This window comes from Streptomyces sp. NPDC002536 (assembly GCF_053594995.1).
Genome location: NZ_JBSFWU010000066.1, coordinates 1 through 42,581, shown reverse-complemented (window position 1 = coordinate 42,581; position 42,581 = coordinate 1). Strand labels below are relative to the sequence as shown.

Annotated in this window: 36 protein-coding genes and 1 pseudogene; 23 read left to right on the top strand and 14 right to left on the bottom strand. The window is 71.5% G+C overall.

Annotated elements, in window-relative coordinates:
• The 5 genes from ACWD4B_RS23190 to ACWD4B_RS23170 form a co-directional block, all read left to right on the top strand.
• Window positions 1–267: HoxN/HupN/NixA family nickel/cobalt transporter (locus tag ACWD4B_RS23190; RefSeq protein WP_451422524.1), on the top strand; the 267-nt coding region annotated here is incomplete at its 5' end.
• A gap of 115 nt (window positions 268–382) precedes the next feature.
• Window positions 383–1,159: a cation diffusion facilitator family transporter gene (locus ACWD4B_RS23185; protein WP_451422523.1), complete on the top strand. Its 777-nt coding sequence runs from the start codon at window positions 383–385 to the stop codon at window positions 1,157–1,159.
• A gap of 364 nt (window positions 1,160–1,523) precedes the next feature.
• Window positions 1,524–1,694 (top strand): 50S ribosomal protein L32, encoded by a 171-nt coding sequence (gene rpmF / locus ACWD4B_RS23180; RefSeq protein WP_451422522.1) that lies wholly within the window; start codon window positions 1,524–1,526, stop codon window positions 1,692–1,694.
• 6 nt (window positions 1,695–1,700) lie between these two features.
• Entirely contained in the window at window positions 1,701–2,876 is a 1,176-nt protein-coding gene (locus tag ACWD4B_RS23175) for a GTP-binding protein (RefSeq protein WP_451422521.1), read from the top strand.
• A gap of 516 nt (window positions 2,877–3,392) precedes the next feature.
• Window positions 3,393–3,692, top strand: coding sequence for a hypothetical protein (locus ACWD4B_RS23170; RefSeq protein WP_451422520.1), 300 nt, complete (start codon window positions 3,393–3,395; stop codon window positions 3,690–3,692).
• Here the strand turns inward: ACWD4B_RS23170 and ACWD4B_RS23165 are convergent.
• Complete coding sequence (locus ACWD4B_RS23165) at window positions 3,635–4,186, bottom strand: Fur family transcriptional regulator (protein ID WP_451422529.1); 552 nt, start codon at window positions 4,184–4,186, stop codon at window positions 3,635–3,637. The genes ACWD4B_RS23170 and ACWD4B_RS23165 overlap by 58 nt on opposite strands.
• Window positions 4,187–4,548: 362 nt before the next feature.
• On the opposite strand from ACWD4B_RS23165, the gene ACWD4B_RS23160 reads away from it, so the two are divergent.
• The 7 genes from ACWD4B_RS23160 to ACWD4B_RS23130 are packed head-to-tail and all read left to right on the top strand — an operon-like array spanning window position 4,549 to window position 13,178.
• Window positions 4,549–6,366: an amino acid adenylation domain-containing protein gene (locus ACWD4B_RS23160; RefSeq protein WP_451422519.1), complete on the top strand. Its 1,818-nt coding sequence runs from the start codon at window positions 4,549–4,551 to the stop codon at window positions 6,364–6,366.
• 46 nt (window positions 6,367–6,412) lie between these two features.
• A complete protein-coding gene (locus tag ACWD4B_RS23155) occupies window positions 6,413–7,366 on the top strand; it encodes a chlorinating enzyme (protein WP_451422518.1) in 954 nt (317 codons plus the stop codon).
• Window positions 7,366–8,556, top strand: coding sequence for an alpha/beta fold hydrolase (locus ACWD4B_RS23150; RefSeq protein ID WP_451422517.1), 1,191 nt, complete (start codon window positions 7,366–7,368; stop codon window positions 8,554–8,556). Before ACWD4B_RS23155 ends, ACWD4B_RS23150 begins: the two co-directional genes overlap by 1 nt.
• Window positions 8,553–9,971, top strand: coding sequence for an FkbM family methyltransferase (locus ACWD4B_RS23145; protein WP_451422516.1), 1,419 nt, complete (start codon window positions 8,553–8,555; stop codon window positions 9,969–9,971). Before ACWD4B_RS23150 ends, ACWD4B_RS23145 begins: the two co-directional genes overlap by 4 nt.
• Complete coding sequence (locus ACWD4B_RS23140; protein ID WP_451422515.1) at window positions 9,968–11,200, top strand: benzoate/H(+) symporter BenE family transporter; 1,233 nt, start codon at window positions 9,968–9,970, stop codon at window positions 11,198–11,200. The genes ACWD4B_RS23145 and ACWD4B_RS23140 overlap by 4 nt, the downstream gene beginning before the upstream one ends.
• Window positions 11,197–11,991, top strand: a complete 795-nt coding sequence (locus ACWD4B_RS23135) for a thioesterase II family protein (RefSeq protein WP_451422514.1) — start codon at window positions 11,197–11,199, stop codon at window positions 11,989–11,991. The genes ACWD4B_RS23140 and ACWD4B_RS23135 overlap by 4 nt, the downstream gene beginning before the upstream one ends.
• Entirely contained in the window at window positions 11,988–13,178 is a 1,191-nt protein-coding gene (locus tag ACWD4B_RS23130; RefSeq protein ID WP_451422513.1) for an acyl-CoA dehydrogenase family protein, read from the top strand. Before ACWD4B_RS23135 ends, ACWD4B_RS23130 begins: the two co-directional genes overlap by 4 nt.
• Window positions 13,179–13,704: 526 nt before the next feature.
• Here the strand turns inward: ACWD4B_RS23130 and ACWD4B_RS23125 are convergent.
• From ACWD4B_RS23125 to mobA, 3 genes are all read right to left on the bottom strand, one after another.
• Window positions 13,705–14,136 carry a hypothetical protein gene (locus tag ACWD4B_RS23125; RefSeq protein ID WP_451422512.1) on the bottom strand — a complete coding sequence of 144 codons (432 nt, stop codon included), beginning with the start codon at window positions 14,134–14,136 and terminating at the stop codon, window positions 13,705–13,707.
• 363 nt (window positions 14,137–14,499) lie between these two features.
• Complete coding sequence (locus ACWD4B_RS23120; RefSeq protein ID WP_451422528.1) at window positions 14,500–15,804, bottom strand: bifunctional folylpolyglutamate synthase/dihydrofolate synthase; 1,305 nt, start codon at window positions 15,802–15,804, stop codon at window positions 14,500–14,502.
• Between the two features lie 60 nt (window positions 15,805–15,864).
• The gene (gene mobA, locus ACWD4B_RS23115; protein WP_451422511.1) at window positions 15,865–16,545 is read right to left on the bottom strand and encodes a molybdenum cofactor guanylyltransferase; all 681 of its coding nucleotides are present in this window, start codon (window positions 16,543–16,545) and stop codon (window positions 15,865–15,867) included.
• Window positions 16,546–17,206: 661 nt separating this feature from the next.
• Between mobA and ACWD4B_RS23110 the strand changes: the two genes are divergently transcribed.
• The 3 genes from ACWD4B_RS23110 (at window position 17,207) to ACWD4B_RS23100 (ending at window position 19,603) form a co-directional block, all read left to right on the top strand.
• Entirely contained in the window at window positions 17,207–17,386 is a 180-nt protein-coding gene (locus tag ACWD4B_RS23110; protein WP_451422510.1) for a hypothetical protein, read from the top strand.
• A gap of 12 nt (window positions 17,387–17,398) precedes the next feature.
• Complete coding sequence (locus ACWD4B_RS23105) at window positions 17,399–18,577, top strand: glycosyltransferase (protein ID WP_451422509.1); 1,179 nt, start codon at window positions 17,399–17,401, stop codon at window positions 18,575–18,577.
• A gap of 84 nt (window positions 18,578–18,661) precedes the next feature.
• Complete coding sequence (locus tag ACWD4B_RS23100) at window positions 18,662–19,603, top strand: LysR family transcriptional regulator (RefSeq protein WP_451422508.1); 942 nt, start codon at window positions 18,662–18,664, stop codon at window positions 19,601–19,603.
• Between the two features lie 63 nt (window positions 19,604–19,666).
• Here ACWD4B_RS23100 and ACWD4B_RS23095 read toward each other — a convergent pair whose 3' ends face one another.
• Complete coding sequence (locus tag ACWD4B_RS23095; RefSeq protein WP_451422507.1) at window positions 19,667–19,942, bottom strand: hypothetical protein; 276 nt, start codon at window positions 19,940–19,942, stop codon at window positions 19,667–19,669.
• Window positions 19,943–20,284: 342 nt separating this feature from the next.
• Between ACWD4B_RS23095 and ACWD4B_RS23090 the strand changes: the two genes are divergently transcribed.
• The gene (locus ACWD4B_RS23090; RefSeq protein WP_451422527.1) at window positions 20,285–20,662 is read left to right on the top strand and encodes a nuclear transport factor 2 family protein; all 378 of its coding nucleotides are present in this window, start codon (window positions 20,285–20,287) and stop codon (window positions 20,660–20,662) included.
• Between the two features lie 47 nt (window positions 20,663–20,709).
• On the opposite strand, the pseudogene ACWD4B_RS23085 reads toward ACWD4B_RS23090, so the two are convergent.
• Together ACWD4B_RS23085 and ACWD4B_RS23080 are read right to left on the bottom strand one after the other, a co-directional pair.
• Window positions 20,710–21,494: pseudogene (locus ACWD4B_RS23085) on the bottom strand (helix-turn-helix domain-containing protein); the annotation flags it as partial.
• 159 nt (window positions 21,495–21,653) lie between these two features.
• Window positions 21,654–22,664 (bottom strand): peptidoglycan-binding protein, encoded by a 1,011-nt coding sequence (locus tag ACWD4B_RS23080; protein ID WP_451422506.1) that lies wholly within the window; start codon window positions 22,662–22,664, stop codon window positions 21,654–21,656.
• 372 nt (window positions 22,665–23,036) lie between these two features.
• On the opposite strand from ACWD4B_RS23080, the gene ACWD4B_RS23075 reads away from it, so the two are divergent.
• From ACWD4B_RS23075 to ACWD4B_RS23065, 3 genes are read left to right on the top strand one after another with little or no spacing between them, the layout of a single operon-like run.
• Window positions 23,037–23,918 (top strand): CAP domain-containing protein, encoded by an 882-nt coding sequence (locus tag ACWD4B_RS23075; protein ID WP_451422505.1) that lies wholly within the window; start codon window positions 23,037–23,039, stop codon window positions 23,916–23,918.
• A gap of 23 nt (window positions 23,919–23,941) precedes the next feature.
• Window positions 23,942–24,853 carry a peptidoglycan-binding domain-containing protein gene (locus ACWD4B_RS23070; RefSeq protein ID WP_451422504.1) on the top strand — a complete coding sequence of 304 codons (912 nt, stop codon included), beginning with the start codon at window positions 23,942–23,944 and terminating at the stop codon, window positions 24,851–24,853.
• A gap of 40 nt (window positions 24,854–24,893) precedes the next feature.
• Window positions 24,894–25,946 carry a basic secretory protein-like protein gene (locus ACWD4B_RS23065; RefSeq protein ID WP_451422503.1) on the top strand — a complete coding sequence of 351 codons (1,053 nt, stop codon included), beginning with the start codon at window positions 24,894–24,896 and terminating at the stop codon, window positions 25,944–25,946.
• Window positions 25,947–26,055: 109 nt separating this feature from the next.
• On the opposite strand, the gene ACWD4B_RS23060 is transcribed toward ACWD4B_RS23065, so the two are convergent.
• The 6 genes from ACWD4B_RS23060 to ACWD4B_RS23035 all read right to left on the bottom strand — a co-directional run bounded on the left by ACWD4B_RS23060 (window position 26,056) and on the right by ACWD4B_RS23035 (window position 37,007).
• On the bottom strand, window positions 26,056–29,016 hold the full coding sequence (locus ACWD4B_RS23060; RefSeq protein ID WP_451422502.1) for a BTAD domain-containing putative transcriptional regulator: 2,961 nt from the start codon (window positions 29,014–29,016) through the stop codon (window positions 26,056–26,058).
• 148 nt (window positions 29,017–29,164) lie between these two features.
• Window positions 29,165–32,113, bottom strand: coding sequence for an AfsR/SARP family transcriptional regulator (locus ACWD4B_RS23055; protein ID WP_451422501.1), 2,949 nt, complete (start codon window positions 32,111–32,113; stop codon window positions 29,165–29,167).
• Between the two features lie 479 nt (window positions 32,114–32,592).
• Window positions 32,593–34,050 (bottom strand): dihydrolipoyl dehydrogenase family protein, encoded by a 1,458-nt coding sequence (locus ACWD4B_RS23050; protein ID WP_451422500.1) that lies wholly within the window; start codon window positions 34,048–34,050, stop codon window positions 32,593–32,595.
• Between the two features lie 355 nt (window positions 34,051–34,405).
• Window positions 34,406–35,077, bottom strand: a complete 672-nt coding sequence (locus ACWD4B_RS23045; protein WP_451422499.1) for a TIGR04282 family arsenosugar biosynthesis glycosyltransferase — start codon at window positions 35,075–35,077, stop codon at window positions 34,406–34,408.
• Entirely contained in the window at window positions 35,074–35,781 is a 708-nt protein-coding gene (locus tag ACWD4B_RS23040; RefSeq protein WP_451422498.1) for a glycosyltransferase family 2 protein, read from the bottom strand. Before ACWD4B_RS23040 ends, ACWD4B_RS23045 begins: the two co-directional genes overlap by 4 nt.
• 131 nt (window positions 35,782–35,912) lie before the next feature.
• Window positions 35,913–37,007, bottom strand: a complete 1,095-nt coding sequence (locus ACWD4B_RS23035; RefSeq protein ID WP_451422526.1) for an NAD-dependent epimerase/dehydratase family protein — start codon at window positions 37,005–37,007, stop codon at window positions 35,913–35,915.
• 79 nt (window positions 37,008–37,086) lie between these two features.
• Between ACWD4B_RS23035 and ACWD4B_RS23030 the strand changes: the two genes are divergently transcribed.
• From ACWD4B_RS23030 to ACWD4B_RS23015, 4 genes are all read left to right on the top strand, one after another.
• Entirely contained in the window at window positions 37,087–38,454 is a 1,368-nt protein-coding gene (locus ACWD4B_RS23030) for a glycosyltransferase 87 family protein (protein WP_451422497.1), read from the top strand.
• 164 nt (window positions 38,455–38,618) lie between these two features.
• Complete coding sequence (locus ACWD4B_RS23025) at window positions 38,619–40,064, top strand: molybdopterin-dependent oxidoreductase (RefSeq protein ID WP_451422496.1); 1,446 nt, start codon at window positions 38,619–38,621, stop codon at window positions 40,062–40,064.
• 2 nt (window positions 40,065–40,066) lie between these two features.
• Window positions 40,067–40,579, top strand: a complete 513-nt coding sequence (locus tag ACWD4B_RS23020) for a hypothetical protein (RefSeq protein WP_451422525.1) — start codon at window positions 40,067–40,069, stop codon at window positions 40,577–40,579.
• Window positions 40,576–41,256, top strand: a complete 681-nt coding sequence (locus ACWD4B_RS23015; RefSeq protein WP_451422495.1) for a class I SAM-dependent methyltransferase — start codon at window positions 40,576–40,578, stop codon at window positions 41,254–41,256. Before ACWD4B_RS23020 ends, ACWD4B_RS23015 begins: the two co-directional genes overlap by 4 nt.
• Before the next feature lie 51 nt (window positions 41,257–41,307).
• Here the strand turns inward: ACWD4B_RS23015 and ACWD4B_RS23010 are convergent, their stop codons facing one another.
• Complete coding sequence (locus ACWD4B_RS23010; RefSeq protein WP_451422494.1) at window positions 41,308–42,099, bottom strand: alpha/beta fold hydrolase; 792 nt, start codon at window positions 42,097–42,099, stop codon at window positions 41,308–41,310.
• Window positions 42,100–42,581 lie beyond the last annotated feature (482 nt).

Genomic DNA, 42,581 nt, shown 5'->3' with positions numbered 1-42,581 from the left:
GTCCGCAAGGTCTACTACAACCTCACCATCACCGGACTGTCGATCGCCGTCGCCTTCCTCATCGGCACCATCGAACTCGTCGGCGTCCTGCACGACCAGCTCTCACTCAACGACCCGGTCACCGACTGGATCTCCGGCATCGACCTCAACAACGTCGGCTTCATCATCGTCGGGCTCTTCGTCGCCGTATGGGCCTGCGCCCTGGGCTACTGGCGCCTGGCCAAGGTCGAACACCGGTGGAGGCACCAGCCTCCGACATCAACATGATCCGAGGCACGCCGCCCGGCGGCACAGGGCCCCGACCGGATTCCGGTCGGAGCCCTCGTCGTGCAACGGCGCGGCGTTCGCAAGGCGAGCGGGCCGCTCCTGTATGACGGCTCGGGTGAAGTGGAACAGCGGGCACTGCGTTCCGGAAGCCGACCGGCCCGGTGACGACGGGCAGGGTGCAGGCAGTCACGGGCATGGGGTCTGTGCCACTGCCGACCGACGGTGGCTGACCGCCGCCCTCACCGTGATCGTCGGTTTCATGGCCGGCGAGGTCGTCGTCGGCAAGGCCGCGCATTCCCTGGCATTGCTGTCGGACGCCGCCCACATGCTGACCGACGCCGCAGCTCTGATCCTGGCTCTGGTGGCGATGCGGTGGTCCACGCATCGGGCCGGGAGCCGATACGCCCACGAGATCAAGCGGGCAGAGGCGCTTGCGGCACTGACCAACGGACTGACGCTCCTGCTGCTCGCCTTCTGGCTGACCGTCGAAGCCGTGGGCCATCTGGTGAACCCTCCGCGGGTCACCGGCGGGCTGGTGGTACTCACCGCACTCGTCGACATCCCGGTCGGCCTGACGGCCGCCTGGTGCTTGTCCAAGGCCAACCGGTCGAGTCTGAACGTCCAAGGGGCCTACCTGCACATCCTCAGCGATCTGGTCGGCGCCCTCGCGAACGCCATGGCCGGTGCCGTGGTACTGGCCACGGGCTTCCTCCGAGCCGACGCCCTGGCCTCCCTGATTGTCGTCGCGGTCATGCTGCGCTCCGGAACGGGCCTGGTCCGCGCCGCCGGGCGCCATCTGTCGGCAGGGCTCGCCGACACCCGTGCGGGCGCGTTCGGTACGGCTTTGCCCCGACGGCCCGGCGTCACAGAGGTTCACGACCCCCAGCACTGACACACGCCCGGTCCACGCCCGGCTCACCAAAGCGGGCAGGCGCCCGGTCTTCTCTCGTAGGGCGCACCCCACCTGGGGCTGGGACAGCCTATTCCCGTCGACCTTCCAGGCAACGGAAAACGTGGCAAGTTACCCCGCCGTACCGGTTTCTCGGCCGCCCGGTTGACCCGCCGGGCATGCCCCCAACTCCGCTCCGCCCTCGCCGCCTCCGCCCGCGTGCGAGCAAATGGACCATGTGCAGGCGGACGTCGAGTTGCTCGCGCGGCTCCACGGCCACCCAGAGGGCCTCTACCCTCCCCATTAGAAATGGTTTCCGTTTTCATGTAGCGTGGCGGCACGCACCGACGACGGAGGTCCCGTTCCCATGGCAGTGCCCAAGCGGAAGATGTCCCGCTCCAATACCCGCCACCGCCGCGCCCAGTGGAAGGCGAGCACGCCCCAGCTGGTGCCGGTCACCGTCGACGGCTCCGTGTACCGGGTGCCGCAGCGGCTGGTGAAGGCGTACGAACGCGGGCTGCTGCACCCGGAGGGCTGACGCGCCATGGCTGATCAACGACTGCCGGTGACGGTCCTCTCCGGCTTCCTCGGCGCGGGCAAGACAACCCTGCTCAATCACGTCCTCGCCAATCGCGACGGACTGCGCGTCGCCGTGATCGTCAACGACATGAGCGAGATCAACATCGACGCCGCGCTGGTGCGGGGCGGAGAGGGCGCGCTGTCGCGGACCGAGGAACGCCTGGTCGAGATGACCAACGGCTGCATCTGCTGCACCCTGCGGGACGATCTCCTCGAAGAAGTGGACCGGCTGGCCCGCGAAGGCCGCTTCGACTACCTCCTCATCGAGTCGAGCGGGATCTCCGAACCCATGCCCGTCGCCGCCACCTTCGCCTTCCCCCGGGACGACGGCGCCACCCTCGGCGACCTTGCCCGGCTCGACACCATGGTCACCGTCGTCGACGCCGCGAACTTCCTCCCCGAGCTCGCGGGCGGCGACGGGCTGGCGGAGCGCGGCCTCGACCAGTACGAGGACGACGAGCGGACGGTGAGCGATCTCCTCATGGACCAGGTCGAGTTCGCCGACGTCATCGTCCTCAACAAGCTCGACCTGGTGGACGCGGCCGACGCCGACCGCCTGCGGGCGGCCCTCGCCCGCCTCAATCCGGCCGCCCGCATCGTGGCTGCCGAGCATGGCCGGGTGGACCCGTCGGCGATCCTCGGCACCGGCCTCTTCGACCTGGAACGCGCCCAGCAGGCGCCCGGCTGGGTCAGGGAGCTCAACGGCGACCACACCCCCGAGACCGAGGAGTACGGCATCTCCTCGACGGTCTTCCGCGCAGACCGGGCCTTCCACCCCGAGCGGCTGTGGACGTTCATCACCGAGGAGCTCGACTCAGGGGCCTACGGCCACGTGCTGCGCTCCAAGGGGTTCTTCTGGCTGGCCGGGCGGGACCGGGTGACCGGGCTCTGGTCGCAGGCCGGTGCCGTGGCCCGGTTCGAACCCGCAGGCGTCCGCGAGCACGGTGGGCAAGGCCAGGAACTCGCCTTCATCGGCACTGCGTTGCGCCCGGCGGCACTGCATCAGGCCCTGTCCGCCTGCCTCGTCAGGGCCGGCGAGACGGGCGCGTCATGGGCCGACCCCTTCCCCGCCTGGGACGTCCACGGTCCGGACGGCGCCGCATGCGAGTACGACCATGGGCTGGAGGCAGCCCGGGCATGAGGCCCGGACGCCGGCCGTCCCGCCGGGGTTGGCCCGACGGGACGGCACTCGGCGAACGACGCCGGTATCTGTCGTGTTGTGGCCCCGCAGCACAGCGGGCGGTGCTCGTCAACCGCCGCACTGGCACGGGCCGCCGGACTGGCATCCGCAGTTGCATCCCGGACCGCAGGTGCAGCCGGTGCTGCACGTCGGAGACGGCGTATGAACGGTCATGGGCAGCTCTCCCTTCTCACTGGTGCGGCCTTCCAGTCGATCGAACACCCGTTCGGTTCATGGCCGCAAGAGGGCGGACCCGGGTGGTGACCGCGAGAATCGAGAAACTGCCTCTCCCGCCCTCTTCGCATCCGCGAGTACGAGGGGACGGTGGCTGCTTGATGCCTGAGTCGTCTTCTGCGCAATAGCGTGTTTCCAGCCGACCTCTGTCGACTTCCGTGAATCCCGAGCGCGGTTAACACTGGAAGGGCAAGCTCTCCCGTCGGAACAGTCCGATCATGCAGGGAGAAGGAAGGCTTTGCCATGCTGACCAGCACGCACGCCTCTCACACGAGCCACACCCACCAGCACGGCGCAGAGTGCGGACACGTCGCCGTACCGCACCGCGACCACGTCGACTATGTCCACGACGGGCATCTGCACCGGATACACGAGGACCACACCGACGAGTGTGAGCCCGCCGGCCACACCGTTCACCAGGACCATGCCCACCAGCACGGTGCGGGGTGTGGCCACGTCGCCGTGCCGCACGGCGACCACGTGGACTACATCCACGACGGGCACCGGCACGCCCACCACGACGGGCACTGGGACGACCACTGATCTTCAGGTTGTCTCTGCCTTTCCGTCTTCCGGCCACAGTCCGGACAAACGCCTGAAAGCTCGACGGCGTGCCGGACGTTGGCGAACGTCGAGGTCCAGGCGATCCGGTCCGCCCTTCTCTCCACAGGGCCGGATTCGACGGACAAGCTGAGCCCGCACTCTGTGCAGATCAGGTAGTGGCGATGGTCGGGGCCGGGACGGTGACGGAAGAGCCGCTCGCCGTCGGTATCGCGGACAATGTCCGCACGGCCGGCCCCGGCCAGCGCGGTAAGCGTGCGGTAGACGGTACAGAGAAAACGCTCGCCACGCTCGGCCCCCGGTGCACGCGCGAGCGGCTGTGCGGTGCCCGAGAAGTCGACAAACTCGCTGTACGCGAAGAAGCTCACGGCTGCGAAATCGGCGCGGCCCTGCTGACAGTGGTCACCGCCGCGACAGCCAGTGGCCGCTGCCGGCTGCTCGACTGCGCACGGGCAACAGGCGCCATCCGCTTCCATCGTCGCCTCGACCGGCACCAGGTCACCTGGCCTGCACCCGAAGGGAGGGGCGAGCACGAAGCGGCGCGGGCGACCTCAAGTCCGCTGCCATTACCGGAACTTGTACCGAAAGCACTGGACTCGCCGTGTGGGGAGGATTACCCCATCGCAGCTCTTGCGTGGGCGGTACCGACCCGATGAAGATGTCCGAATCGGGGGTCCGCGGTGCGCGCCCGGAACGTGAGCGGTAGACGAAGCCCGATTCACGGTGCGCCCGTCCGAAAACCATCGGCACTTTGGCGCGTATCCGCCCCCTGCAGGTCCACGGCGCCGTTTATCGCTCCGTCAAGCAGGATGGATTCAGAGTGGAGTCAGTGGAGTTAGTGGAGTCAGCAGATGCGGGGCAACACACGCTCATCGATCTGCTCGAAGCAGTCGTCGCCCGCTTCCCCGACCGGGTGGCGGTGACGGCCGACGACCGGGAACTCACCTACAAGGAGCTCGACTGCCAGGCCGCCGCGGTCGCCCGGCGCCTGCGGGACTCGGGAGCCGGAACCGGTTCCCTGGTCGGCCTGATGGCCCCGAGCACCAGCAGGCTCGTGGTCGGCCTGCTCGGCATCCTCAAGTCCGGTGCCGCCTACGTTCCCGTGGACCCCGGCTACCCCGAGGAGCGGATCGCCTGGACCTTCAAGGACAGCAACGTCACCCATCTCGTCACCACGCCCGAACTGGCCGAGCAATTGGGTGACATGGGCGTCGACGTCGTCGTACTCGACGACTCGTACGCCGAGCCGGAGCCGGCCGGGGCGGGTGCGGGAGATCTGGCCTACGTCATCTACACGTCCGGGTCCACCGGCCGGCCCAAGGGCGTCCAGGTGGAGCACCGCAACGTCGTGCGGCTCTTCGACGTCACACGGGACTGGTTCGGCTTCGACGAGAACGACGTCTGGACGCTGTTCCACTCCGTGGCCTTCGACTTCTCCGTCTGGGAGTTCTGGGGCGCGCTGCTGTTCGGCGGACGGCTCGTCGTCGTCCCGCAGGAGACCGCCCGTTCGCCGCGGGCCTTCCACGAACTGCTGCGCGATCAGAGGGTGACGGTCCTCAGTCAGACGCCGTCGGCGTTCGCCCGGCTGGCCGCAGCCGATGCGCAGGCCGAGCAGCCGCTGACCGGTCTGCGTGTCGTGGTGTTCGGCGGCGAGCGGCTCGAACCCGCCGGTCTGCGCGGCTGGTTCGCGCGTCACGGCGACGAACACCCGCGTCTGGTCAACATGTACGGTCTCACCGAGGCCACGGTGCACGCCTCGTACCGGCCGGTCACCGCCGCCGACATCGCCGTATCCGGCACCAGTCCGATCGGCGTACCGCTGCCGGACCTCGCCTTCCACGTGCTCGACGAGACCGGCCGGGCGGCCGCCGACGGCGCCCCGGGAGAGCTGTACCTGTCCGGAGCGGGGCTGGCCCGCGGGTATCTGGGCCGTCCCGAACTGGACAGAGAACGCTTCCTCGAACTGCCCGGCCCCGACGGCTCGGTACGGCGCTGCTACCGCACCGGGGACCGCGTGGTCGCGCTCCCCGACGGCGGCTACGGCTACCTCGGCCGCACCGACGACCAGATGAAGATCCGCGGCTACCGGGTCGAGCCCGGCGAGATCGAGGCCGTCCTTCTCGCGGAGGCCGAGGTCTCCGCCGCGGTGGCCACGGCCCGCGGCTACGGCGAGGGTGACGTCCGCGTCCTCGCGTACGTCGCCTCCGGCATCCCGGCGGACGTCCTCGCGCCCCGGCTCGGCGAGCGCGCCGCGGCCTCCCTGCCCCCGCACATGCGCCCCTCGGCCTACGTCGTGCTGCCCGAGCTGCCGCTGAACCGCAACGGCAAGGTCGACAAGAGCCGGCTGCCGGAGCCGACGGCCGAGGTGGCCTTCGCCCCGGTCGCCGTCGACACGGACGAGGCCGCCGGACTCACCGGCACAGAAGGGCGGATCGTGCAGATCTGGCAGTCCGTCCTGGATCTGCCGGAGGTCGGCCGGGACGCCGACTTCTTCGACCTCGGCGGCACCTCGCTCTCCCTGCTGCGCATGTTCGCCCGGACCAACGAGGAGTTCGGCACGGATCTCGACGTCACCGTGCTGATCGACGGCGCCACGGTGGCCACCCTGGCCCGTCACGTCGACTCCGCGCTGTCCGCCGCGGCGCCCCGCCCGTGACCCGGGCACGTCGGCCTGCCGCACCGAATCCATCCCGGAGGGACGTATGAGCGCACAACCCGACTTCTCCCTGAGCCCCGAGGACCTCGCCGCCTTCCACCGCAACGGCTACGCGGGCCCCTTCACGCTGTACGAACCGGACGAGATAAAGAAGGCCTGGGGACGCACCCGGCTGGAGCTCCTCGACCGCAGCGCGGCCGTCTACAGCGAGGACGCGGCCGTGTCCGGGGCGACGAACATCTCCAACTACGACCGCCACCTCGATCACCCGTTCCTTGCCGACCACATCACCCGACCGGAGATCGTGCACCGGGTCGCCTCCGTCCTCGGTCCCGATGTGCTGTGCTGGCGCACCGAGTTCTTCCCCAAGTACCCGGGCGACGAAGGCACCGACTGGCACCAGGCGGACACGTTCGCCAATGCCTCCGGCACGCCGCAGATCCAGTGGCCCGGCGGCTCGGACTTCGGCGGCACCATCACGGTGTGGTGCGCCTTCACCGAGGCGAGCATCGAGATGGGCTGTCTGCAGTTCATCCCCGGCACGCACCGCACCATGCACTACGACGAGACCAAGCGCATGCACTACGCGCCGGAGCGGAACACCAGCGTCGACAAGGACGGCATCCGGCGCGGCTTCTTCGGCTACGACTACCGGGAACTGCAGATCGACCCCGACTGGAAGCCCGACGAGTCCCGGGCCGTCTCCATGGAGTTGCGGGCGGGGCAGTTCATCATGTTCTGGTCCACTCTGATGCACGCTTCCCATCCGCACGAGGGCCGCACCCGGGACATGCGCATGGGTTTCGTCGGCCGTTACGTGCCCACCGCGGTGGAGGTCTATCCCGGCACCGCCGCGATCGACGAGTACGGCGGCCGGGTCAGCCTCGACCGGTACGGCGCGGTACTGGTGAGCGGCACGGACGGGTACGGCCACAACCGGCTGGCAGATCGCACCACCCGGGACCACCCCTTCGTCACCCGGCCGCCGGCGGGAGTGTGATGCGGACAGCATCCGAGTCGGTCACCGTGCGCGGCGGCGGTTCGTCGGCCGAGCTCGCCCGCGCCGTGCTGGACACGGCGTCGATCATCCGTGCCGTGCCGGAGCGGATGCGGGTGGCGCCCGTCGCGCCGCTCGGCGCAGGGCAGTTGCCGTGCGTGCAGGAGCTGCTCGACCGGGTCACCGTCGCCCTGGGCCTGCCCGGGGTGACGGTGGTGGGCGATCCGGACCTGCTGACCGCGGTGGAACTCGCGGTCAGCAGGCGGCTTGCGCTGGACGCACCCGGCGCGGTGGCCGACGGGGAGCTGAAACGGGCGGCGGAGTCGGCTCTCGCCGCCTTTCCGGGGCCGGCCGTGGTGGTGCCCGCCCGGGACGGCACGCCGCTCAGGTGCTGGGCGGCCGGCCCCGAGGGCGCGCCGGCCGTCGCCGTCGTCAGTGCCTGCGGCATGCCCGTCGGTCTCGCGGTGAAGTGGCTGGCCGCCCTGTCGTCGGAGTACCGCGTCGTGACCTGGGAGAGCCGCGGTCTGTTCGCGCCGGACGACGGGACCGGGCTCGGTGAGCCGGGCGGCCACACGCTCGGGGCCCAGAGCGAGGACGTGCTGGCCGTCCTCGACGGATTCGGCATCCCTCACGCCCACGCGCTCGGGCTCTGCGGAGGAGCGGTGATCGCTCTCGCGGCCGCCGCCAGGTCGGACCGGATCACCTCCCTGAGCCTGTGGCACGGCGACTTCGAACTCGGCGGCGAGGCCCCGAAGACGGCCCACCAGCGCGACGTCGAGTCGCTGCTGGCCATGGTCGCCCGAGGGCGCCCCCAGGCGGCCGCCATGCACCGGCTGCTGAGCCGGCCCGGCACCCTGGCAGGCCTGCGCCCGGACATCGCCCACTATCTCGTCCACCCCTACGCCACGCCGGAACTGCTGCACCGTTACGGCCTGTTGAACGGGGCCATCATGTCCGCCGACTGCCGTCGGCTGCTCGACGCCCCCCAGCCGGCCCTCGTCGTCACCAGTGACCGGGACACCACGGCCCACCCCGCCGGCTCGGCGTACGTCGCCCGGCACCTGCCCCGGGCCGACCTGCGCGTCCTGCCCGACGGCAACCATCTCACCGCCTTCGGCGCAGGTGCCGAACTGGTCTCGCTGGCAAGGAACTTCCTGCGCACCGCGACCGTCTCCCACGGGAAGGGCACATGAACGAGATCGCCGACAGCACCCGGCACGAGCAGCTGGCCGCGGTGCTCAGGGAACATCCCGCGGTGGCCGACGCGGTCGTCACCGACGGCCCCGACGGCCGGGGCGGGCACGCCCGGCTCCTGGCCGACCCCGTCGCCGCCCGGGTGCTGCACCGGTCCGCCGCCCTGGAGGCGGCGGGCCGGCTCGGCGGCCTCGGCTGGCACGAACCCGCGGGTGAGATACGGGTGGCCGGTCTCAACCGCAGCGAGACCGAATTCCTCCATCGCGAGATCTTCACCGGCAACGCCTACTTCCGGCACGGCATCACCCTGCCGGCCGGCGCCGTCGTGGTGGACGTCGGGGCGAACATCGGGATGTTCACGCTGCGCGTCGCCCTGCACAGCCCCGGCGCCCGGATCATCGCCGTCGAACCGGTCGCCGAACTCGCCGACGCCGTCGCGCTCAACGCCGAGCTGCACGAGGTGGACGCCACCGTGCTGCGCACCGCACTGGGCCGTGCCGAGGGCGAGACGTCCTTCACCTTCTACCCGAACAACAGCGTCATGTCGGGCCGGTTCGCGGACGCCGACGAGGACCTCGACGTGCTCAAGGGCTATCTGCTGACCGGGGAGAACTCACGTCAGGGCGAGCATCTGGACCGGCTGGCGGCCGACCGGATGTCCGCACGGCCCCGCCGGGTTCCCCTGACCACCCTCACCGCCGTCGTCCACGAGCACGGTCTCGCCCGCATCGACCTGCTGAAGATCGACGTGGAGAAGGCCGAGGCCGAGGTCCTCGACGGGATCGACGAGGGCGTGTGGCCGCGCATCGACCGGATCGTGGTGGAGGTGCACGACCTCGACGGGCGCCTCGCGGCCGTGCTCGCGCAGCTGCGTGCCCGCGGCTTCGTGGTCACCGCCGAGCAGGATCCCCGGCTGGCGCGCACCCCCTGCCACAACGTCTACGCCCGGCGCCCCCGGGCCGTCACCGCGCCCGCGCCCCTCGCCGCACCCGAGGGCGGTCCGACCCTGCGCCGGCTGGAGGAGGAACTGCGCGAACTGACCGCACGGCGCCTGCCGTCGGCGGTACCGCCCCGCCGCTACACCCTCGCTGCCGACCTCACCGTCGCCGCCGGCCTCACTCGCACCGACGGCCACGGGCCCGCCGGGGAGCAGGATGCCCCCGCCTCCCCGCGGGTCGCCGTACTCACCCGCATCTGGGGGGAGCTGTTCGGCCCGGACGCCGTCCGGCCGGACGCGGACTTCTTCGATCTCGGCGGCGATTCCCTGACCGCCGTGCGCCTGATGGCGACCCTGGAGAGCGAACTCGGCGAGGACGCCCTCAGCCCCGACCTGATCTTCACGGACAGCACCTTCGGTGCGCTGGCCGCCGCCGTCGAGGCGAGCGGTGAACCCGAAAGGACAGTACGTACATGAGTTCCGCACACCTCCGGCTGCGGCAGGCGGCGCCCCCGTCCGCCGTCGCGGCCGGACTGATCGCCGTCGTGGTGGGCATCACCAGCTCGGCGGCGATCGTCTTCTCGGCGGCCAGGGCCGCCGGCGCCACCGAGGGCCAGCTCACCTCCTGGATGCTGGCCCTCGGCGTCGGCATGGGCGTGACCTGCATCGGCCTGTCCCTGCGGTACCGGGTGCCCGTGGTCACCGCCTGGTCGACGCCGGGTGCGGCGCTGATGGCGACGAGCCTGCACGGCGCGACCATGGCGCAGGCCGTCGGCGCCTTCCTGCTCTCCGCGGCGCTCATCACCGTGTGCGGGGTGACGGGCTGGTTCGAGCGGGGCATGGGACGCATTCCCGTGCCCCTGGCGGCCGGCCTGCTCGCGGGCGTGCTCGTCGAGTTCGGCACCCGCCTGTTCGGCAGCATGCACGGCGACTTCGCCGTGGTCTTCCCGATGTTCGCGGTCTACCTGCTGTCCCGCCGCTGGCTGCCCCGCTATGCGGTCATCGCGGCGCTGGCCGCGGGACTCGTCGCCGCGGGCGCCGCGGGCTCGCTGCACCTGGGCGGGGTGCGATTGGCCGTCGCCGCGCCGGTGTTCACCGCACCGGACTTCTCGTGGCGGGTGTTGGTCAGCGTGGGCCTGCCGCTGTTCGTGGTGACCATGGCCTCGCAGAACCTGCCCGGGGTGGCGGTGCTGCGCAACGACGGCTACTCCCTTCCGGTGTCCCCGCTGATCGGCTGGACCGGCGGCGTCAACCTGCTGCTCGCGCCGTTCGGCTGCTTCGGCCTGAACCTCGCCGCCATCACCGCCGCCATCTGCACCGGCCGCGAGGCCCACGAGGATCCCCGCCGGCGCTACCTGGCGGCCGTCTGGGCCGGCGTCTTCTACCTGTGCGTGGGCATCTTCGGCGGGGCCGTGGGCTCCCTGCTCACCGCTCTGCCCCCGGCCCTGGTCGCGGGTATCGCCGGGCTGGGCCTGCTGGGCACCATCGGCGGCTCCCTCAGCAGCGCTCTCGGCGACGAGCGGTGGCGCGAGTCCGCCGTGGTCACCTTCCTCGCCACCGCCTCCGGGGTGACCCTGCTGGGTATCGGCTCGGCCTTCTGGGGCCTGCTCGCCGGCCTGTGCACCGCCCTCGTGACGCACCGCCGCCGGCAGCCCGCCCCGCCCGTCTCGCAGCAGTCGCCCGGCCGGAGCCGGATACGAACGTGACGGCCGGGACACGCCCCGCGGGCCCTGCGGAGTCCGGACGCTGGTTCCACCGCCCGCTGCCCCGCCCCGGCGCCCGTCTCAGACTGGTCTGCGCCCCCTACGCCGGGGCCGGGGCCGGGGTGTACCGGCCGTGGGCCGAACGGCTCCCCGCCGACACCGAGTTGGTCGCCGTCCGGCTGCCGGGGCGCGAGAACCGGCTGCGGGAGCGGCCCGCGCAGGACTGGCCGTCGCTGGCCCGGGACTTCGCCGCCGCGCTCGAGGACCAAGTGGCCTCCCCCTACCTGCTGTTCGGGCACAGCATGGGCGCGATGCTGGTCTACGAGACCGTCGTACGGTCCCTCGCCCGGCCGCCCGAGCGGGTCCTGCTGTCCGGATGCCGCGCGCCGCACGTGCCGCGCGCGCTGCCGGCCATCCACGAGCTGCCGCCGGAGCGGTTCCACGCGGAGCTGGGCAGGCTGGCCGGTACACCCGCGGACGTCCTCTCCGACCCCCGCCTGATGGCCGTGCTCGACCCGATGCTCCGCGCGGACATCCGGCTCGCCGAGACCTGGGCCCATCCGGCACCGGACCCGCTGCCCGTGCCCGTCACCGTGTTCTGGGGCGCGGACGACGACGTCGCCCCGCCGGCCGCGGTGGGCGCCTGGCGGGCCCTGGCACCGCGCGGATTCCGTGGCCACCGCATCGACGGCGGCCACTTCTTCCTGCACGAGCACGCCCGGGACCTGCTCGGGCTGCTCCACGACGAGATCGCGCTGTGCCCGGCGGAGCGACGAAGGAGCAACGGATCGTGAAATCACCTTATTTCGACGACGGCCACGCCGCCTTCCGCGAGGAGGTCCGCGCCTTCCTGGCCGCCGAGGTGACGCCGTACGCCGCCGACTGGGAGGAACGGGACACCGTTCCCGCCCCCGTGTGGAAGCTCTTCGGCGAGCGCGGCTACCTGGGGCTGCTGCACCCGCGTACCGTCGGCGGCGGCGAACGCGACCTGTTCACCTCCGTCGTCTTCCTGGAGGAACTCGGCCGCACCGGATTCGGCGGGCTGCGGGCCGCCGTCTCCGTCCACGCCTACATGGCCACCCCCTACCTCGCCCGGGTCGGCGGCCACGACCTGTGCGGGGAGTACCTGGCGCCCGCCGTCCGGGGCGAACGCCTGGCGGCCCTGGCGATCACCGAACCGGGCGCCGGAGCCGACCTGTCGGGCCTCGGCACCACGGCCGTCCGGGACGGCGGCCACTTCGTCGTCGACGGCACCAAGTCGATGGTCAGCAACGGCATGACCGCCGACTTCCTCGTCACGGCAGTGCGCACCGGCACCGCCGTGGCCGGCCCCCGGGGCGCAACCGGGCTGTCCCTGCTGGTGATCGACACCACCCTGCCCGGCGTCACCCGTACCCCGCAGCGCACTCTCGGCTGGCGCTCGGCCGGCACGGCCACCGTCACCCTCGACGCGGTACGGGTCCCCGCCGACCGGCTCGTCGGCCGACTCGACAACGGCTTCTACTACCTCATGAGAGGACTCCAACTGGAACGTCTCGTCGCCGCCACCCTGGCGCTCGGCGGCATGGACCGCGGTCTGGACGAGCTGCGCGGCTTCCTGCGCGCCCGCGAAGTCACCGGCGAGGCCCTCGCCCACAAGCAGGCACTCGTGCACCGCGTCGCCGACCTGGCCACCGAACTGACGGCCGCACGGCACCTCGTGCACCACACCGCGTGGCTGTACGAGCAGGGCGAACTGCCCGCCCTGGAGTGCTCCATGGCCAAGCTGCACACCACCGAGCTGGCCTGCCGGCTGGCCGACACCGCACTCCAACTGCAGGGATCGCACGGCTATCTGGAGACCTCCTTCGCAGCCCGCGCCCAACGCGACGCCCGCGCCGCCACCATCGCCGCCGGCCCCAGCGAGGTGATGCGCGACCTCATCGGTCGCGCCGTCCTCAACCAGCCTGCCGAGCGGGACGCCCGCGCCGGGACGATCTGACGGACGACCGGACGGCGTCCTCTGTAAAGACCCTGGCCACCTGACACGGCAACAGGTGGTCGCGTTGCGGGGGTTCGTGGCGCGGTACCTCATCATGACGGCCGGCACGGGGGCCGGAACCCCTTGACCCCCGAGGGGTCCTGGCCTTCCGTTCGCCCCCGTCGGGCCGTGTCCGGTGCTGCCGCCACGAGGTCTGTGGTGAGCGGGAGAATGCGCGTCGGCTGTCGAGGCATTCGCCCGCGCAGCTGCAGACCATGACGCGGCTGCCGCCCGGATCGGCGCACTGTCCCGACGTGTGCGCGGCCGGGCCATGCTCCGTGCCGTGCCCATGTCCGGACCAGCCGCATCTGCGCACGGCTGTCGTCCCCTTGTGGTCAAACTGTGGTGCGTCCAGGAGGTCGGTGACGAAGCGGCGGAGGACCCCGTGCCTGACCGGGGTGACGCCATGCATGAGTTGGACGCCGTAGGCAAGGGCGACGCCGGCCGGGGCCGCGACGGTCCAGTGGGTCTGTGGTACGGCTTCCCCTCAGGTCGGGGTACGGCCAGGGCCTGGTGCGGGGACGTGTGGGTGGAGGAGCCTGCGGGCCAGGCGGGTGCCGGGAGTGTAGCCGTCGTCCTCGCCGAGTTCGGTGCCGGTCCAGATGTCGGGGCTGGAGGTGGTGGCGATGTAGAAGTCACCGCCCTCGTCGGCGAGAGTGAGGCCCAGGCACAGGCGTCCGATGCGGCGCGGGGCAACACCGGGTTCGGACAGGCCGTCAAGGTGTACGGGAACGCTGTCGCCCGGCCGGAGTTCGACGTAGGTCCACGACCCGGCGGCGGTGACGGACGGCATGACGGGGCGGATGGCCGGCAGGGCGCGTTCCGCGGCCTCGTGCAGGACCACTTGCGTGGCCTGAGGGGCCGGTTCGTACCGGGTCAGGGCCGGAGTTGTCGTCCCGCTGGGCGGCTCATTGTCCATGATCTTGCTGAGCTGGGCGATCTCCTCCGGGGTAAGGAATCCTTCGACGGTGTGGAGGGCGGGGCCGTTTCGGCGCGGGGAAGGGATTACCGGGCACACATTCCCCAGCCCTGGATATACCGACTGCCCGACGTTGCGGCCCCCGGGCCGCTCCTCGCACCCCCCGACACCGGCGAACGGCCGGAGTGAGAGCCCCTGAGCGACGGTCCTCTGCGCGGCCCCACCCCGAGATGGCCTGGCCCTCGCACGCCGCCTACGACCCCGCCCTCCCGGAACCCCTGCAACGCCAGGCCTGTGGGCGGACACTGTGGGTTCCCCGCTGATGGACAGGCGTCGATGGAGGTACGGACACGGCACAAGCGGTCAGCCAGGCGGGAGACCGAACAGATCGCGGACGCGGCCGACCAGGAGGTGGGTTCCCAGAACCGCGACGAGGCCGCCGTTCCCCACGAGTTCGGTGGCGTAGCGGACAGCGTCGGCGGTCTCCTCCCGTACGTACAGTTCTTGCCGTGGCGCCAGGGCGGTGCGCAACCCGGCCGGGGATGTTTCCCTGGGGTGGCCGACCCGGGTCAGTACCACCGGCCAGTCAGCAGGCAGCGGTTCCAGCAGGGTTGCCGCCTTCTTGTACCAGAGGGCGCCGAAGACCAGGGCAGTGCGCTCAACGGCGCCGGCGTGTCGCAGGAACTCCGGGGCCACGGCGGCCACACCTTGATGGTTGTCGGCGGAATCGAGGAGCAGGCGTCCGGTCCAGGAGCCGAGGCGGGCCGGCGCCAGCAGTTCGAGGCGGCCGGGCCAGCGGGTCGCGGCCAGACCGCTGCGCAGGGCGTCCTCCGGGACAGCGGGGATCGATCCCCGTTCGGCCAGCGCGTCGATGCCCGCCACGGCGAGAGCCAGATTGCGATGCTGGTGCTCCCCGCGGAGCGGACAAGTCAGGTCTCTGTGAACGGTGTTCGGGGTGGCCACTTCCAGCATGGTGCTCCCGTCGCGGGCCGTGCGTGGCCGACAGTGGATTTCCTGGTGGAGGCGCCAGACGGTCAACCCCGTGCGATGGCAGAGGACGTCTTCCACAGCGTTCGCTGCCTCCTCGGGCAGATCGCCGAGCACGACATGGTCGCCGTCGCGGACAATGCCTGCCTTGTTCCTTGCGATCTCGCCCAGGGTGTTTCCCAGTAGATGCTCGTGGTCCAGTCCCACTCCGGTGATGACCTTCACTCCGGGATTGAAGCAGTTGACGGCGGCGCGCTGACCGCCGATGTTCGCCTCAAGGATGGCCAAGTCCACTCCGGCGATGGCGAAATGAACCGCCGCCGCGGCCGCGTGCAGCGCTCCCGCATTGACCGCAAGGCCCGTACGCCTCAGGGCGTCGTCGACCTTTTCGAAGGCGCGACGACATTCGGCCGGCGAAACGGGCACCCCGTTGACGCGGATGCGCTCGGTGACGTGCTGCAGGTGCGGGCTGGGCATACTGCCTGCCCGCAGCCCGGCCGCAGCCAACGACGATACGGCGAACGCGCAGGTCGACCCCTTCCCGTTGGTGCCGACGACGGTCATGCCCCGCAGGTCACGCCCCGGGTCGCCGAGAACTTCGAGAAGCCGGGGCATCATTCCGGCACCCGCCCCGTTGAACTGGTACCGCCCGATGATCTCCTGACAGGCCAGGGCTTCCATCGAGGTCAACCGTGCCACCTCACAACCGGATCGGTGTACCGAGAATTTCGCAGGGCGATGTCACCCGGCGTTCAGATTCAGCCGGTCCCGGGCCAGAGCCACCGCTTCCCAGGTGTCGCAGTCGAAAGAAACTCCGCCGACATCAGGGATATGTTGCAGGGCAAGAGCGTTGGTCAGCAGACGGATCGGCAGGCCCGTCAACGCCCCGTGCCGGGCCAGGGTCAGCTTGAGCCCCTGCCGCACCGCCTCGGTCCGGTATGCGGCGAACAGTGGATTGTCCCGGCCTTGTGTCTCCAGCATGACCGCGCCCTCGACGCCGGAACCGGCCGTCTGAAGCAGCAGTTCCGTGACCAGCTCCTGTCGTACGAAGGGGAGATCCGCCGCAAGGACCACCACGAAGGGAGCCCGTACCCATCGCACTCCCTCAGCCAGCGCCGCGAGCGGCCCGGCGTGCACCGGCTGTTCCCGTACATGGAGTACCGGACGGACGGTGGCCCGGCGAGGGCCCACCACAATCGTCCTCCCCGCCCCGGCACATGCCTGAATCGCCCGGTCGAGCAACGACACACCGCCGACGGACACCATCGGCTTGTCCGCTCCGCCCAAGCGCCGGGCCTTCCCTCCCGCCAGCACCACCGCGTCGTAGCACTCGCACACTTCGCCTGCGGCCCCTTCATCGGCGCTGTTGCCGGAAGAGTTCCTTGTCGACCGGCCGTCAAAACGCATATCCACCCGTTCCACCCCGCCTCTGAGTAATCCGGATTCCCGGCGGACCTTGCGCGGCCCATGCGCGGACCACCGGTAACGCTCTGAGGCGTGAGCCCCCTCTCCGCCTGCTCATTCCACACTGCCCGTTCGGCGGGCCTTACAACACGTTCCGGGACGCCCTGCGTTGCGGCACGGTCCGTCCCGTGCGGTCCCCGGCAGCGGACATGGGCCGACGGTGAAACGCGAGGCCGGTCATGGCGGCAGAGAACGGTAAGGACTCCCCCACTGCCGTTCGGCTGCCCGTCCATCGACGCCCGGCCGAACGGCAAGCAGGTCACCACCGCGCTTCACGACGTTGAGCCTGCGGCGCAGGTCAGCGGGTGCTGGCCCGGCGAGCTGGGAGGTGTGGGACAGCTCCGAGGCAGTCACGGCCGCGGGGCAAGGCGCTCCGGCCGCCTGTCGGCTCGGGGATGTACGTGCAGATCGTGTCCCGGCTGGCGCCGAGGAGCTTGGCGGCGGTGTTCTCAGGGCGGGTGTGCAGGTCGCGCGCGTGGCAGATCTGTTCGTCGGTTGTTTCCGGTGCTGCTCAGCGTGTTGGAGGTTCCACTGGCGCTCGAACCGTCCTGAAGGAGCCGTTGATTTCTCACGGGATCCGTGGAATCCATGGAAGGCGGGCGATCCGGAGGAGGAACCGATGAGTGGTCACCGCCCCGTGACGTACGAGCTGGACGAGAGTTATTCGCTGTTCCTCATGGACGGCGGGAAGCATCCGTCCGCCATGGACACCGACGACTTGAAGATCGCTGACAGCGACGCCTTCGGCTTCATGAACCTGATGGGGTCGGCGGACCCCGTCCCGGACGACCTTCCCTGAGCCGGCGCCTCCATGACCATGACGGCCGCGGTCGCGTGGCTCGCGCCGGCCGAACTGGCCCCGGCGATCGCGCTGGCCGCCCTGGGCCGCCTGGAACGGGCCAGCCGTCTCCGGGCCGCCAGGCGGTACCGGCCGGCCCGGCGTGGCCATCGTGAGCCGGTGGCCGTGGTGTGCCCTGTCTACCGGGAGGACCCGGCCCTCTTCGGCCGGGCCCTGCGCTCATGGCTCCGCAACGACGTGACGGAAGTCGTCTGCGTGATCCATGAAAACGACACCGTGTGTGCCGAGGTGGCCCGGGCGCATGGCGTACGAGTGATCATCACGGCGGACCGGGACAAGCGCCGGGCGCTGCGAACCGGCTGGCAGGCGGTCACGGCGGGCCTGGTCGCTCTCACGGACTCGGACACGGTCTGGGCCCGCGATCTCGTGGCCACGGTCAGCGCGCCGTTCGTGGATCCGACGGTCGGCGGGGTGGCGACCCAGTCGTTCGTCCTGGAACCGGCCACGTTCTGGGAGGAGATCCGCCGCGGCCGAGGACCGATCGTGGTGATGGCCGCCCAGACCGTCCGGGGACAGGCCTTGGGCTGCCTCCCCGGCCGTACCGCGGTCTACCGGCGAGCCCTGCTCGAACAGGTCGGCCCCGACCTGGTCCAGCAGTCCTTCCTGGGAGTGCGCTGCGGTCCCGGTGACGACACGAGGCTTTCCGCACTGGCCCTTCGGGCGGGCTACCGGACGGTCCTGCAGGCCAACGCGCACGTATGGTCCCGCTTCCCGGACACCTTCACCGGCCTCGTCCGCCAGAGACTGCGACACCAGCGCAACAGCTGGCGGGAACACCTGAGCGCACTGGCCGGCGGATGGATCTGGCACCACCCCTACCTCGCACGGTGCGTCACCGTCTCGGTGATCCTGCGCCTGGGATTCATCCTCAGCACGGCGTACTACCTCTGGCTGGCCGCCTCCGGCCACCTCCTCGCGCCGACCATGGTGGTGACCTACTGGTGCGGCCGACGTCTCCTGCGCACCAGCCGCCTACTGCACCGCACCGGCCGACGGCGGGTCCTCGCCTTCAAACTCCTTGCCACCGACGTCCTCTCCCATGCCCTCGACATCTTCGGGCTCCTCACCATCCGCCGCCAGGGCTGGCTCACCCGCGGCAGCGACAGGATGACGTCAGGGACAACATCTTGACTGTGCCACATCTGCGGGGGCCCTGACCCCGCGGGCCTTGACCCCGCCTCCTCGTGAAGCCCACGCCCCCTCGGTGTTCCATCGGTGTTCCATTGGTCTGGACATGGCGGCCGGGTCGCCGTCGATCCGGCGTGCTTCACACTGGCCAGCGGGGGACGCCGGATTGGATGCCACAGCACCGGGGCGCGCTCGTCAGGCATCAGCGGACCGACGAGCAGCCTTGAGACCCATCATCTTCACGCCCTCCACGCCCTTTTGAAGGAACGTTCCGCCACCCGGGCGGCACGGCGCCTGGGGCGTACCCAGCCGACGCTCTCCTCGGCCCTGGCTCGATTACGCCGACACCTCGGGGGCGAGCTGCTCACCAGGGTCGGGAATCACTATGAACTCAACACCTTCGCCGAGCAGTTGTTGCCGCGGGTGAATGCCGCCGTGGCGGCATTCACCCGAGCGTTCGGCGCGGATCCGGAGTTCCTCGGCCGCAAGGTCGATTACTACCGGACGGTCGACGGAGTGATGTTGCCGCACGGGTATATCGGCCTGCCGCGCTCCTTCGATCCCTGCCGGGACCGGTGGGTCTGCGTGATCGATGCCGCCAACTCCCGGGGCGGGGACCGGCTGACCATGGACCATCTGCGGGAACTTCCCTGGGCGACCACGTTCCAGGAGCCATTGGACCGGTCGCCAGCCTGGCGGCAGATGGAACTGCTCGGCGTCCGTCCCCGGGTCACCGCGACGGCCGACTCCTTTCTCACCATGACCTTTCTGATACGCCGGACAGACGGCATCGCGCTGATGCAAGAGCAGCTGGCCCGGCCGCTGGGCTGCGCGCTCGGCGTCCGCGTCATGGACTGTCCATTCGACGTAGTCCCGCTCGTCGAGGGGTTCTGGTGGCACCCGGTCCACGACGCTGATCCCGGCCACGCCTGGCTGCGCGACGCCTTGTCCCGGGCGTCGGCTGACTACATCACCATGGTCAAGGTTCTCCAGCAGCTGGTCCGTAACGTGGGCGGGACAGTCGCCTGACAGACCAAGGAACCGGGCGAGGTGCCCGAGCTCTGGTGAGGTTGAGGTGCATCTGTGCTGTCCTCATCCTGTGGCGCTCATGCAGTCCTCGAGCTGCGCAACAAGTTCTGGCAACGGTCGGGGGATTGTGCCGTAGTCGTCGTAGGTGTCGGTTTCCAGGGTTTGGACGGCTTCGCAGAGGAGTGTGGCGAGCATCCACCTCTGGTCTTGTTCGGTGCTGGGTCTGCTGCAGGTCTCGTACTGCGGCACCGGCACGCGTAAGAACCAAGCCCGCACCTCGGCTTCGTCATGGGCACAACGCACCGACGGCAGCGCGGCGGCGAAGGAACGCAGCCACACATCGGCGGCGTCGAGTTGTCGGCACTGCCTGCACGCCGAAGGACAACGGCATCACTGTTCATAGCGCGAGACCTCCACAACCTGCCTGGATTTGCTGACGTCTTACAGGTCTCCGCCGCTCAGGCGCCAGGTTTTATTTCCCGAGTCGTCCGAGCTGGTGGACGATCCAGCCCACCGCTCGCCACGGCTCGGGGTCGAGGGCCGTGCGGCAGTCGACAAGCAGGGGGACGGCGGGGCGACCCACGAGGACTTCTGGGCCAGTGCTGTGACCGGGATGGTCCACTGTGATCGGAAGGTGGCTCGCGGGACGAGCGCACGCGCAACGGCTGGTATTACTGGGGCATGCAGGAAGAGACGGCACGCTCCGCGATCGACACGTTCATCTCCGCGTTTAACGCCTCGGAGGACAGCTATGTGACTGCCCTGCTCTCCCAGGCTCTGACCTCAGACGTGGTCTTCTGGGGGCCGTTGGGTCGCAGCGAAGGAATCGCGGCGGTCGAGCGGTTCGTGCTGGACATCCGGCGCCACCCGGCGGGGACCGGCACGATGGTGCGCTGTTCAGCGGTGGACATGCCTGACGAGTGGGCCCGGTACCAGTGGGTCTTCACCACGCCGGATGGAGGCCCCCGCCTGGCGGGAACGGACGTCGTCCATCTGCGGCGGAGCCTCATCGACCAGGTCATCGTCTTTGCGGGGGAGATCAAGCCGTCCGCCTCCTGAGTCGTCGTTCTGTCGCTGTCCTTCTCGTGAACTTGTCCCTTTCGGCAGGGGGCGCCGTCGGGTCGGGCGGCGCGGATCGACTTCAGCGCGGCCAGGGTGTTGGCAGTGCCCTTGCGGCGGCGGTTGACACCCCACAGGCGGTCGTCGCCCACGGAGTAGCAGCCGTGGAAGTAGGTGACGCCGTGGGTGCGGCGGTAGGTCGCCGGCAGCCGGTCTGGCTTGTCCTGCTTCGCCCAGCAGGAGCCTGCGGTGGGCCGGATCCCCAACGGCCCGAACTCGTCGAAGGCGAAGACCCGGTCCGGGAAGCGGTCCAGAACCTGCTCGATCCGGTCGAGCTTGGCGTCGCGATGAGGGTCGGGGGATTCCTTCCATGTCTTGGTGCGCTGGAAGGTGATGCCGCGGCGCCGGAGCAGGCACCGTAAGGCTTCACGGCCGATGCGGATGACACGTCCGTGCACTTCCCGCCGGTAGGCGGCGAGTTTGCGGATCGACCAGCGGGTGAAGGGCTGGCCGAGCCTGGTGGGGCGGGTAGTGGCCGTCCGGATGACGAAGTCCTCGTCGTCAGGGGTGAGCAGGCGGGGACGGCCTCCCGCCCACTGAGGGTCCAGGCAGGCCAGGCCGATCTCGTTGAAGCGGTGGATCACGTCGGGCACGGTGTCTCATCGGCCTGGACCAGCTGGGCGATAACCGGCACCCGGTTTCCGCCCGCCGAAACGAGCAGCATCATCGCCCGCCGGTAACGCACCGAACTCGTGCTGCCCCGGCGCACGATCTGCTTCAGCTTCTGCCTCTCCTTGTCGGTCAATCTGCGTACGCGGACAGGCTCAGCCACCGCGCCTCCAGCGGTCGAATGGACGTCCCGCACATCCAACCGTCACGACCACCGACCCGGCGAACCTGCACGGTCACAGCACCAGTACGTGCCGGCCGGGGAACCCGGCCCGGCGGGGTCGCCCGGGGGGGGTGCTGCTCCGCCCCGGGCGGCCGATGGCTACGGAAGCGTGACCGCGTCTCCCGGGGTGATCGTGTCGGGGTCCTCGATCTGCGGGTTCGCCGCCGTCAGTTCGGACAGCGGGACGTCGTTCGCCGCCGCGATGGATGAGAGCGTGTCGCCCTCCCGCACCGTGACGGTGCGGGTCCGGCCGTACTCCGCCGTCAGCCGCGCCAGCTGCTTGGGGCCCGGGATGCCGTCCGCGTCGGCGCCCGTGTCGCCGATCTTCTTCTGGTACCGGCGCATCGACTCGGTGTCGGCTTCCGTCCATTCGGGGCCGGGGCCCTCCTCGTAGGCGCTGCAGTCGGCCCGCACCAGCATCTCTCCCAGGCGGGTGATGTGCTCGCCACCGCTCCCGGGGCCGTAGGCCAGACCGTCGATCACGACCTGGCGTGAGGAGTCACCGTCCTCCGGCGTCCCTGCGTCCCGGTCCTCCTGCCGGTCGGCGGGCCGGGAGGAGGCGTCGCCGCCGGCCGGGATGTCGGACTCGTCGGCCTGCTCGCCGAAGTGGACGACACCGGGGCGCCCCCGCCAGTCGGGGTCGGCCACGACGACGCCCTCCGGGAAGTCCGGGATGCCGTACCCGTGGACGTAGGAGGACTTGCGCGGCCGGGTCTTGAGGTAGACGCCGTCGCCCTCGGCCGAGCCCGAGTCGTTGGTGTTGCCCTCGATGGTGGTGATCTCGTCGTCCGTGTACCCGATGCAGATGCCCGTGTGCGAGCCGCCGCCGGGGCCGAAGAAGACCACGCTGCCGACGGCCGGGTAGGCGCTCCAGCGGCCGCGGTCCTGGAACCACTCCACGCCCGCCGGGCACCACGCGTAGCGCGGCACGATGTCGCCGTTCCCGCTGCGGTCCGCGGCCCAGCTCACGAACATGCCGCACCACGCCTCCTCGTTCATGCCGTACCAGCGGCCGAACTTGTTGTCGTTGTCCCAGTGCCCGTCGGAAAAGCCCTCCTGGTATCCGATCTCCTCCCGGGCGACGCTGATGAATTCCCTGGCTCCGGACATGGTTTACCCCTCCTGAATAGTGAGCATGAACATTCCCGTGGCGACGGTGACCGCAATGGAATGAGAGCTCGCGCGATGATGCGCAGCGGGCACGGCATGGGCGTGCACCGCCTCCGACGTGGGACGCGAGCTGTCGTTCACCATGCCACATCGAGGCCGGAATTGCCCTGTCGAGCTCCCGTTGAACGCTTTTCCGGGAGGCGTTGACCGGCGCGTTGATCCGCGTTGACCGACATTGAGTTCGCGTTGATCAACCGTGGATCGGGACGCAGCAGCATGGTGGGCGTCGAAAAGGTTCGGCTGCTCCCAGAGCAATTCACACGACGCTGCGCCGAAGAATGCGCAGCGCTCCAGAACGGTTGGCAGAGAGAAATGTCCCCGCAGAACGGCCAGATGTACGTCCTTCGCTCGGCGACCGGTGTGGTCGCCGACGTCGACCACAGCAACACGGCACCGGGTACGAAGATCCAGGGCTGGTCGCCCAACGGCTCCGCGGCGCAGCAGTGGGTCTTCTGGGCCAAGGACAACGGCTCGTGGCTGCTGGAGACGGGGCTGAGCCACGGCACCCACGGCCCCGGCCAGGCCATGGTCCTCGACTACGACTTCACCAACTTCCGGGCCCACCTGTGCAAGGAGCACGGGCAGGCCAACCAGCTGTGGCGGCTCGAGGACGCCGGCGACGGCTACGTGCGCCTCAAGAGCCTGCGCACGGAAGGCGGCGACGCCTACCTGACCGCCGACGGCGGCGGCAGGTTCCTGGGCGTGTGGAGGTCCGACGCCGGCAGCGACGCCCAGCGGTGGCGGCTGGAGGGCGTCAACTCCTCCGGCCAGGGCGGGCAGCCCGGCCGGCAGCCGCAGCCCCAGCCTCAGCCGGGCGGTGGCGGCTCCGCGGTCGAGCAGATGCTGAGCCTGGTCAACCAGGAGCGGGCGAAGGCCGGGCTGCCGGGCCTGGTGCTCGACGGCCGGCTGTGCGCGGCCGCGCAGCGTCAGTCCGACGACATGGCGCGCAACAACTTCCTGGGCCACGACGGCAAGGACGGCAGCACGCCGTGGAAGCGGATCAACGACGCGGGCATCGCGAACGTGCCCATGGCCGAGAACGCGGCCACGGGTTCCGACGTGCGCGGAACCATGGACATGTGGATGCGCAGCGAGGGGCACCGCAACAACATCCTCGGGCGTGACTTCCGGCGCTTCGGGGCGGCCTTCGCCCCCGGCAGCGGCGGCCGTTGGACGCAGACGTTCGCCGGCTGACGACACCCGAGAGGACACCCCCCATGGGCATCACGTGGATCCCCGGTGCCGAGCGCCTGGGCGACGGGGACATCGGCGGCGGAATGGACACCCCCGAGGAGCCGCCCCGCATCGTCTGGCACACCACCGAAATCGGCGCCGGTGACGCGGAGTTCGACTCCACCGCCGACTACCTGATCGAGATCGGCGCCGAGCCGCACGTGCTCTACGACCCCACGACCGACCGCATCGGCCAGTTCGGTCCGCTGGACGAGAGCGCCCGCGCCCTGCGCAACGACGGCGACGACCGCACCAATCGCACCGGCAGGGTCTGCATCCAGGTCGAGGTGCTGGCCCGGGCGAGCGAGCCCTTCACCGATTACTGGCAGCCGGGGCCGAACTTCGCCGCACTGCTCGACGCCGCCCGCTCCTGGGGCGTCCCGGACGCCTGGCCGGCGGGCGAACTCGCCGCCGACGGCTACGCCGACACCAGCCGGGACAGCGGCACTTGGCACTCCGAGGGCGGCCACTACGGGCACGCCAACGTCCCCGGCAACGACCACTGGGACCCGGGTGCCGTCGACCGCTCGGCGATTCTCGCCGCGGGCTCGGGCGACGCTCCGGACGCCGCGGAGGACGAGCCCGGTGCCTCGTCCGGAACCGGGGCCCCCGAGGTCAGTCTGGCGAAGGTCGTGGCCGCCGCCGGGAGCGACCCGGACGCGCCGCAGGGCGCGACCACCCACCGCGACGACGTGCTCGTCGTGGAGCGGGCGCTCCAGGCCGAGGGTCTGCTGTCCGCCGACTGGGTCGACGGCTCCTTCGGCACCAGGACCCAGGACGCCTATGCCCAGTGGCAGAGCCACTGCGGCTACGAGGGCGACGACGCCGACGGCGTCCCGGGCCGTACCAGCCTCGAGAAGCTGGGCGCGGAGCACGGCTTCCGCGTCGCCGGCTGAACCCCTGCCTCTTCCACACTCCTACGAAAGGTGCCACAGCATGTCTGTCGCCCCACAGAACGGCCAGTTGTTCACCCTCCGGTCCGCCAACGGCCTGACCGTCGACGTCAATTCAAGCCAAACGACGGCGGGCAACCGGATCCAGGGCTGGAAGCCCAACGGGTCGCAGGCGCAGCAGTGGGTCTTCTGGGCCAAGGACAACGGCTCGTGGCTGCTGGAGACGGGGCTGACCCACGGCACCCACGGCCCCGGCCAGGCCATGGTCCTCGACTACGACTTCAGCGCCGGGGTCACCCACCTGTTCCCCGAGCACGGTGACGCCAACCAGCGCTGGCTGTTGGAGGACACGGGCAACGGCTGGTACCGGATCAAGACGGTGCGCGGGAACGAGGGCGAGCGCTGCCTGACGGCCGTCGGCGAGGGCATCGCGCTGGCACTGCGGGGCCCGGACGGGGGCGACCCCGGCCAGCGGTGGGAACTGCTGCCCGTCGGCTCCCGGCCGCAGCCGCAGCGGCCGGGCGGTCAGGGCGTGCGGATCACGCTGGACGCCGGGCAGGCCCCCGACCTGGCCGGCTGGCTCGAGGCGCAGAAGCCGGTGCTGGAGACCTGGTTCCCCAAGACGGTCGCGCTGATCGCAGGCGATGCCTACGCGGCGCCCGCCGAGTACCGGATCGTGCTCGACCGGTCCAACACCGGCGTCGCCTATGCCTCCGGCGGCATGGTGAGTGTCAACCCCGACTACGTGCGCCGCAACCCCGGTGACGCGGGCTTCCTCGTCCACGAGCAGGTTCACATCATCCAGCAGAACCGCAGCGTGCCCGGGTACTTCGTGGAGGGCGTGGCCGACTGGGTGCGCAACTACCACTTCGAGAACGGCGGTCTGTCCTTCGTCCGGTCCTCCGACAAGTACACCGACGCCTACAAGACGACGGCGTACTTCCTCGACCACGTGGCCACGCGCTACGACGGCGACATCGTCCGGAAGCTGAACGTGGCCGGACACGACGGCTCGTACGACGGCGACGACCAGTGGTGGCGCGCCCGTACGGGCAGGACCGCTCAGCAGCTGTGGGACGAGATACCCAAGCGCTGAGGCCCGTCGGCGGGACGACTCCCCCGTCCCGCCGGGACACCGCGTCCCCCGGTTCCCCCGGCCGGGGGACGCGGCCTTTGTCCTCGACCGCCGTGCGTCGGAGCCCCCGTCAGAGCTCTTGGAGGTGCCGCGCGATGTCGTCCGCGTCCGGCAGGCCGAGCTCGCGGAAGACGCTCTCGGCACGGCGGTATTGCTCCCGGGCCTCGTCGGCGTCGCCCTGTACCCGGTGGGCGTGGCCCAGCTGGGCGAGGGCGCGGGCGAGGATGCCCGCGTCGCCGCGTGCCTCGGCGATGTCCCGTGCCCGCGCGGCGTGTTCGGCGGCCTCCACGGGCCGTCCCGAGAAGTTGTGGGCCTCGGCGATCGCGCCGAGCAGGAGGCCCTCGCGGTAGCGGGAGCCCGTCTCGCGCCACAGGCGCAGGCTCTCGTGCAGGCTGTCGAAGGTCTCGGACGTCCGCCCGGTCCACAGGCAGACCTGGGCGAGGTTGTGCAGCGCGTTGGCCTGGCCCGCGACGTCCCCGGTCGCCCGGGTGACGGCGACGGCCTCGCGGCAGTGCGCCAGACCGTCCTCGGCCCGGCCGGTGGCCAGCAGGGCCAGGCCGAGGAAGCCGAGTGCGTACGCCTCGATGCCGCGGCTGGTCAGGGTCCTGCAGTGGGTCAGTGTCTCGGTCAACATGGCGTGCGCGGCGGTGAAGTCGCGCAGGGCCAGCGCGCCTCCGCCCCGTGCCATCAGGACGTGGGCGAGCAGTGTCCGGTCCCCGGCCGCCCGGCACAGCTCGATGGCCCGGTCCAGGTCGGGGGCGCCGAGCCGCATGGCGAAGCGCTGCTGCACGGAGCCGCCCAGCATGTACAGGGCGCGTGCTTCCGCGGTGCGGTGGCCGGCGGCGCGCGCGGCCTCGGCCAGGGTCCGGGCGGCGCGCTCGAGTCCGTAGGGCTGCGCGCCCAGGCGTCCGAGCGGGTCCACGGCCAGCAGCAGATCCGAGCAGACGGTCAGCGACAGGGAGGCGTCGTCCGCGGCCTGCTCGATGAGTCCCAGGAGCGACGTCTGTTCGTCGACCAGCCAGGTGGCGGCTTCCTGCGGGCCGGTGAAGTCCAGGCCCGCGGAGCGCAGCGGGGCCACGTGCCCGGGGAAGACGTCGTCGGACAGCGACGCACGATGGGCTTCAAGGGCGGTGGCGAGGCAGAACTCCAGCAGGCGGGTGAGTGCGGCGGTCCGCTCGTGGTCCGGCACTTCGGCGACCGCGGTCTGCCGGGCGAAGAGCCGGAGCAGGTCGTGGTAGCGGTAGCGGCCGGGGGCGACCGACTCCAGCAGGCTCAGGTCGACCAGCGACTCGCACAGCTCCTCCGCCTCCCGCTCCGGCCGGGCGAGCAGCGCCGCGGCGGCGGGCACGCTCAGTTCGGGCACCTCGGGCAGGGCCAGCAGCCGGAAGGCGCGAACACGCTCGGTGTCCAGCAGTTCCATGCCGAGCCGGAAGGTCGTCTCCACGGCGGCGTCCTCCGCCCGGAACGCGCCGAGGCGGCGCCGCTCGTCCGCCAGCAGCGCGGCGGTCTCTGCGAGCGTGTGGTCCGGCCGGGCGAGCAGCCGGGAGGCCACGATGCGGAGGGCGAGCGGCAAATGGCCGCAGGCGTCGAGCACTTCGGCGGCGGCCTCCGGCTCGGCGGACACACGCTGTACGCCGACGATCCGGGTCAGCAGCTCCAAGGCCTCCGCCTGCGCCATGGGCCGCAGGTCCACCAGGGTGGCCCCGGTCAGGCCGGCGAGCCGGGAGCGGCTGGTGAGCAGCACCGCACTGCCGGGGGCGCCGGGCAGCAGGTCGCGCACCTGGGTCAGGTCGCGTGCGTTGTCCAGCAGCACGAGCACCTGCCGGGTGGCGAGCAGGGAGCGGTAGAGAGCGGCCCGTTCCCCGGGCAGTACCGGGAGGTGGCCGGCGCGGACGCCGAGGACACGCAGGAAGCGGCCCAGCACCTCCATGGGCTCCGCGGGCCGGGGGTCGGTTCCCCTCAGGTCCGCGTAGAGCTGCCCGTCCGGGAAGCGGTGGCGCATCCGGTGGGCCACGTGGACGGCGAGGGCGGTCTTGCCGATGCCGCCCATCCCGCTGATGGCGCTGAGGGCGACGATCCGGCCGCTCTCCAGCGCGGTGCACAGCCGGTCGGCCTCGTCGTTCCGGCCGGTGAAGTCGGTGGTGTCCTGGGGTAGTCGGGCGGGTCCGCCGGACTGGGCGGCCGGGGCCCGGAGCCCGGTCGCGTCGCCCTCCTGTCGCCCGGGGTCGGCGGTGAGGATCCTCTGCTGGAGCCGGTCCAGGCCGGGACCGGGGCGGGTGCCCAGCTCCTCGGCGAGCGTGCGGCGGACGTGCGCGTGGACGTCGAGTGCGTCCGCCTGCCGTCCGGCGTGGTGCAGCGCTGTCATCAGCAGCTCGTGGATCCGCTCGCGCCAGGGGTGTTCGGCGGCCAGCGCGCGCAGCGGACCGAGCGCGTTGTCGTGGCCGCCCAGCGCGATCTCGGCCTCCCAGCGGGCCTCGACGGCCGACAGGTGCAGCTCCTCCAGCCGGGTGCGCTGGGCCTCGGCGTACGGGCCGGGCACGCCGGCGAGCGGCTTGCCGCGCCACAGGTCCAGCGCGGAGACGAGCAGTGACCGTGCCTGTTCGGGCCGGCCGGTGTCCCTGGCCCGCCCTGCCTCGGCTGTACGGAGTTCGAAGACCGTCAGATCGATGTCCTCCGGGGCGACGCTCAGGGTGTAGCCGTCGCCCGTCGTCAGCAGCGTGCGCGCGGTGGCGCGGGGTGCCCGGCCGGGTTCCAGCAGCCGGCGCAGGGTGAAGACGTGGGTGCGCAACGACCCCAGCACGCCGGGCGGGGCCTCGTCGCCCCAGACCGCGGCGATCAGTTCCCGGGTGGACACGGGGGTGCGTGCCCGCAGCAGCAGGACCGTGAGCACTGCTTGCAGTTGGGGCGTGCCGACGGGCACCTCGGCCGATCCGTCGTGCACGCGGAGGGGGCCGAGAACGGTGAACCGGCAGGCGGCGGTTCGCCCGGATTCGCTGTCGGAGGAGTGGCCGGGAGAGGCGGCAGAGGGCATGGGATGTCTCCGAATGACGTGAGGACCATGGGGGGTGAGGAGCGCTTGGCGTGAGGACCTGTTGGCGAGAGGTCACGGGAGGGCGGATTGCCGTGACTCCGGTTCCGCAGCGGCGAGTTCGGTACGTGAGGAGAGCAGGCGGCTCTCGTCAGGGGACCGGTGCCGGTTCGAACCCGCCGCGGTGGGCGGGCTCGTCGCCGAGCAGGGCGAGGAGGTCGCCGGCCTCCGGCATGCCCAGGCGGGCGCAGAGTGCGTACGCGGTGCGCCGGTGCGCTCGGGCGCCGTCGTGGTCCCCGAGCAGGCCGAGGGCGGAGCCGAGCACGGCCAGCGCGTGGGCGCGGCCCCAGTCGTTCCTGACCTCTTCGAGCGTCGCGGCCGCGGTCCGGGCCAGCTGCGCGGCCTCCTCGGCGTGGCCGGTGGCGAGCCGGTTCTCCGCGAGCCGGAAGGTGGTGAGCCCTTCCCACAGACGGTTGCGGTGGTCGCCGAAGAGGGCCGACGCCTCGGTGAGGCGTGCGGCGGACTCGGCGTTCCGCCCGGCGGCGCCGAGGACGACGCCCAGTTCGTACAGGGCGAACCCCACCCGGCGGCCGTCGCTCAGCCCCTGATGGACCGCCAGGGCCTCCTCGGCGTCCGCAACCGCCGGGGCCGTCTCGCCCGCCGACTGGCGCACCCTGCAACGCGCGCCGAGGACGTTCGCCTCGCCGAACCGGTCGGCGTGCGCCCGGAAGACCGCCGACGCCTCGGTGAGGAGGGCGCGGGCCTCGTCGTGGCGGCGCAAATGGTACGAGCAGCGCGCCAGCAGCACCAGGGCGTCGGCCATGACGAGCGCGTCGCCGACCGCGCGGCTCGCCGCCACCGCCTGGCGGCAGACCTCGGCCAGTTCGCGGAGGCGGGCCGCGTAGTAGTAGCCGTGGCCGAGGGCCAGGTAGGCGCGGCCCGCGCTGCGCCGGTCGCCCAGGCGGAGCGCCGCGGAGATCACCGCGTGGGCCGCCTGCTCGAACTCCGGCCCGGGGCCCCCGCGTTCCAGCAGCTCTTCCATCATGAGCAGCAGGTCGGCCGCCGGGGCGACGGCGCGGGCGGGCGCCTCGGCCGCTTGGCGCACCGCCGCGAACAGGCACGGTGCCTCCTCGGCCAGCCAGACCCCGGCGTCCTCGGCCGTGGCGAACGACAGCCCGGGGACCGTCGCGGTCACTCCCAGGCGTTCGGCTCTGCCGAGGGCGCCCGGGTGCGCGGCCCGCACCGTGGACACCAGGAACTCCAGCAGGCGGCTCAGGCCGGCGGCCCGTCCCTCCGGGGACTCCTCGGCGCTCGCGCGTCCACGCGCGTAGAGGCGCAGCAGGTCGTGGTACCGGTAGCGGCCGGGGAAAGGGGACTCCAGCAGGCTGACGTCGACCAGCGACTCGCACAGTGCCTCGGCCTCCGGCTCCGGCAGGCCGAGGACAGCGGCCGCGGCGGCGGACGAGACGTGCGGGCCGTCGGGCAGGGCGAGCAGCCGGAAGGCCCGTTGCTGGGCCGGCCGGAGCTGGGCGTGGCCGAGTGCGAAGGCGGCCTCGACCGTCAGGTCGGCGACGCGCAGTTCCGCCAGGCGGTGCTGCTCGTCGGCGAGCCGGCTGTGCAGCGCGCCGAGCGGCCACGCGGGGCGCGTGGCCAGCCGGGCCGCCACGATCCGTACGGCCAGCGGCAGATGACCGCAGGCCGACACCAGTCGGGCGGCGTCGTCCGCCTCGGCCTCGACGCGGGCCCGTCCCATGACCTTGCCCAGAAGCTCGAGTGCCTCGCCCGGGGTCATGACGTCGAGGTCGACCAAGCGCGCGGACGCCGGGCCCGCGGGTTTGGCGCGGCTGGTGACCAGGACGGCGCACGAGGGCGGGCCGGGCAGGAAGGGCCGCACCTGCTCGGGGCCGTGGGCATTGTCGAGGAGGATGAGCACGCGGCGCCCGTCCAGCCGGGTACGGAAGAGCGCGGAGCGTTCCGCCAGGCCTTCGGGTATCGCGGCGTCGTCCACGCCCAGCGCCCGCAGGAACGAGCCCAGCACGGTGGCCGGGTCGGCCGGGTGGCCGCCGACGCCCTGGAGGTCCGTGTAGAGCTGTCCGTGCGGGAAGGACTCCCGTACCCGGTGCGCGACGTGCACGGCGAGGGCGCTCTTGCCCACCCCGCCGGCTCCGGAGAGCGCCACCGTGGGGGCGGCCCCGGGACGGTCGGGCGTCAGCAGCGCGCACAGGTCCGCCACGAGCGTGGCGCGGCCGGTGAAGTCGGCGAGGTCGCCGGGGAGTTGGGCGGGCAGCGGCGGCGCGGACGGGTCCGGGAGCCCGGTGGCGTCCGGAGCCGTGAGCCGATCCCGTGCCTCGGCGAGGTCGCGGCCGGGTTCGAGCCCGAGCTCCTCGCCCAGCAGCACGCGGGCCTCGTCGTAGACGGCGAGCGCTTCGGCGGACCGGCCGTCACGCTGCAACGCCCGCATCTGGAGAGCGCGCAGCCGTTCGCGCAGGGGGTGACGCGCGGCCAGGTCGGCGAGCTCCGCGAGGACCGACTGCGCGCCGTCCAGCTCCAGGTCGAGCTCCAGACGGGCTTCGAGGGCCGTCAGACGCTGGTCGGCAAGCCGGGCCCGGTGCGCGTCCATGGCCGCGCCGGGGACGCCCCGCAGGGGGTCGTCCTGCCAGGGCTCCAGCGCGAGGCGCAGCCGGGCGCGGGCCTCTTCGAGCCGTCCGGCCGCCCGCGCCCGGCCCGCCGACGCGACGTGGTCCTCGAACCGGGCGAGGTCCACGGCCTCGCGCGGCACGTGCAGCGCGTAGCCGTCGGGGACGGAGACCAGGACCCGGGGGGACTCGCCCGCGGCCCGCTCCGGCTCCAGCAGCTTGCGCAGCCGCGAGGCGTACGTCCGCAGGGCCCCCACGGCGCGGAGTGGCGGATTCCCGCCCCACAGAGCCTCCACGACGTCGGCCACCGAGGCGGCCCGCTCCCGACGCAGCAGCAACACCACGAGGAATGCCTGCTGCTGCGGGGAGCCGAGTTCCAGCTCCCTGTCGCCGCGCCACGCGCGCGGTCGGCCGAGCAGCGTGAACCGCAGCCCGGTGTCCCCGGTGACCATCTTCCGCCCCACCCCATTGACGCCTTCAGGCGCGCATGCCGTACGACGGGCCGACCCCGTCTTTCCGCCGGGCGCTCGGCACGTCGTCCCCCGGCGTGCGCTGGCCTAAATATTACCTGTGGACAACCCATCCTTTAACGTCACCGGGTTGTCGTCGGGACGTGACTCCCGTGCAGGCGGGCGCCACGCCCGGCGGACCGCCACCGACACCATCGCCCCGTGCCGCGTCCCGCCCTCCACGTGCGCGCTCTCCGAGAAGAGCGGGAACCGGGCGGCGTCCATACGCATTTCGGCCATGTCCCGGTGCACCTCCTTCGGTGACGGTCAGTGGTGTCGTCCGCCGATCCGGCGTCACCCCTGCGCCAGTGTCTCGGCAACGAACGGTGCCGAGCGCGCGGCGATCCGGGTCGAGCCCGAGTGGACGTGCGCCCCCCTGGCCGGGTCCGGAACAGCGCTGTCCGGCCGTGGTCACGGCCCATCCCCGGCCCGACTCAGGCGCGCTCGCGGTGGTGGGCGGCGAGGAGGAAGAGCCAGATCTCGCTGACGGTCGGGAAGCAGGCGATCGCGTGCCGCAGCCGTTTGAGCGGGATCTCACCGGCGACCGCGACGGTGGCCGAGTGCAACAGTTCGCTGACTCCGGGCCCGACGAAGGTCACCCCGAGCAGGACTTCCCGGTCGAGGTCGACCACCATGCGTGCGTGGCCACGGTAGTTGTCGGCGTGGAGCTTGGCGCCCTGGACGGCGTCGAAGTCGAGGTCGACGGTGTGGATGCGGTGGCCGGCCTGGGCCGCCTGCTCGGCGGTCAGGCCCACGGCGGCCGCTTCGGGGTCGGTGAAGAAGACCTGGGGAACGGCGTGTTGGTCGGCGGTGGTGGCGTGGTCGCCCCACGGACCGTCGTCCAGGGGACGGCCTGCGGCACGGGCACCGATGGCGTCGCCGGCGGTCCGGGCCTGGTACTTGCCCTGGTGGGTGAGCAGGGCCCGGTGGTTGACGTCGCCGACGGCGTACAGCCAGGCGCCGTCGACTCCGTTGACCAGGCAGGTGGTGTCCACGTCCAGCCACGTGCCGGGGGTGAGGCCGACCGTGTCCAGGCCGATGTCGTCGGTGCCGGGGATGCGGCCGGTGGCGAACATGACCTCGTCGGCCCGGAGTTCACTGCCGTCGTCGAGGGTGAGGGTGACGGGCCCGGCGGGGTCCGGGCGGCGCACGGCGGTGACCTGGGTGCCGATCCGCACGTCCGCACCCGCCTCGGTGAGGCTGCGCGCGACGAGTTCGCCGGCGAAGGGTTCCATGCGCGGGATCAGGCGGCGGCGGGCGAGCAGGGTGACCTGGGAGCCCAGGCCCTGCCAGAGGGTGGCCATCTCGATGGCCACCCCGCCACCGCCGACGATGGCAAGACGGGCGGGCACGGTGCCGGAGTCGGTGCCGTGCCGGTTCGTCCAGGGCCGGGCGTCCTCGATGCCCGGGATGTCGGGCAGCAGGGGGAGGCTGCCGGTGGCGATCGCCACCGCGTGCCGGGCGGTGAGGGTGCGGTGTGTGCCGTCGTCCGTGGTGACGGTGACACGGCGGGGGCCGTCGATGCGGCCGTGGCCGCGGTACAGGTCGGCGCCGATGGACTTGACCCATTCGACCTGTCCGGTGTCGTCCCAGTCGGAGACGAAGTAGTTGCGGCGGGCGAAGACCCGGTCGGCGTCGGGCCTGCCGGTGACGGCCTGCCGGGCTCCGTCCACCCGGCGTGCGTCGGCGACCGCGACAACCGGCCGCAGCAGGGCCTTGCTGGGGACACAGGCCCAGTAGGAGCACTCGCCGCCGACCAGCTCACGCTCCACGACGGCCACGGTGAGACCGGCGGTGCGGGCACGGTCGGCGACGTTCTGGCCGACCGGGCCGGCGCCCAGCACGATGACGTCGTAGGTGCTGCTCTCCAGGTTCTCGCGTGCTGCGCTCATGTGCTCCCTCACGTCCGATCGGGGTCGACGGGGCCGCATGCCCGTCACATGTAACCGCGCAGGTGCGCGCGCCGTCATGCGTTGGCCGTAGGAGTCGCCATGATCGGCCTTTTCCGGCCCTTATGGCCGCACGCACGCCGTGACCGGTCTCGGACCATCCGCCTTTTGATCCGACCGGATGCGTGGCCTTGGTGGCCGGAGCGACCGGCGGAGTCGGCGCCGCCACCGCGGCGCTGCCGGGCCGGCGGGGACGCGCACGTACTGCGATGCGGTCCAGGCAGTAGCGGGCCGGCATCCACGACTTGCCTCGGCACTTGCCACCACCACTGCTGCCACATTGTGCTCACCCGGCCACTTACCCGTCAGCCGTATGAACAACCCTGCGAGTCAACGCGCCCAGCACAGCGGCGAAGTGCGAATCCGAGGCCGTCTGCGCCACCTTGAATGCGTCCGCTGCCGTGTCCACGTCGCGCAGCGGCGGCAGGTCGCGCACCCGCAGGCCCGCCGCAGTCAGGCGGCGACGCTGGGCAGCCCCGGTATCGGGTGTGGACATCGGGACGCCGCGCAGCAACTCCGGTTCGGGCTCGGCGAGTCCGAGCGCCCAGAACCCGCCGTCCACCGCCGGGCCGAACCAGGCGTCGCATTCCCGCCAGGCATCACGTTCCAGCGCGGGGGCGAGCAACTCCGGGGTCAGCTGCGGGGTGTCCATGCCGACCAGCAGCGCGGGGCCGTCCGCGAGGGCGGCGAAGGCGGCAGCCAGGCGTTCGTCCAGCCCGCCGGTCGCTTGTGGGATCACCTCGATGCCGGGCGGCAGCCAGGGTCCGGGCGCGCCGTCCAGGACGAGCACGCGGCGGCGGGCCGGGCAGCGGCGCACGGCGTCCAGGGTGTCGGCGAGTGCGGCCTCCGCGAGAGCGGCGGCCTCTGCGGGCGTGAACGGCGGCGTGAGCCGGGTCTTGACGCGCCCGGGCCGAGGCTCCTTGGCGATGACGAGCAGTCCGGTCGGCCCCGCCGAACGGGCGCTGCTCATCTGCGGGCTCCTGCGTTCGGTGTCGGTGGCTCTCCCAGTACGGCTCGCATGTCGCGGACTGCGTGCCAGGTGCCGCGCCAGGTGCCCGTGACTTTGGAGCGGCCGGCGCGCGGGTGGTACGGGACGTCGACCTCGTGCACCCGCCACCCGGCGTCCGCAGCGCGGACGACCATTTGCAGCGGGTAGCCCGACCTGCGGTCGGTCAGGTCCAGGCCGAGCAGGGTCTCCCGGCGGGCCACTCGCATCGGGCCGAGGTCGTGCAGGTGCAGGCCGGTGCGGCGGCGGATCAGGCGGGCCAGCCGACGGTTGGCGAGCCGGGCGTGCACCGGCCATGCGCCGGGACCGGTGGGTCTGCGGCGGCCGAGCACGAGATCTGCGCGGCCGTCGAGAACGGGCGCGGCGAGGGACGGCAGCAGTCCCGGGTCGAGGGAGGCGTCGCAGTCGCAGAAACAGACCAGCGGGGCGGTGGCGGCTCGCAGTCCGGCCGCACAGGCGGCGCCGAAGCCGCGGAGCGGTTCGCGGACGACGGACGCGCCGAGCGAGGCGGCGATTGCGGCGGAGTCGTCGGTCGAACCGTTGTCGACGACCACCGCGCGCCAGCCCGGCGGAATCCGCCCCAGCACCCAGGGCAGCGCGGCCGCCTCGTCGAGGCACGGCAGCACCACATCGGCAGGGGACGGCTGAGAGGACGGCTGCTCCGTCACGTCTGTCAGCCTAGGCCGGGAAGCGCCCGGCCGCTTCCCGGAGAGACTGCCGGAGTGCGGGCTGCGGAGCGGGGCCCGGTCTGATGCCGGTGCGGGGCATCGTCGCGTCGCGTCGCGTCGCGGCTGCAATGTCATCCTTCCGTCGGCACGCGGCCGGTCCCGCCGCGCAGCGGCGCAGCCGCGAACTCCCGCATGCCCTCGGCGAATCCCACCCGGGGCAGCCAGCCCAGTTCCTCGCGCAGCCGTGCCGACGAGGCGGTGATGTGGCGGACGTCGCCCAGGCGGTACTCGCCGGTCACCACGGGCTGCGGTCCGCCGCAGGCCGCAGCCAGCGCGGCGGCCATCTCCCCGACGGTGTGCGGGATCCCGCTGCCGACGTTGTAGGCGCGCAGGGACCCGGGCGGGGTGTGACCGTTGCCGGAGGCGGCGCCGATCGCCGTGAGGTTGGCGGCGGCCACGTCCCGTACGTGGACGAAGTCCCGCCGCTGGCCGCCGTCTTCGAAGACCTGCGGTGCCTCGCCCCGTGCGAGTGCCGAGCGGAAGAGCGAGGCCACCCCGGCGTACGGGGTGTCGCGTGGCATGCCGGGGCCGTAGACGTTGTGGTAGCGCAGGGCGATGGCCCGGCCGCCGGTGGCCCGTGCCCACGACGCGGCCAGGTGCTCCTGCGCGATCTTCGTCGCCGCGTAGACATTGCGCGGATCCGGCGGCGCGTCCTCCGACACCAGGCCGGGGGTGAGCGGGGATCGGCAGGACGGGCAGGGCGGTTCGAAGCGTCCCGCGTCGAGGTCCTCGGTACGCCGTGGACCGGGCAGTACGGTGCCGTGACGGACGCAGGTGTAGTGCCCCTCGCCGTAGACCACCATCGAACCGGCGAGCACCAGAGCCCGGACGCCTTTGCGGGCCATCGCTGCGAGCAGGACGGCGGTGCCCAGGTCGTTGCAGGCCACATACGCGGGTGCATCGCCGAAGTCCTTGCCCAGGCCGACCATGGCGGCCTGGTGGCAGACCACGTGCACGCCGCGCAGCGACGTCTCGACCGCCGCGGCTTCCCGCACGTCGCCACGTAGGAACTCCGCACCGGGGGGCAGCGAGAGCGGGGCGGCCCGGCGGCCGTGGGCGGCGGGCAGCAGCGTATCCAGCACGCGCACGCCGAGCCCGGCATCGGTGAGCGTCCGGACGATCCGCGAGCCGATGAATCCGGCCCCTCCTGTGACGAGGACCAGCATGGATCCGAGGCTACGGCCGGATGCAGGCATGTGCGCCGCGAGTTCGCCGTCGGTGCGCACGGCTGCCATCGTGGCAGGTGTGGGAATACGCGCGCTCGGTGCCACGGCACTGCTCGCGGCCCTCGTGGCCGTCGTCGCCGTGACCGTTCGTACCGGTGGCGACCTTGGCCGTCCAGCCGCGCTGTTGTCCTGGTACGCCGCCGCGTGGGTGCTGTTCGCCGGCGCGGCGTGGGCGGTGCGCCGGGTTCCGGTACGCACCGCCATGGCGCTGATCCTGGCCGGCGGGATCGCCCTGTCCGCGGCAGCGCTGTCGGCTCCGCCACGAACCAGTGACGACATGTACCGCTATGCCTGGGACGGGCGCGTGCAGGCCGCGGGAATCTCCCCGTACGCCTATCCCCCGGACGCACCTCGGTTGGGCCGATTGCGTGACCCCTGGCTCTTCCCCACCCGGACCGCCTGTCACGGGTGGGACCTGCACCCCGTCGCGGCGGGATGCACGCTCATCAACCGGCCGTCCGTGCACACGATCTACCCGCCCGTGGCCGAGGGCTGGTTCCTGCTGGTGCACGCCGTCTCCCCGGCAGGAGGGCGCCATAAGCCCCTGCAGCTCGCCGGTGCGGCGCTCGCCACGGCCACGACCGTGGCGCTGTTGCTGATCCAGCGGCGAAGGCTCGGAGATCCACGGCGGGTGGCGCTGTGGGCATGGTGTCCGGCCGTACCGTTCGCCGCGGTCAACGACGCCCACGTGGACACGCTCGGGGTGCTCTTCACCGTGGCCGCGCTCGGCACCGCCTCGGGAGCGTGCCGTGGAGCGCTGCTGGGGGTCGCGACAGCCGTCAAGCTGCTGCCCGTGCTCTCCTTTCCGGGTGCGCTGTCCGGGGTGCTGGCTCCGGGAGACCACTCGCGCGAGCGGCTGCGGGAAGCGGTACGCGCACTGCTCGCGGCTGTCGTTGTCGTTGTGCTCGTCTGTCTCCCCCACCTGTTCGTCTCCGGCTCGGCGATCATCGGCTATCTCCCCGGCTACCTGCGGGAGGAGGGATACGAGCAGGGGGACGGCGGCCGGTTCGCGCTGCTGCGGCTCGTGCTGCCGGATGCGTGGGCCGACCCGGCAGCCGTCGTACTGATCGCGCTCACCGCCCTGTACGTCCTGCGGTGCGGCGATCCGGGGCGCCCTTGGCATGGGGCGCTGCTGGTCACGGGGACTGCACTGCTGCTCGCGTCGCCCCCGTACTACTGGTACGCGCTGCTCGTCGTGGCCCTGGTGGCGATGGGCGGCCGAGCGGAGTGGCTCGCCGTCGTCGCCGCGGGCACCGTGCTGTACGTCGGGAACGCGCTGCGCTGGGATGCCGTCGAGGCCTCGGCGTACGGGCCGGCAGCCGTGGTGGTGTCCGCCGGTGCACTTCTCCGGTCCCGGACAGCACGTCGGCGCAACGTACCGACCTGAACACCGGTCGAGCACTCGGTCGGTGGCGGTCACCCGGATGCCCGCCGGACAGGGTCACTCGGCCAGGTCTGTGCCAGATTGTAGGTGTCTGCCTGCCGGGCTCCGATCATGCCAGGGGGTTCCCAGCTCGTCGAGGGGCGTCCCGAGGATGAAGGAGAGGGCTGATGGGCCGTGGCGAAAAGCCATCGGACTCGGGGGCGTCCAGCGAGTCGGAGGACACGGCGCCGGGCGAGAGGCACGCACAGAGGCTCACCGAGCGCGTTCGGCGCGTCCGAGCCGTTGCGGGCGCCCGCGCCGCCAGGGCCGCCGCTCGTGCCCGAGCCATCGCGCGGCGCATCGGTCAGCTTCCGGCACCCCCAGGACCGTTCCGCCCCGGCTTCTGGCGCAGCCCGATCCGCGGGCCCTGGCTGACGTCCGTCTTCGGACTGGTACTGCTCATCGGCATCCCGCTGCTCTTCGTCACCGGGATGCTCTCCTACGCCGCGTACAACCCGGGGCTCGGCCCGCTCAACGACCAGACTCCGGACAAGGGCCTGCTGGGTTTCTACCTCTTCGACTGGCCCACGCATCCGTACTGGCTGTACCGGCTGACTCAGGGTGTGCACGTGACGCTCGGAGTGGTCCTGGTACCCGTGCTGCTGGCCAAGTTGTGGTCGGTCATCCCCAAACTGTTCGAGTGGCTGCCGGTGCGCACCGTCGCCCACGCCCTGGAGCGCCTGTCCCTGTTGATGCTGGTCGGCGGGGTCATCTTCGAGTTCGTGACCGGCATCCTCAACATCCAGCTCTACTACGTGTTCCCGGGCTCCTTCTACACCCTGCACCTCTACGGCGCCTGGGTGTTCATCGCCGCCTTCGTCGTCCACGTATGCCTCAAGCTCGGCCGGATGACGCGCGCCCTGCGCTCCCGCAGCCTGGCCGCCGAACTGCGCACCGGTCTCGCCCACACCCGGCCCGAACCACCCGACCCCGACGGCCTGGTGCCGACCGCCCCCGCACCGCCGACGATGACCCGGCGCGGCGCAGTGGGCATGGTCGGTGCGGGATCACTGCTCCTGCTCGTGGCCACCGCGGGACAGAGCATCGGTGGTTGGCTGCGCGGCACCGCATTCCTCGCACCGCACAACCGCGAACCGGGCAGCGGCCCGAACGGCTTCCAGATCAACAAGACTGCGGCGGCCGTCGGCATCAACCCGGCACATATCGGGCCGGATTGGCGGCTGGAGCTCCACGGCCACGGGCCGACGCTGGTCTTCACCCGCGAACAGCTTCTCGCAATGCGCCGGCATGCGGCCGCGCTACCGATCGCCTGCGTGGAAGGCTGGTCCACCCCGGACCAGCACTGGAGCGGCCTGCGCCTGACCGACCTCGCCGTCCTGGCCCAAGTGCCCGACGCCGGAAGCGTCCTGGTGGAGTCCGTCCAGCCGCCCGGCCCCTACAGCTCGGTGGTGCTGCGGGGCAACCAGATCCACGACCCCCGATCGCTGCTCGCCCTGCACGTCAACGGCGCGGACCTCTCGGTCGACCACGGCTACCCGGCCCGCATCATCGTCCCGGCCAACCCCGGTGTGAACAACACCAAGTGGGTGCACCGGCTCACCTTCAGGACGTGACCATGGCACGCTTCCTGCGCTGGTACGGCTCCGGCCCCCTGCACCTGCTCGTCCTGATCTGCTCGTTCGCCCTCACCGGCTACGCACTGGTCCGCCTGTTCGCCGTCCGCCCGCTCGAGGTGGCCGTCTGGTTCGTCGGCGCAGCGATCCTGCACGATTTGATCCTCCTCCCCCTGTACTCGCTCGCCGACGTCTCGGCGCACGCCGTCCTGCAACACCGCACCGTCCAGGGACCACAGCCCCCGTGGATCAACCATCTGAGGGTGCCCACCTTTCTCTCCGGTGTGCTGCTGCTCGTCTGGTTCCCTCTCGTCCTCGATCTGTCGGTCCCCTACCCGGGTGCCACCCGGCTGCCCGAAGGTGTCTACCTCGGCCGTTGGCTGGTGACCACCGGTGTGCTCTTCGGCGCCTCCGCGCTGGCTTTCGCAGTCAAACTGCGCCGGGTCCGCAGGGCCGCCCGTGCCGACGGAGCACAAGACGGAGAACAATCCGCCCCAGGTCACGGGGCACCATGACGACCGCCGAGGACGGGCCGCTCCACGCGGACGAGGACCCCTACGCACTGGCCCTGCGAACCGACCATGGCCCGGTGTACCTGCGGCTGACGGACGGACGACGCATCCGGATGCCGGTCCACCGCTGGTACGCGCAGCCCTCCGCGGCCGACGAAACCGTGCTGGAACGCTGCACCGGCCCCGTTCTCGACATCGGCTGCGGACCGGGCCGGCTGTGCAGGGCGCTCCTGAGCCGTGGCGTCCTCGCCCTCGGCATCGACATAGCCCCCCGCGCCGTCACCCACACCACCGCCCGCGGCGGGATCGCACTGCGCCGATCAGTCTTCGACCGACTGCCGGCCGAAGGACACTGGCAGACCATCCTGCTCACCGACGGCAACATCGGCATCGGCGGCGACCCCCGCGCCCTGCTGCACCGCTGTGTCCAGCTCACCGCCCCAACAGGCCTTCTCCTCGTCGAAGTCGAACCTCGCGACGTCGAGGACCTGTGCACCGCCCACGTCGAAAACATCGGGGGCCACAAAGGTCCACTGTTCCCCTGGGCACGCCTGGGCGCACCCGCGCTCCACAGGATCGCCGAGAACCTGGCTCTCAACGTCACCGACCAGTGGACAAGCCACCACCGCTCCTTCCTCACCCTCACCCACCGGGGCTCGTTGTCCCGTCGTTTGCCGTGAAGCGAGGCCGACGTTCGCAGCGTCGGCCGTCGAGGACAGCTGCGGTGTTCCTTACGGCTTGTGTGCGACGGTCGTGAGGAAGTCCAGGACGAGAGGGCTGGCGTGAGTGCGGAACTCCTCGAAGTAGGCGTGCCGGGCTTCGGGGATCAGGTGCAGCCGGGCGCCGGGGATGCGGTCGGCGAGCAGGGGCGCGTTGGCGGTGGGGTTGAGCAGGTCGCCTGTTCCGTGGACGACCAGGGTGGGTGCGCTGATGCCGGGCAGGAGGTCCCAGGCGTTGTGCCGGTTGCTGGCCGCGAGGTGGTGGCGCCGGGAGTGGGCGGGCATGCCGCGGTCGCCGAGGGTGTGGTGCGGCCCGGGACGGCCGGCGAGCCACCGGGGGGTGTACATCAGCTCCAGAAGGGCTTGCCGAGCGGCTCCGGGCCGAGGCTGGACCAGGGCTTGGCGGACGTCGTTGCCGCGTTCGATGCTGTGCGGGCCGCCGGGTGAGGTGCAGCCGAGGACCAGGGCGCTGACTCGGTGCGGATGGCGGGCCGCGAGTTGCTGGGCCACCCGGCCGCCCATGGACGTGCCGTAGATGTCGGCCCGGTCGATGCCGAGTTCGTCGAGGACGGCGATGACGTCCTGGGCGAACAGTTCGGTGCTGTGGGGGGTGTCGGGCTTGTCGCTGTCGCCGGTGCCGCGGTAGTCGAGGGTGAGGGTGCTGCGGGCAGGGTGGAAGTCGGCGCGGACCGGGTCCCACCAGTGGTGATTGTTGGCCTGTCCCGCCAGCAGGACCAACGGCGCTCCCCCGCCCTGGAGCTGGTAGGCGATGCGAGTCCCGTCCGGTGCCGTCGCGTAGGTCATCGGCAGGCTCCCTCGTTCCCGTGCCGGCGGGCAGAGTACCCCGCCCGGGCCCCGGGGCCGGACGCAGGGGCCAGGGCGACCGGAGGTCGCGCTGCTTTCCATGGTCAGGCACCGTTTCCCTGCAGAACTGGCGTGTGTTTGTCGAACGGTACATGGCACGTTTCGGATTCCAGTATGACTATGCGCCCGCTCCCGAACTCCGTCCGAGTACCAGTACTCAGTACCGCTACGGCATCACCGACACAAAACAGGCAGCTGTGTACGGCTTCGCCCCACCCGGAAGCCCCCGCACGGAAACTCACCGGGACGATCACCAGCCGACGGCCGAGATGGCCCCAGTCTTGACTGGCACCAACAACCCCAAGATCATGCCGGGTTCCCGGGTCCGTAAAGCTTTTGGTGTAACTGGTGTGGTTTCTGGTTCAGTTGTGGACTGCTGAGAGGCGTCCGTCGAAGGCGATGTCGAATGCCTGGAGGGCTCG

What these genes read in the sequence shown, in the direction of transcription:
- rpmF (WP_451422522.1), top strand. Translation starts at nt 1,524, where the DNA reads ATGGCAGTGCCCAAGCGGAAGATGTCCCGCTCCAATACCCGCCACCGC.
- ACWD4B_RS23175 (WP_451422521.1), top strand. Translation starts at nt 1,701, where the DNA reads ATGGCTGATCAACGACTGCCGGTGACGGTCCTCTCCGGCTTCCTCGGC.
- ACWD4B_RS23170 (WP_451422520.1), top strand. Translation starts at nt 3,393, where the DNA reads ATGCTGACCAGCACGCACGCCTCTCACACGAGCCACACCCACCAGCAC.
- ACWD4B_RS23165 (WP_451422529.1), bottom strand. Translation starts at nt 4,186, where the DNA reads ATGGAAGCGGATGGCGCCTGTTGCCCGTGCGCAGTCGAGCAGCCGGCA.
- ACWD4B_RS23155 (WP_451422518.1), top strand. Translation starts at nt 6,413, where the DNA reads ATGAGCGCACAACCCGACTTCTCCCTGAGCCCCGAGGACCTCGCCGCC.
- ACWD4B_RS23150 (WP_451422517.1), top strand. Translation starts at nt 7,366, where the DNA reads ATGCGGACAGCATCCGAGTCGGTCACCGTGCGCGGCGGCGGTTCGTCG.
- ACWD4B_RS23145 (WP_451422516.1), top strand. Translation starts at nt 8,553, where the DNA reads ATGAACGAGATCGCCGACAGCACCCGGCACGAGCAGCTGGCCGCGGTG.
- ACWD4B_RS23140 (WP_451422515.1), top strand. Translation starts at nt 9,968, where the DNA reads ATGAGTTCCGCACACCTCCGGCTGCGGCAGGCGGCGCCCCCGTCCGCC.
- ACWD4B_RS23125 (WP_451422512.1), bottom strand. Translation starts at nt 14,136, where the DNA reads ATGGACAATGAGCCGCCCAGCGGGACGACAACTCCGGCCCTGACCCGG.
- ACWD4B_RS23120 (WP_451422528.1), bottom strand. Translation starts at nt 15,804, where the DNA reads ATGGAAGCCCTGGCCTGTCAGGAGATCATCGGGCGGTACCAGTTCAAC.
- ACWD4B_RS23110 (WP_451422510.1), top strand. Translation starts at nt 17,207, where the DNA reads ATGAGTGGTCACCGCCCCGTGACGTACGAGCTGGACGAGAGTTATTCG.
- ACWD4B_RS23105 (WP_451422509.1), top strand. Translation starts at nt 17,399, where the DNA reads ATGACCATGACGGCCGCGGTCGCGTGGCTCGCGCCGGCCGAACTGGCC.
- ACWD4B_RS23090 (WP_451422527.1), top strand. Translation starts at nt 20,285, where the DNA reads ATGCAGGAAGAGACGGCACGCTCCGCGATCGACACGTTCATCTCCGCG.
- ACWD4B_RS23080 (WP_451422506.1), bottom strand. Translation starts at nt 22,664, where the DNA reads ATGTCCGGAGCCAGGGAATTCATCAGCGTCGCCCGGGAGGAGATCGGA.
- ACWD4B_RS23075 (WP_451422505.1), top strand. Translation starts at nt 23,037, where the DNA reads ATGTCCCCGCAGAACGGCCAGATGTACGTCCTTCGCTCGGCGACCGGT.
- ACWD4B_RS23070 (WP_451422504.1), top strand. Translation starts at nt 23,942, where the DNA reads ATGGGCATCACGTGGATCCCCGGTGCCGAGCGCCTGGGCGACGGGGAC.
- ACWD4B_RS23065 (WP_451422503.1), top strand. Translation starts at nt 24,894, where the DNA reads ATGTCTGTCGCCCCACAGAACGGCCAGTTGTTCACCCTCCGGTCCGCC.
- ACWD4B_RS23060 (WP_451422502.1), bottom strand. Translation starts at nt 29,016, where the DNA reads ATGCCCTCTGCCGCCTCTCCCGGCCACTCCTCCGACAGCGAATCCGGG.
- ACWD4B_RS23050 (WP_451422500.1), bottom strand. Translation starts at nt 34,050, where the DNA reads ATGAGCGCAGCACGCGAGAACCTGGAGAGCAGCACCTACGACGTCATC.
- ACWD4B_RS23045 (WP_451422499.1), bottom strand. Translation starts at nt 35,077, where the DNA reads ATGAGCAGCGCCCGTTCGGCGGGGCCGACCGGACTGCTCGTCATCGCC.
- ACWD4B_RS23035 (WP_451422526.1), bottom strand. Translation starts at nt 37,007, where the DNA reads ATGCTGGTCCTCGTCACAGGAGGGGCCGGATTCATCGGCTCGCGGATC.
- ACWD4B_RS23025 (WP_451422496.1), top strand. Translation starts at nt 38,619, where the DNA reads ATGGGCCGTGGCGAAAAGCCATCGGACTCGGGGGCGTCCAGCGAGTCG.
- ACWD4B_RS23020 (WP_451422525.1), top strand. Translation starts at nt 40,067, where the DNA reads ATGGCACGCTTCCTGCGCTGGTACGGCTCCGGCCCCCTGCACCTGCTC.
- ACWD4B_RS23015 (WP_451422495.1), top strand. Translation starts at nt 40,576, where the DNA reads ATGACGACCGCCGAGGACGGGCCGCTCCACGCGGACGAGGACCCCTAC.
- ACWD4B_RS23010 (WP_451422494.1), bottom strand. Translation starts at nt 42,099, where the DNA reads ATGACCTACGCGACGGCACCGGACGGGACTCGCATCGCCTACCAGCTC.